The sequence below is a fragment of the Pseudomonas sp. LB-090624 genome (assembly GCF_003205205.1).
In the GTDB taxonomy this organism is placed as follows: Bacteria; Pseudomonadota; Gammaproteobacteria; order Pseudomonadales; family Pseudomonadaceae; genus Aquipseudomonas.
Genome location: NZ_QJRL01000034.1, coordinates 1 through 46,031 on the forward strand (window position 1 = coordinate 1; position 46,031 = coordinate 46,031).

41 protein-coding genes and 1 pseudogene are annotated in these 46,031 nt (G+C 63.1%); 20 read left to right on the forward strand and 22 right to left on the reverse strand.

From position 1 onward, the window contains the following. The 9 genes and pseudogenes from DMX11_RS22435 to rpsB all read right to left on the reverse strand — a co-directional run. A pseudogene (locus tag DMX11_RS22435) lies at positions 1-208 on the reverse strand (outer membrane assembly protein); the annotation flags it as partial. 73 nt (positions 209-281) lie between these two features. Beyond that, on the reverse strand, positions 282-1,634 hold the full coding sequence (gene rseP / locus DMX11_RS22440) for an RIP metalloprotease RseP (protein WP_110746984.1): 1,353 nt from the start codon (positions 1,632-1,634) through the stop codon (positions 282-284). A gap of 71 nt (positions 1,635-1,705) precedes the next feature. Next, a complete protein-coding gene (ispC, locus tag DMX11_RS22445) occupies positions 1,706-2,896 on the reverse strand; it encodes a 1-deoxy-D-xylulose-5-phosphate reductoisomerase (protein WP_110746987.1) in 1,191 nt (396 codons plus the stop codon). Next, positions 2,893-3,708 carry a phosphatidate cytidylyltransferase gene (locus tag DMX11_RS22450; protein ID WP_110746989.1) on the reverse strand — a complete coding sequence of 272 codons (816 nt, stop codon included), beginning with the start codon at positions 3,706-3,708 and terminating at the stop codon, positions 2,893-2,895. Before DMX11_RS22450 ends, ispC begins: the two co-directional genes overlap by 4 nt. Next, entirely contained in the window at positions 3,708-4,463 is a 756-nt protein-coding gene (uppS, locus tag DMX11_RS22455; protein WP_110746992.1) for a polyprenyl diphosphate synthase, read from the reverse strand. The genes DMX11_RS22450 and uppS overlap by 1 nt, the downstream gene beginning before the upstream one ends. Before the next feature lie 15 nt (positions 4,464-4,478). Further along, a complete protein-coding gene (gene frr / locus DMX11_RS22460) occupies positions 4,479-5,036 on the reverse strand; it encodes a ribosome recycling factor (RefSeq protein ID WP_110746994.1) in 558 nt (185 codons plus the stop codon). Then, the gene (gene pyrH / locus DMX11_RS22465) at positions 5,033-5,776 is read right to left on the reverse strand and encodes a UMP kinase (RefSeq protein ID WP_012270836.1); all 744 of its coding nucleotides are present in this window, start codon (positions 5,774-5,776) and stop codon (positions 5,033-5,035) included. Before pyrH ends, frr begins: the two co-directional genes overlap by 4 nt. A 181-nt stretch (positions 5,777-5,957) precedes the next feature. Beyond that, a complete protein-coding gene (gene tsf / locus DMX11_RS22470) occupies positions 5,958-6,821 on the reverse strand; it encodes a translation elongation factor Ts (RefSeq protein WP_012270835.1) in 864 nt (287 codons plus the stop codon). A gap of 185 nt (positions 6,822-7,006) precedes the next feature. Further along, entirely contained in the window at positions 7,007-7,744 is a 738-nt protein-coding gene (gene rpsB, locus DMX11_RS22475) for a 30S ribosomal protein S2 (RefSeq protein ID WP_003252287.1), read from the reverse strand. 347 nt (positions 7,745-8,091) lie between these two features. On the opposite strand from rpsB, the gene map reads away from it, so the two are divergent. Genes map through dapC form a run of 3 tightly spaced genes read left to right on the forward strand, consistent with a single transcriptional unit; the run spans position 8,092 to position 12,848 of the window. Then, complete coding sequence (map, locus tag DMX11_RS22480; protein ID WP_110746996.1) at positions 8,092-8,874, forward strand: type I methionyl aminopeptidase; 783 nt, start codon at positions 8,092-8,094, stop codon at positions 8,872-8,874. Between the two features lie 44 nt (positions 8,875-8,918). After that, the gene (locus tag DMX11_RS22485; RefSeq protein ID WP_110746998.1) at positions 8,919-11,621 is read left to right on the forward strand and encodes a [protein-PII] uridylyltransferase; all 2,703 of its coding nucleotides are present in this window, start codon (positions 8,919-8,921) and stop codon (positions 11,619-11,621) included. Positions 11,622-11,651: 30 nt separating this feature from the next. Further along, complete coding sequence (gene dapC, locus DMX11_RS22490) at positions 11,652-12,848, forward strand: succinyldiaminopimelate transaminase (RefSeq protein WP_110747001.1); 1,197 nt, start codon at positions 11,652-11,654, stop codon at positions 12,846-12,848. Between the two features lie 62 nt (positions 12,849-12,910). On the opposite strand, the gene DMX11_RS22495 is transcribed toward dapC, so the two are convergent. Next, positions 12,911-14,557, reverse strand: coding sequence for a Na+/H+ antiporter (locus DMX11_RS22495; protein ID WP_110747003.1), 1,647 nt, complete (start codon positions 14,555-14,557; stop codon positions 12,911-12,913). 335 nt (positions 14,558-14,892) lie between these two features. Between DMX11_RS22495 and DMX11_RS22500 the strand changes: the two genes are divergently transcribed. The 4 genes from DMX11_RS22500 (at position 14,893) to DMX11_RS22515 (ending at position 18,000) form a co-directional block, all read left to right on the forward strand. Continuing rightward, entirely contained in the window at positions 14,893-15,240 is a 348-nt protein-coding gene (locus DMX11_RS22500; RefSeq protein ID WP_003252272.1) for an ArsC family reductase, read from the forward strand. A gap of 31 nt (positions 15,241-15,271) precedes the next feature. After that, positions 15,272-16,306 carry a 2,3,4,5-tetrahydropyridine-2,6-dicarboxylate N-succinyltransferase gene (dapD, locus tag DMX11_RS22505; protein ID WP_110747006.1) on the forward strand — a complete coding sequence of 345 codons (1,035 nt, stop codon included), beginning with the start codon at positions 15,272-15,274 and terminating at the stop codon, positions 16,304-16,306. A gap of 81 nt (positions 16,307-16,387) precedes the next feature. Beyond that, a complete protein-coding gene (locus DMX11_RS22510; protein WP_110747008.1) occupies positions 16,388-17,593 on the forward strand; it encodes a cysteine desulfurase in 1,206 nt (401 codons plus the stop codon). After that, entirely contained in the window at positions 17,590-18,000 is a 411-nt protein-coding gene (locus DMX11_RS22515) for a SufE family protein (protein ID WP_110747011.1), read from the forward strand. The genes DMX11_RS22510 and DMX11_RS22515 overlap by 4 nt, the downstream gene beginning before the upstream one ends. A 49-nt stretch (positions 18,001-18,049) precedes the next feature. On the opposite strand, the gene tcdA is transcribed toward DMX11_RS22515, so the two are convergent. Then, complete coding sequence (gene tcdA / locus DMX11_RS22520; RefSeq protein ID WP_177410780.1) at positions 18,050-18,859, reverse strand: tRNA cyclic N6-threonylcarbamoyladenosine(37) synthase TcdA; 810 nt, start codon at positions 18,857-18,859, stop codon at positions 18,050-18,052. A 119-nt stretch (positions 18,860-18,978) separates the two neighbouring features. Here tcdA and DMX11_RS22525 point away from each other — a divergent pair, with 119 nt between their 5' ends. The 4 genes from DMX11_RS22525 to DMX11_RS22545 all read left to right on the forward strand — a co-directional run bounded on the left by DMX11_RS22525 (position 18,979) and on the right by DMX11_RS22545 (position 24,130). After that, positions 18,979-21,570 (forward strand): glycosyltransferase, encoded by a 2,592-nt coding sequence (locus DMX11_RS22525; protein ID WP_110747015.1) that lies wholly within the window; start codon positions 18,979-18,981, stop codon positions 21,568-21,570. A 201-nt stretch (positions 21,571-21,771) separates the two neighbouring features. Continuing rightward, complete coding sequence (dapE, locus tag DMX11_RS22535) at positions 21,772-22,923, forward strand: succinyl-diaminopimelate desuccinylase (protein WP_110747017.1); 1,152 nt, start codon at positions 21,772-21,774, stop codon at positions 22,921-22,923. Further along, positions 22,923-23,735, forward strand: a complete 813-nt coding sequence (locus tag DMX11_RS22540) for a putative RNA methyltransferase (RefSeq protein WP_110747020.1) — start codon at positions 22,923-22,925, stop codon at positions 23,733-23,735. The genes dapE and DMX11_RS22540 overlap by 1 nt, the downstream gene beginning before the upstream one ends. 17 nt (positions 23,736-23,752) lie before the next feature. After that, on the forward strand, positions 23,753-24,130 hold the full coding sequence (locus DMX11_RS22545; RefSeq protein WP_110747022.1) for a hypothetical protein: 378 nt from the start codon (positions 23,753-23,755) through the stop codon (positions 24,128-24,130). 119 nt (positions 24,131-24,249) lie between these two features. On the opposite strand, the gene DMX11_RS22550 is transcribed toward DMX11_RS22545, so the two are convergent. Next, a complete protein-coding gene (locus DMX11_RS22550) occupies positions 24,250-24,459 on the reverse strand; it encodes a cold-shock protein (RefSeq protein WP_003252255.1) in 210 nt (69 codons plus the stop codon). A 233-nt stretch (positions 24,460-24,692) separates the two neighbouring features. On the opposite strand from DMX11_RS22550, the gene plsB reads away from it, so the two are divergent. The 3 genes from plsB to DMX11_RS22565 all read left to right on the forward strand — a co-directional run bounded on the left by plsB (position 24,693) and on the right by DMX11_RS22565 (position 28,374). Further along, positions 24,693-27,179, forward strand: a complete 2,487-nt coding sequence (gene plsB / locus DMX11_RS22555; protein ID WP_110747025.1) for a glycerol-3-phosphate 1-O-acyltransferase PlsB — start codon at positions 24,693-24,695, stop codon at positions 27,177-27,179. A gap of 76 nt (positions 27,180-27,255) precedes the next feature. Beyond that, positions 27,256-27,654 (forward strand): YbaY family lipoprotein, encoded by a 399-nt coding sequence (locus tag DMX11_RS22560; RefSeq protein ID WP_110747027.1) that lies wholly within the window; start codon positions 27,256-27,258, stop codon positions 27,652-27,654. Positions 27,655-27,687: 33 nt separating this feature from the next. After that, on the forward strand, positions 27,688-28,374 hold the full coding sequence (locus DMX11_RS22565) for a DUF4197 domain-containing protein (protein WP_110747030.1): 687 nt from the start codon (positions 27,688-27,690) through the stop codon (positions 28,372-28,374). A 181-nt stretch (positions 28,375-28,555) separates the two neighbouring features. Here the strand turns inward: DMX11_RS22565 and DMX11_RS22570 are convergent, their stop codons facing one another. Further along, positions 28,556-31,621 carry an efflux RND transporter permease subunit gene (locus DMX11_RS22570; protein WP_110747033.1) on the reverse strand — a complete coding sequence of 1,022 codons (3,066 nt, stop codon included), beginning with the start codon at positions 31,619-31,621 and terminating at the stop codon, positions 28,556-28,558. 6 nt (positions 31,622-31,627) lie between these two features. Beyond that, positions 31,628-32,728 carry an efflux RND transporter periplasmic adaptor subunit gene (locus DMX11_RS22575; RefSeq protein WP_110747035.1) on the reverse strand — a complete coding sequence of 367 codons (1,101 nt, stop codon included), beginning with the start codon at positions 32,726-32,728 and terminating at the stop codon, positions 31,628-31,630. Between the two features lie 254 nt (positions 32,729-32,982). Here DMX11_RS22575 and DMX11_RS22580 point away from each other — a divergent pair, with 254 nt between their 5' ends. Together DMX11_RS22580 and DMX11_RS22585 are read left to right on the forward strand one after the other, a co-directional pair. Beyond that, positions 32,983-33,624 (forward strand): TetR/AcrR family transcriptional regulator, encoded by a 642-nt coding sequence (locus DMX11_RS22580; protein WP_110747037.1) that lies wholly within the window; start codon positions 32,983-32,985, stop codon positions 33,622-33,624. 286 nt (positions 33,625-33,910) lie between these two features. Then, positions 33,911-34,801: an RHS repeat-associated core domain-containing protein gene (locus DMX11_RS22585; RefSeq protein WP_158286183.1), complete on the forward strand. Its 891-nt coding sequence runs from the start codon at positions 33,911-33,913 to the stop codon at positions 34,799-34,801. Between the two features lie 60 nt (positions 34,802-34,861). Here DMX11_RS22585 and DMX11_RS22590 read toward each other — a convergent pair whose 3' ends face one another. Next, complete coding sequence (locus tag DMX11_RS22590) at positions 34,862-35,638, reverse strand: class I SAM-dependent methyltransferase (protein ID WP_110747043.1); 777 nt, start codon at positions 35,636-35,638, stop codon at positions 34,862-34,864. 103 nt (positions 35,639-35,741) lie between these two features. Between DMX11_RS22590 and DMX11_RS22595 the strand changes: the two genes are divergently transcribed. After that, complete coding sequence (locus tag DMX11_RS22595) at positions 35,742-36,362, forward strand: energy transducer TonB (protein ID WP_110747045.1); 621 nt, start codon at positions 35,742-35,744, stop codon at positions 36,360-36,362. 2 nt (positions 36,363-36,364) lie between these two features. Here the strand turns inward: DMX11_RS22595 and DMX11_RS22600 are convergent, their stop codons facing one another. From DMX11_RS22600 to ppc, 7 genes are all read right to left on the reverse strand, one after another. Then, positions 36,365-37,054 carry an extensin family protein gene (locus DMX11_RS22600; RefSeq protein ID WP_110747047.1) on the reverse strand — a complete coding sequence of 230 codons (690 nt, stop codon included), beginning with the start codon at positions 37,052-37,054 and terminating at the stop codon, positions 36,365-36,367. Further along, positions 37,054-37,884, reverse strand: a complete 831-nt coding sequence (locus DMX11_RS22605) for an oxaloacetate decarboxylase (RefSeq protein ID WP_110747050.1) — start codon at positions 37,882-37,884, stop codon at positions 37,054-37,056. Before DMX11_RS22605 ends, DMX11_RS22600 begins: the two co-directional genes overlap by 1 nt. A 27-nt stretch (positions 37,885-37,911) precedes the next feature. After that, complete coding sequence (locus DMX11_RS22610; protein ID WP_110747053.1) at positions 37,912-38,781, reverse strand: DUF72 domain-containing protein; 870 nt, start codon at positions 38,779-38,781, stop codon at positions 37,912-37,914. A gap of 4 nt (positions 38,782-38,785) precedes the next feature. Continuing rightward, positions 38,786-39,076, reverse strand: coding sequence for a hypothetical protein (locus DMX11_RS22615; protein WP_110747056.1), 291 nt, complete (start codon positions 39,074-39,076; stop codon positions 38,786-38,788). 131 nt (positions 39,077-39,207) lie between these two features. After that, entirely contained in the window at positions 39,208-39,882 is a 675-nt protein-coding gene (gene tsaB / locus DMX11_RS22620; protein WP_110747059.1) for a tRNA (adenosine(37)-N6)-threonylcarbamoyltransferase complex dimerization subunit type 1 TsaB, read from the reverse strand. A 151-nt stretch (positions 39,883-40,033) separates the two neighbouring features. Then, positions 40,034-40,684 (reverse strand): adenylate kinase, encoded by a 651-nt coding sequence (adk, locus tag DMX11_RS22625; protein ID WP_110747061.1) that lies wholly within the window; start codon positions 40,682-40,684, stop codon positions 40,034-40,036. Between the two features lie 257 nt (positions 40,685-40,941). Beyond that, positions 40,942-43,569 (reverse strand): phosphoenolpyruvate carboxylase, encoded by a 2,628-nt coding sequence (gene ppc / locus DMX11_RS22630; RefSeq protein WP_110747073.1) that lies wholly within the window; start codon positions 43,567-43,569, stop codon positions 40,942-40,944. Positions 43,570-43,811: 242 nt separating this feature from the next. On the opposite strand from ppc, the gene DMX11_RS22635 reads away from it, so the two are divergent. From DMX11_RS22635 to DMX11_RS22645, 3 genes are all read left to right on the forward strand, one after another. Continuing rightward, positions 43,812-44,156, forward strand: a complete 345-nt coding sequence (locus tag DMX11_RS22635; RefSeq protein WP_110747075.1) for a pilin assembly protein — start codon at positions 43,812-43,814, stop codon at positions 44,154-44,156. Positions 44,157-44,434: 278 nt separating this feature from the next. Then, entirely contained in the window at positions 44,435-44,848 is a 414-nt protein-coding gene (locus tag DMX11_RS22640) for a DUF4398 domain-containing protein (RefSeq protein WP_110747078.1), read from the forward strand. Positions 44,849-44,898: 50 nt separating this feature from the next. Continuing rightward, positions 44,899-45,690, forward strand: a complete 792-nt coding sequence (locus tag DMX11_RS22645; RefSeq protein WP_110747080.1) for an OmpA family protein — start codon at positions 44,899-44,901, stop codon at positions 45,688-45,690. Positions 45,691-46,031 lie beyond the last annotated feature (341 nt).

The following is a 46,031-nucleotide window of genomic DNA, read 5'->3' on the forward strand; positions in this document are numbered from 1 at the left end:
ACCCGGTCTTGAACAGGGAACGGGTCGAGTCCACCAGACGGCGGTCATCGGCCTGGTCACCGACGTTCAGCGGCAAGGCCCCGAACACGCTGCCGGCGGAAACCCGCTGCAGGCCGTTGACGCGAATATCGGAGATGGTGAAGGACTCGGCGTGAACTTCAGCGATCATCAGTGCGGACATGACCGCAGTTAGCAGCAGACGTTTCATGAAGTCCTTTTATTCCAACTGGCAATAAACAACCCACCGCGATAACACGGCAGGTTCGCAATTGAGCGAAGCTTTATAGTCGACCCAGATCGTTGATCAGGGCGAGCAACATCACCCCTATGACCAAACTGATACCGATCTGGACCCCCCAACCTTGCACCCGATCCGAGAGCGGACGACCGCGCGCCCACTCGACCAGGTAAAACAGCAAATGCCCCCCATCCAGTACAGGAATGGGCAGCAGGTTAAGAACCCCCAGGCTTATGCTCAGGTAGGCAAGGAAATTCAGGAAATCCCCGACGCCGGACTGGGCTGAAGCGCCCGCCACTTTAGCAATGGTTATCGGTCCACTCAAGTTTTTTACCGAGAGCTCCCCGAACAGCATTTTCTTCAGCGATTCAAGGGTCAGGACGCTCATGTTCCAGGTGCGCGACAAGCCCTCACCTACCGCATCCAGTGGGCCGTAGCTGACTTCACGGAGCATGTCGGCAGGCCATTCGCCACCTTTTACCCCGGCACCCAGATAGCCACCAGCCGCCTTGCCCTCGCCTTTACGGGCCAGGGTTACCGGCACCTCAAGGGCAGTACCATCGCGCTCCACGCGCACTACCACCTTGGCATCCGGGCGGGCACGCACACTGTCGACGACCTGCTGCCATTCGGTCACGGCCGCGCCATCGACGGCCAGCAGCCGGTCACCGGTCTTCAGGCCCGCAGCGGCAGCCGGCCCCTTGGGATCGATTTCGGCGAGCACTGGCACGATAGCCGGGCGCCAGGGGTGCAGACCGAGGGACTGGATCGGGTCCGGTTCATCGGCACCTTTCAGCCAGCTGTCCAGTTTCACCTGTAACTGGCGCTCGGCCGTGGCACCTTCGTCGCGCACGCCAACCTGCAGCGTGCCGCTCTCGCCGAGGCGGCGAACCAGTTGCAGGTTGACCGCCGACCAACCGCTGGTCGGTTTGCCGTCGATGGATACGATTTCCTGGCCTGCGGTCAGGCCAGCCGATGCTGCCAGGCTGCCAGTATCGACCGCACCTATCACCGGGCGAATCTGCTGGGTACCCAGCATCGCCAGCACCCAGAAGAACAGGATGGCCAGCAGGAAGTTGGCAATAGGGCCCGCTGCCACAATGGCGATACGCTGGCGCACCGATTTGCGGTTGAACGATTGCCCGGCCAACGCTGGCGGCACATCGCCCTCGCGCTCGTCGAGCATCTTCACATAGCCGCCCAGCGGAATCGCGGCCACCACGAACTCGGTGCCGTGGCGGTCGTGCCAGCGCAACAGCGGCATGCCGAAGCCCACCGAGAAACGCAGCACCTTGACCCCGCAGCGACGCGCCACCCAGAAGTGGCCGAATTCGTGGAAGGTGACCAGCACACCCAAGGCCACGAGGGTGCCGATAATCATGTAGAGCGCTGTCATGTCCATCTCCGAATGATGTTCAGCGGGCCGGCGTCACGCGCAGGCACCTCACGAACCATGGCGGGCCTGCATCAGCGACCGTGACGCCTCAGCCACTCACGGGAAAGCTCCCGGGCACGCTGGTCGGCGGCAAACACCGCGTCCAGCGACGGCAAGGGCACGACGGGTTCCTGGCCGAGCACCTGTTCGATCATACTCGCGATCTCGGGAAAGCGAATACGCCGCCCAAGAAATGCCTCGACGGCCACTTCGTTGGCTGCGTTGAGTACGGCGGGCGCACTGTTGCCAGCCTCGGCAGCCTGCCGCGCCAGGCGCAGGCAAGGGAAGCGTTGTTCGTCGGGCGACTGGAAATCCAGACGGGCGATGGCGAACAGGTCCAGCGGCGCCACGCCGGAATCGATCCGTTCAGGCCAGGCCAAGGCATTGGCGATCGGTGTACGCATATCCGGGTTGCCCAGCTGCGCCAGTACCGAACCGTCCACGTAGTCAACCAGCGAGTGGATCACGCTCTGCGGGTGCACCACCACTTCGACCTTGGCCGGGGCGGCATCGAACAACCAGCAGGCTTCGATCAGCTCCAGACCTTTGTTCATCATGCTGGCCGAATCGACAGAGATCTTGCGCCCCATGGACCAGTTCGGGTGCGCACAAGCCTGCTCCGGGGTCACGTCCAGCAGGGCATCGACCGGCGTCTCGCGGAACGGGCCACCGGAGGCGGTAAGCAGGATGCGGCGCACACCCACGGCACTCAGGCCACGGGCATAGTCGCCGGGCATGCACTGGAAGATCGCGTTATGCTCGCTGTCGATCGGCAACAATACGGCACCACTGCGCCGCACTGCGTCCATGAACAGCGCGCCCGACATGACCAGCGCTTCCTTGTTGGCCAGCAACACCTTCTTGCCGGCCTCTACGGCTGCCAGCGTCGGGCGCAGCCCAGCGGCACCGACAATGGCCGCCATCACTGCATCCACTTCTGCCGCCGCGGCCACCTGGCAAAGCCCGGCCTCGCCTTCCAGCACTTCGGTGGTAGAGCCAGCCGCAGCCAAGCCAGCGCGCAGCCGCTCGGCAGCCTCGGCGCTTGGCACCACGGCAAACGCCGGGCGATGACGCTCACACAACGCCAACAGCTCGTCGATACGCGAATAACCACTGAGGGCGAACACTTGGTAGCGATCTGGGTGACGGGCAACCACATCCAGCGTGCTCAGGCCGATCGAGCCGGTGGCACCGAGCACGGTAATACGCTGCGGGCGACTCACATCACACCCCATTCGGCAGCCCACAACAGCACGGCAAAGATCGGGATCGCCGCCGTGAGGCTGTCGATGCGATCAAGCACGCCGCCATGGCCAGGCAACAGGTTGCTGCTGTCCTTGATGCCGGACCGGCGCTTGAACATGCTCTCGGTCAAGTCACCCACCACAGAAGCCATCACCAGCAACGCGGCGCCCAGCAGGCCCAGCAGGATCTGGCCAACGCCCCAGCCGCGGCTGATGCCGACACCCAGGGTAATCAGCAAGCTGACCGCCAGACCGCCATACACACCTTCCCAACTTTTGCCCGGGCTGACCTGCGGGGCCAGCTTGCGCTTGCCGAACGCCCGGCCAGAAAAGTACGCGCCAATGTCGGCGGCCCATACCAATACCATGACCGAGAGGATCAGCCAGTTGCCCAGCGGCCAGTGCTTGAGCAGCACCAGCCCCTGCCAGGCAGGCAGCAACACCAACAGGCCGATCAGCAAGCGGCAGGCGGCGCTGGCCCACAGCTCGCTGGTACGCGGGTAGGTGAGGACCAACCAGGTGGCCAGCCCCCACCAGATCACCGCAGCACCCAGCACCCACGGCGCCAGCTCTGGAAGGATGTAAAGCAGCATCAGCGCCCCGGCGACCACCAAGGCATAGGCGATGCGCAGCGGCTGGGCCATCAGCCCGGCCAGGCGCGCCCACTCCCAGGCGCCGAGGGTCACCACGAAGCCGATGAACAGGGCGAAATCCCCACCGTTGAGCAGGAAGAAACCACCCAGCGCGATCGGCAGCAGGATCAGCGCGGTAATGATGCGTTGTTTAAGCATTAAGCACGAGCTCCAGCCTCGACCTGCTCGCTGGTCTTACCGAAGCGGCGCTGGCGCGAAGCGAAATCGGCCAGGGCATTGCGCATGGCCTCGTGTTTGAAGTCCGGCCAGTACAGGTCGGAGAAGTACAACTCGGCATAAGCCAGCTGCCACAGCAGGAAATTGCTGATGCGGTGCTCGCCACCGGTGCGGATGCACAGGTCCGGCAGCGGCAGCTCGCCGGTTGCCAGGCAGGTCTGCAAAAGGCCTGGGGTGATGTCTTCCGGGCGCAGGTGCCCGGCTTGCACTTCCCGCGCCAGCCGCTGGGCGGCCTGGGCGATGTCCCACTGGCCACCGTAGTTGGCCGCGATCTGCAGGATGAAGCGGTTGCTGCCGGCGGTCTGTGCTTCGGCCTCGCGCATGGCAGCCTGCAGCTCAGGGTGAAACCGCGAGCGGTCACCGATGATGCGCAGGCTGATGTTGTTCTCGTTGAGGCGCCTGGCCTCACGGCGCAGTGCCGAGAAGAACAGCTCCATCAACGCCCCCACCTCTTCGGCCGGGCGCTGCCAGTTTTCGCTGGAGAAGGCGAACAGGGTCAGGACCTCGACCCCGGACTGAGCACAAACTTCGATGACCGCGCGAACGGCGTCGACACCCGCCTTGTGCCCAGCAACGCCGGGCAGCAGGCGCTTTTTCGCCCAGCGGTTGTTGCCATCCATGATGATCGCGACATGACGCGGCACCGAGGACGGCGCCGCTGGCTTGGTCTTTTCCATTAAAAAACCCCGGCCTTAGACGGCCAACAGGTCCTTTTCCTTGGCTTTGTAGGCGGCATCGACTTCAGCAATGAACTTGTCGGTCAGCTTCTGAATTTCGTCCGCTGCGCGACGCTCTTCGTCTTCGCTGATTTCCTTGTCCTTGGTCAGCTTCTTCAGGTCGGCCAGGGCGTCACGGCGCACGTTGCGCACCGCCACCTTGGCATCCTCGGCAACGCCGCTGGCCTGCTTGGTGTAGCCCTTGCGGGTTTCTTCGGTCAGGGCCGGCATCGGTACACGGATGGTGGTACCGGCGCTGGACGGATTCAGGCCCAGATCAGAGGTGAGGATGGCCTTCTCGATGGCAGCGCTGAGGTTCTTGTCGTGGGCGACGATCTTCAGGGTGCGCGCGTCTTCCACGGTGATCGCAGCCACCTGGTTCAGCGGCATCTCGCTGCCCCACGCAGTCACCTTGACACTGTCCAGAATGCTCGGGTGAGCGCGACCGGTGCGGATGGACGCCAGGTTACGAGCCAGGGCCTCGATGGACTTGCCCATGCGCTCCTGCGCGCTTTTCTTGATGTCGTTGATCATGCTTGGCCTTCCTCGATCAGAGTACCTTCAGCGCCACCCACCACGATGTTCAGCAGGGCGCCAGGCTTGTTCATGTTGAATACCCGCAATGGCATCCCGTGGTCGCGGCACAAGACGATTGCGGTCAGGTCCATCACACCCAGTTTGCGATCCAGGACCTCGTCATAGGTCAGGTGATCGAACTTCTCGGCGTGAGGATCCTTGAATGGATCGGCAGTGTACACACCATCGACCTTGGTCGCCTTCAGCACCACGTCAGCATCGATTTCGATGGCACGCAGGCAGGCCGCGGAGTCGGTGGTGAAGAACGGGTTGCCAGTACCGGCGGAGAAAATTACCACATCGCCGGAGTTGAGGTGGCGAATAGCTTTGCGACGATCGTAATGATCGGTGACACCGACCATGGAAATGGCCGACATGACCAGGGCCGGGATGTTCGAGCGTTCCAGCGCATCGCGCATTGCCAGGCCGTTCATCACGGTGGCGAGCATGCCCATGTGGTCACCGGTAACGCGATCCATGCCGGCTGCGCTGAGCGCGGCCCCGCGGAACAGGTTGCCACCACCGATCACCAGGCCGACCTGGACACCGATCCCTACCAACTGGCCAACTTCAAGGGCCATGCGATCCAGCACTTTCGGGTCGATCCCGAAGTCTTCCGAGCCCATCAGGGCCTCGCCGCTAAGTTTGAGCAAAATGCGTTTATAGCGAGGTTGGCGACCACTCACCTGCTGAGCCATTGCGAGTCTCTCCTGCGGCGTACTTTTAGAAAATTCGTGCGGGCTGTTTGCAGCCTGCTAACTGTAGCGTGGCACCGTTTTGGTGCCAGCGAAGAGGGCATCGGATAAACCCCCCTCCGCTTTGACAAAGAGGCTGCGCGCGTGAGCGGGCAGCCTCTTTGGGGCGACAGACGGGGCTGTCTTACTGCTTGGCAGCAGCTACCTGAGCGGCAACTTCAGCAGCGAAGTCGTCGACTGGCTTCTCGATGCCTTCGCCTACCTTGAAGTAGGTGAAGGAAACGATTTCAGCACCGGCTTTCTTGGCCAGTTCGCCAACCTTGACTTCCGGGTTCATGACGAAGGCTTGCTCTTTCAGCGAGGCTTCGGCCTTGAACTTGGTGATACGGCCGTTGATCATGTTCTCAACGATGTTTTCCGGCTTGCCGGCGATCTTGTCGGCGTTCAGCTGCAGGAAGACACCCTTCTCGCGCTCGATGGCCTCGGCGGAGATTTCCGACGAATCCAGGAACTCAGGGTTCGACGCTGCAACGTGCATGGCGATGTTCTTGGCCAGCTCGACGTCGCCGCCTTTCAGGACAACAACGGCACCGATCTTGTTGCCGTGCAGGTAAGCACCGACAACGTCACCCTCAACGCGCACCAGGCGACGGATGTTGACGTTCTCGCCGCACTTGGCAACCAGGGCTTCACGAGCAGCTTCACGCGAGGCGATCAGCGGAGCAGCGTCGGTCAGCTTCTGGGCGAAGGCTTCTTCCAGGCTTTCTGCAACGAAGTTCTTGAAGTCGTCTTGCAGGGCCAGGAAGTCGGTCTGGGAGTTCACTTCCAGCAGAACGGCGGATTTACCGTCGGTCTTGACCGCGATAGCGCCTTCAGCAGCGACGTTGCCAGCCTTTTTGGCGGCCTTGATGGCGCCCGAGGCACGCATGTCGTCAATGGCTTTCTCGATGTCGCCGCCGGCCTTTTCCAGGGCCTTTTTGCAATCCATCATGCCTTCGCCGGTACGCTCGCGCAGTTCTTTGACCAGCGCTGCAGTAATTGCTGCCATTTCAAAATCCTCTTGGAAAGTTTTTCAACCATTCCACCCGTTGTTCACGGGCGTTAAATTCTGCAAATCCGCTGTTTTCATTTCAGCAGGCCCATGATGCGGGGACGATGCTGACAGCAGGATTTCAAGGTGGCAAAAAGGGGGCAGAGCCCCCTTTTTGCGTGCCAAGTAGACGCTAGCGCCTATTACTCAGCAGCAGGTGCAGCCGCTTCTTCAGCGTAAACTTCGGTGCCGCCGGCAACGTTGTTGCGGCCGCGGATGACTGCGTCAGCCATCGAAGTCATGTACAGCTCGATAGCGCGGATGGCGTCATCGTTACCCGGGATGATGTAGTCAACACCTTCAGGGCTGCTGTTGGTATCGACAACGCCGATAACCGGGATGCCCAGCTTGTTGGCTTCGGTGATCGCGATGCGCTCGTGATCAACGTCGATAACGAACAGAGCGTCTGGCAGACCGCCCATGTCCTTGATGCCGCCCAGGCTGCGATCCAGTTTTTCCAGGTCGCGGGAGCGCATCAGGGCTTCTTTCTTGGTCAGCTTGGCGAAAGTGCCGTCTTCGGCCTGGGTTTCCAGGTCGCGCAGACGCTTGATCGAAGCGCGGATGGTCTTGTAGTTGGTCAGCATGCCGCCCAACCAACGGTGGTCAACGTATGGCGAACCGCAACGAGCAGCCTGCTCGGCGACGATCTTGCCGGCGGAACGCTTGGTGCCGACGAACAGGATCTTGTTCTTGCCCTGGGCCAGGCGCTCAACGAACGACAGGGCGTCGTTGAACATTGGCAGGGTTTTTTCCAGGTTGACGATGTGGATCTTGTTACGCGCGCCGAAAATGTACTTGCCCATTTTCGGGTTCCAGTAACGGGTCTGGTGGCCGAAGTGCACACCGGCCTTCAGCATATCGCGCATGTTGACTTGGGACATGATAGTTCCTTGATAAGTCGGGTTGGGCCTCCACGTATCCCAATGACCAACCCGCGAGTTCTGCAACTCGGGGCACCCAGGTCATCGTGTCGACACGTGTGTGGGTTTGAGTGCTGACGGGGTCGTCCCCGAAAGCGGCGCATTTTATACCACAGACCGCAGCCGAACGGAACCCGGATACTGTCGCGTCCGTCAGCGGCTTTTGCAGCACCCCGGCTTTCGCGCCAGAATGCCAGCTGTAGACAGCAGCATGGCCGCCTTTATCCCGACCGATCGGCGCCCTGCTCTGCTAGAATCCGGCCTTTCCCGTTTGTTAGCGCCGTGCACGGCGCCGTAGAGAGCCTGTAATGACCGTCACCATCAAGACCGCAGAAGACATCGAGAAGATGCGCATCGCTGGCCGCCTGGCCGCCGAAGTGCTGGAAATGATCGAAGAACACGTCAAGCCCGGTGTCACCACCGAAGAGCTCGACCGCCTCTGCCATGACTATATCGTCAATGTTCAGCAGGCCATCCCGGCGCCGCTCAACTACAAGGGCTATCCGAAGTCGATCTGCACCTCGATCAACCATGTAGTCTGCCACGGCATACCCAATGACAAGCCGCTCAAGGACGGCGACACGCTGAACATCGACATCACCGTGATCAAGGACGGCTACCACGGCGACACCAGCCGCATGTTCCACGTGGGCACCGTGCCGGTATGGGCCGAGCGCCTGTCCAAGGTGACCCAGGAATGCATGTACAAGGCCATCGAGCTGGTCAAGCCGGGCTGCCGCCTGGGTGACATCGGTGAAGTGATCCAGAAGCACGCGGAAAAGAACGGTTTTTCGGTGGTGCGCGAGTTCTGCGGCCATGGCATCGGCAAGGTGTTCCACGAAGAACCGCAGATCCTCCACTACGGCCGCGCCGGTACCGGAATGGAACTGAAAGAAGGCATGACCTTCACCATCGAGCCGATGATCAACCAGGGCAAGGCCGACACCAAGGTGCTGGGCGACGGCTGGACCGCCATCACCAAGGACCGCAAGCTCTCGGCGCAGTGGGAACACACCCTGGTCGTGACTGCGACCGGCTACGAGATCTTCACCCTGCGCAAGGACGACACCATCCCGCGCACTTCGGCCTGACCGCCCCCCCCGGTAGACCACTCCCACGACAGGAACGTGACGCGATGCCCCAGGTGGACCCCGAGCTGTTCGACCGCGGCCAGTTCCAGGCGGAACTGGCACTCAAGGCGAGCCCTATCGCCGCCTTCAAGAAAGCCATCCGCCTGGCCGGCGAGGTGCTCGACAAGCGTTTTCGCGCTGGCAGCGAAATCCGCCCGCTGATCGAGGCCCGCGCCTGGCTGGTCGACAATATCCTGCAACAGGCGTGGAACCAGTTCGACTGGGGTGACCACAGCGGCATCGCCCTGGTCGCGGTAGGCGGCTACGGGCGCGGTGAACTGCACCCGCATTCTGACATCGACCTGCTGATCCTGCTGGGTGCTGCCGAGCACGAGCAGTACCGCGACGCCATCGAACGCTTTCTGACCCTGCTATGGGACATCGGCCTGGAAGTGGGCCAGAGCGTACGCACGGTCGACGAATGCGCCGAACAGGCTCGCGCCGACCTGACGGTGATCACCAACCTGATGGAAAGCCGCACCATTGCCGGCCCCGAGGCCTTGCGCCAACGCATGCTGGAAGTCACCAGCACCGCGCACATGTGGCCAAGCAAGGAGTTCTTTCTGGCCAAGCGTGCCGAGCTCAAGGCCCGCCACCACAAGTACAACGACACCGAGTACAACCTCGAGCCCAACGTCAAGGGCTCGCCTGGCGGCCTGCGCGACATCCAGACCGTGCTGTGGGTCGCCCGGCGCCAATACGGTACGCTGAACCTGCACGCACTGGCCGGCGAAGGCTTCCTGCTGGAAAGCGAGAATGAACTGCTGGCTTCGTCCCAGGACTTCCTGTGGAAGGTACGCTACGCCCTGCACATGCTGGCCGGGCGCGCCGAGGACCGCCTGCTGTTCGACCACCAGCGCAGCCTGGCCGCACTGTTGGGCTACAGCGACGACAACCCTAAGCGGGCAATCGAGCAGTTCATGCAGCAGTACTACCGGGTGGTGATGAGCATCAGCCAGCTGTGCGACCTGATCATCCAGCACTTCGAAGAAGTCATCCTCGCCGACGAGGAAAGCAGCAGCACTCAGCCGCTGAACGCGCGCTTCCGCCTGCATGACGGCTATATAGAAGCCAGCCAACCGAACGTCTTCAAGCGTACGCCGTTCGCCATGCTGGAAATCTTCGTGCTAATGGCCCAGCACCCGGAAATCAAGGGTGTGCGCGCCGACACCGTGCGCTTGCTGCGCGAGCACCGGCACCTGATCGACGACACCTTCCGCACCGATATCCGCAACACCAGCCTGTTCATCGAGCTGTTCAAATGCGAAATCGGCATCCACCGCAACCTGCGGCGGATGAACCGCTACGGCATTCTTGGCCGTTACCTGCCGGAATTCGGCCTGATCGTGGGGCAGATGCAGCATGACCTGTTCCACATCTATACGGTCGATGCACACACGCTCAACCTCATCAAGCACCTGCGCAAGCTGCAATACACGCCAGTATCCGAAAAATTCCCGCTGGCCAGCAAACTCATGGGCCGCCTGCCCAAGCCCGAGCTGATCTACCTGGCCGGCCTTTACCATGACATCGGCAAGGGCCGTCAGGGCGACCACTCGGAAATCGGTGCAGTGGATGCGCAGAAGTTCTGCGAACGCCACCAACTACCGGCATGGGACAGCCGGCTGATCGTCTGGCTGGTGCAGAACCACCTGGTGATGTCGACCACCGCCCAGCGCAAGGACCTGTCCGACCCGCAGGTAATCAACGACTTTGCCCTGCACGTGGGCGACGAGACACGCCTGGATTACCTCTACGTGCTGACAGTGGCCGATATCAACGCCACCAACCCCAGCCTGTGGAACTCGTGGCGAGCCAGCCTGCTGCGCCAGCTCTACACCGAGACCAAGCGCGCCCTGCGCCGCGGCCTGGAGAACCCGCTGGACCGCGAAGAGCAGATTCGCCAGACCCAATCTGCAGCGCTGGACATCCTGGTGCGCGAGGGTACCGACCCGGACGACGTCGAGCAGTTGTGGTCGCAGCTGGGTGACGACTACTTCCTCAAGCACACCGCCGCCGATGTGGCCTGGCACAGTGACGCGATCCTGCAGCAACCAGCCGATGGCGGGCCTCTGGTACTGATCAAGGAAACCACCCAGCGCGAATTCGAGGGTGGCACCCAGATCTTCATCTACGCCCCCGACCAGCACGACTTCTTCGCCGTGACAGTGGCGGCCATGTCGCAGCTGAACCTGAACATCCACGACGCGCGGATCATCACCTCGAGCAGCCAGTTCACCCTCGACACCTATATCGTTCTGGACAACGACGGCGGCTCGATCGGCGACAACCCGCAGCGGGTCCGGCAGATTCGCGACGGCCTGACCGAAGCGCTGCGCAACCCCGAAGACTACCCGACCATCATCCAGCGCCGGGTGCCGCGCCAGCTCAAGCATTTCGATTTCCCGCCGCAGGTGACCATCCTCAACGATGCCCAACGGCCGGTGACCATCCTTGAAATCACCGCCCCTGACCGCCCGGGCCTGCTGGCCCGGCTGGGGCGGATCTTCCTGGAGTTCGACCTGTCGCTGCAAAACGCCAAGATCGCCACCCTCGGCGAACGGGTGGAGGACGTGTTCTTCATCACCGATGCCGACAACCAGCCGCTGTCTGACCCGCAACTGTGCAGCCGCCTGCAGGAGGCCATCGTGCAGCAGCTACAAGCCGGCCAAGGTAGCGACACCAGCCCGACCCGCGTGACCATTTAACGATTAGACGATTGACGAGACCTTGCGCCGATGAACCATGCTTTGACCCAGCTTCAGCCCTACCCGTTCGAGAAGCTCCGCGCCCTGCTGGGCAGCGTGAAGCCTGCGGCGGACAAACGCGCCATCGCCCTGTCGATCGGTGAGCCGAAGCACGAATCGCCGGCATTCGTCGCCCAGGCCATGGCCGACAACCTCGACAAGCTGGCGGTGTACCCCAGCACCGTCGGCCTGCCGGCCCTGCGCCAGGCCATCGGCCAATGGTGCGAGCGGCGCTTTGGCGTGCCGACCGGCTGGCTGGACGCCGACCGCCACGTCCTGCCGGTCAACGGCACACGTGAAGCGCTGTTCGCCTTCACCCAGGCGGTGGTCAACCGCGCCGATGACGGCCTGGTGGTCAGCCCCAACCCGTTTTACCAGATCTACGAAGGCGCAGCGCTGCTGGCCGGCGCCACCCCGCACTACCTGCCGTGCCTGGAAAACAACGGTTTCAATCCGGACTTCGACGCCGTACCAGCCGAGGTGTGGCAGCGTTGCCAGATCCTGTTCCTGTGCTCGCCAGGCAACCCGACGGGCGCGCTGGTGCCCATGGAGACCCTGAAAAAGCTGATTGCCCTGGCCGACCAACATGACTTCGTGATTGCGGCCGACGAGTGCTACAGCGAGCTGTACTTCGACGAGGATGCGCCGCCACCGGGCCTGCTGAGCGCCTGCGCCGAGCTGGGCCGTAGCGATTTTGCGCGCTGCGTGGTGTTCCACAGCCTGTCCAAGCGCTCCAACCTGCCAGGTTTGCGCTCGGGCTTCGTGGCTGGCGATGCCAACATCATCAAGCCGTTCCTGCTCTACCGTACCTACCACGGCTGCGCCATGCCGGTGCAGACCCAGCTGGCCAGCATCGCCGCCTGGCAAGATGAGGCGCATGTACGCGAGAACCGCGACCAGTACCGCGCCAAGTACGATGCCGTGCTGGACATCCTGCAGCCGGTGATGGACGTGCAACGCCCGGATGGCAGCTTCTACCTGTGGGCCAAGGTGCCGGGCTGTGATGCCGAGTTCACCCGCGACCTGTTCGAAGCCCAGCATGTGACCGTGGTACCGGGGTCGTACCTGTCGCGTGAAGTGGCTGGCGTGAACCCGGGTGCCGGGCGCGTGCGCATGGCCCTGGTTGCACCGCTGGCCGAGTGCATCGAGGCGGCAGAGCGGATTCGCGCCTTCCTGCAAAACCGTTGACTGAACCGGGGGCGCTTTGCGCCCCATTCGCGGGACAAGCCCGCGAATTGCAGCCATTAGGTCTACTTGACCTGCCCCAGGTTCGCCTCACTCATATCCAGCTCCCCCAGTACCTGCCGCACCACCTCATCTCCCACCAGGTGCTGGCGATGCAGGTTATACAACTCCAGCCGCTGCGCCCTCAGCGCACGCAGGCGTAAACGCCGCTCCAGCAAGTCCATCTGTTCGGCCAGGGCCTTGGCCTCGGCACTGTCGTTGTAACTGTCCAGCTCATCCCGGTACTCAGCCATCAACCGTGCCTTCAGCTCGGTTGCCAGGGTCGCCTGAGCAGCATCTTGCGGGGCTGTGGCGTCGATCACCTCCTCTGCTTCCAAGGCATGAATCGCCGCCTCGGCCGTACGCCGCCAGGCTTCCTGCACTTCCTGGTGCAAGCGCTCGTCCGGGCTCTTGGTCACCCCGCGCAGTAACATCGGCAGCGCGATGCAGGCGCTGATCAACGACAGCAGGATCACCCCGGCGGCAATGAAAATCAGCAAGTCTCGCTCAGGGAAGGCCTTGCCCGCGCCCATCAGCAACGGCACCGACATCACACCCGCCAAGGTCACCGCACCGCGCACTCCGCCCAGGGTCAGCAGCCAGCAGGAGCGCGCCGTAGGCATCAGCACCAGCGCCGGCTTGCCACGCCAGCGACGCACCACACCGATCGAACGCCAGATGCTCTGCACCCAGATGAACCGCAGCAGGATCAGCGCAGCAAAGATCGCCACCACGTCCAGGCAGCGGTAGGCCAGGGTCGGCCACACGGTAGCCTCGTGGCTGACCACCGCTTTGATGATGTCCGGCAACTGCAGGCCCAGTAGCAGGAAGATCAGGCCATTGAAGGCGAACTCCAGCAGCGACCAGACGCTACGGTTGAGCAGGCGGGTGCTGGTCTGGCGTGGCAGCAGGTCGAGCCAGCTCTGCATCATGCCGGCTGCCACCGCCGAAAGGATGCCCGAAACGCCCAGGCGCTCGGCCAGCACGTAGGCCGCGAATGGTAGCAGTAGCATGAACACCACGTGGGTGGCGGGGTCGTCCCAGCCGCGCGCGATCATCCACGCCCGCAGGCGGCCGACCAGCCAGCTCAGGCCCACCCCCACCGCCAGCCCGCCAAGCGCGACCAGCACAAAGCTGAAGCTTGCATCGGTCAGCGAAAACACCCCGGTGATCGCCGCCGCCAGGGCGAACTTGAAGGTCACCAGGCCCGATGCATCGTTCATCAGGGCCTCCCCCTGCAACATGTGCATCAGCGGAGTGGGCAGGCGGTCCTGGGCAATGGCCGATACCGCCACGGCATCGGTCGGCGACAGGACCGCCGCGAGGGCGAAGGCCACCGGCAGGGGGATGCTCGGCAGCAGCCAGTGAATGAAGTAGCCAGCCCCGACCACGGTGAACAGCACCAACCCGACGGCCAGCGCCACCACTGGCCCGCGAATGCGCCACAACTCACGCTTGGGGATGCGCCAGCCGTCGGCGAACAGCAGCGGCGGCAAGAACAGGAACAGGAACAATTCGGGGTCCAGGGCTACATGCAGGCCCAGGGTCGGCAAGGCCAGCAAGGCTCCGGCGGCGATCTGCACCAGCGGCAAGGGCAGCGGAATCATGCGGCCGACCAGCTTCGACAGGCTGACCAGCGTCAGCAGGATGAGGACGGTGTAGGCGGACTGCATCCGGGAAAGCTTCCTTTGTGAACCAGAAACGGTAGCAAGGCGAAACATCGCCATTGAAACAATATGTTAGCGGCGACCGACAGCGTGGGGCCGCTGCACGATAGTCGCAGGTGACGGCGGAATATGTAACACGATGATACTTAAGGCGATGGCGGCGCGCGGACCTCCTCTCGCCTGAGCATGCGTCACTCGGGTCCTGCGGCGCTCGATCTCCGACACACTGTACGGCGCAAGGCAAGCACACCCGTGGCGCTCACTGTTTCGTTCCCGCATAATCCCGCGACTGAAATCGAAAAACGGAGAGATTGGGGCAACCTGTATCCCCAATGTACACAATGACCTACACGCTCTACGGCATCAAAGCCTGTGACACCATGAAAAAGGCGCGTACCTGGCTCGAAGACAAAGCCATCGCCTACGAATTCCACGATTACAAAACCCAAGGCATCGACCGTGACAGCCTGAACCGCTGGTGCGACGAACACGGCTGGGAAGTCATCCTCAACCGTGCCGGCACCACCTTCCGCAAGCTGGACGACGCCAGCAAGGCCGACCTCGACCAGGCCAAGGCCGTCGAGCTGATGCTGGCCCAGCCGTCGATGATCAAACGCCCGGTGCTCGACCTTGGCGCGCGTACTCTGGTTGGCTTCAAGCCCGACCTGTACGCCGCTGCCCTGGCCTGAGCCCCTACCCTATTTCGCACGAGGTAATCACATGTCCAATACCCTGTTCAGCCTGGCCTTCGGTGTCGGCTCCCAGAACCGCCAGGGCGCCTGGCTGGAAGTGTTCTACGCACAACCGCTGCTCAACCCGAGCGCCGAACTGGTTGCTGCAGTAGCCCCTGTTCTCGGTTACGAAGGTGGCAACCAGGCCATCGCCTTCAGCAACGCCCAGGCCGCACAACTGGCCGAAGCCCTGAAAGGCGTCGACGCGTCCCAGGCCGCCCTGCTGACCCGCCTGGCCGAAAGCCACAAGCCGCTGGTCGCCACCCTGCTGGCCGAAGACGCCGCCCTGACCTCCACCCCAGAGGCCTACCTCAAGCTGCACCTGCTGTCGCACCGCCTGGTCAAGCCGCATGGCGTGAGCCTGGCCGGCATCTTCCCGCTGCTGCCGAACGTGGCCTGGACCAACCAGGGCGCGGTAGACCTGAGCGAACTGGCTGAGCTGCAACTGGAAGCGCGCCTGAAGGGCGAACTGCTGGAAGTGTTCTCGGTGGACAAGTTCCCGAAAATGACCGACTACGTGGTCCCGGCCGGCGTGCGTATCGCCGACACCGCTCGTGTGCGCCTGGGCGCCTACATTGGCGAAGGCACCACCATCATGCACGAAGGCTTCGTCAACTTTAACGCTGGCACCGAAGGCCCGGGCATGATCGAAGGCCGCGTTTCCGCAGGCGTATTCGTCGGCAAGGGCTCTGACCTGGGCGGCGGCTGCTCGACCATGGGCACCCTGTCCGGTGGCGGCAATATCGTCATCAAGGTTGGTGAAGGCTGCCTGATCGGCGCCAACGCCGGTATCGGCATCCCACTGGGCGACCGCAACACCGTCGAGGCTGGCCTGTACATCACTGCCGGCACCAAGGTGAACCTGCTGGACGAAAACAACGAGCTGGTCAAAGTGGTCAAGGCCCGCGACCTGGCCGGCCAGACCGACCTGCTGTTCCGCCGCAACTCGCTGAACGGCGCGGTGGAGTGCAAGACCCACAAGTCGGCCATCGAGCTGAACGAAGCGCTGCACGCTCACAACTGAGAACCTTGCCGGGTTTGAGGTGTTAAGATCGGGTCTGGCGCCAACGCACCAGACCCGATTTTCATTCCAGGCCTCGCAAACATGTTCCAGCCCTCTCCCTGGCGTGCCGACTTCCCCGCCATCGCCGCCCTGCAACGGCAGCACCAGACCTATCTGGACAGCGCCGCCACCACCCAGAAGCCGCAAGCCCTGCTCGATGCCCTGAGCCATTACTACGGCCATGGCGCGGCCAACGTGCACCGTGCCCAGCACTTGCCTGGCGCATTGGCGACCCAGGCCTTCGAAACCAGCCGCGACAAGGTTGCCGCCTGGCTCAATGCCGCTGACTCACGGCAGGTGGTGTTCACCCACGGCGCCACCTCGGCACTGAACCTGCTGGCCTATGGCCTGGAGCACCGCTTCGAGGCCGGTGACGAGATTGCCGTCAGTGCCCTGGAGCACCATGCCAACCTGCTGCCTTGGCAACAGTTGGCCCAGCGGCGCAACCTGCGCCTGGTGGTGCTACCGCTGGATACCCAAGGCCGCATCGACCTGGACCAGGCCCTGCAATTGATCGGCCCGCGCACCCGGGTGCTCGCGGTCAGTCAGTTGTCCAATGTGCTCGGCACCTGGCAGCCGCTGCCCGCCCTACTGGCGCATGCCCGTGCCCAAGGTGCCGTGACCGTGGTCGATGGTGCTCAAGGCGTAGTGCATGGCCGCCACGACGTGCAAAAACTGGGCTGCGACTTCTATGTGTTCTCCAGCCACAAGCTGTATGGCCCGGATGGCGTTGGCGTGCTCTACGGCCGCAGCCAGGCCCTGGAGCTGCTGCGCCACTGGCAGTTCGGTGGCGAGATGGTGCAACTGGCCGACTACCAGGGCGCCAGCTTCCGCCCGGCGCCACTGGGGTTTGAAGCAGGCACACCTCCAATTGCCGGGGTAATCGGCCTGGGCGCCACCCTGGACTACCTGGCCAGCCTCGATGCCCAAGCGGTAGAAGCCCACGAAAACAGCTTGCATCAGCACTTGCTGCGCGGCCTGGCGGATCGTGAGGGAGTGCGGGTGCTGGGTGCGCCCCAGACGGCCCTGGCCAGTTTCGTGATTGAGGGCGTGCACAATGCCGACATCGCCCACCTGCTCACCGAGCAGGGCATTGCCGTACGTGCCGGGCATCACTGCGCCATGCCCCTGCTGAAAGGGCTGGGGCTGGAGGGCGCGATACGGGTATCGCTGGGGTTATACAACGACAGCGATGACCTGCAGCGATTCTTTGCAGCACTGGACCAAGGCCTGGAGTTGTTGCAATGAACCTGTCGGATCAGGCGCTTCAAGCGCTGGAAGCTTTTCAACAGGGCAAGGGCTGGGAACAGCGTGCGCGGCTGTTGATGCAGTGGGGTGATCGCCTGGAGCCGCTGGCTGACGACGAAAAGACCGAGGCCAACCGGGTGCATGGCTGCGAAAGCCTGGTGTGGCTGGTGGCCGAGCAGGTCGAGGGAATCTGGCGGTTCAAGGCCAGCAGCGATGCCCGCTTGTTGCGTGGGCTGCTGGCGCTGTTGCTGGTGCGGGTGCAGGGAATACCCAGCGAGGAGCTGGCCGGGATCGATCTGCGCGAGTGGTTTACCGAGCTTGGGCTGGAGCGCCAATTGTCGCCGTCGCGCAGCAATGGGCTGCATGCGGTGTTGCAGCGGATGGCGGAATTGGCGTCCGACCGCTGAAGTGGCCCCGGCTGCTCCGCGGGCAGGCCCGCGAAGCAGCCGGCGCGTTCTATTCGGGCTTGACCCGCTCCGACGGTCGGCGCGCCCCCGCCACCAGTTTTTCTATCGCCTTGCTCGCCGCCACCATGCCAAAAGTCGCGGTCACCATCATCACCGCACCGAAACCACCCGAGCAGTCCAGCCGCACGCCTTCGCCAACGAAGCTTTTCTGCAGGCACACGCTGCCATCCCCCTTGGGGTAACGCAGCTGTTCGCTGGAAAACACGCATGGCACGCCATAGTTGCGGCTGACATTGCGCGAGAAGTTGTAGTCGCGGCGCAGGGTCGAGCGCACCCGCGAGGCCAGCGGGTCGTTGAAGGTCTTGTTGAGGTCGGCGATCTGGATCTGTGTCGGGTCGATCTGCCCGCCGGCGCCACCGGTGGTAACGATGGCGATCTTGCGCCGACGGCACCAGGCAATCAGCGCTGCCTTGGCCATGACGCTGTCAATGCAGTCGATCACGCAATCGAGGTTTTCGGTGATGTACTCGACCATGGTCTCGCGGGTGACGAAATCTGCCACTGCATGCACCACGCACCCCGGGTTGATTGCCCGCAGACGCTCGGCCATCACCTCGACCTTCGGTCGCCCCACCTGCCCTTCCAAGGCATGGGCCTGGCGGTTGGTGTTGCTGACGCAGACATCGTCCAGGTCGAACAGGGTGATCTCGCCCACGCCGCTACGCGCCAACGCTTCGGCCACCCACGAGCCGACCCCGCCAATCCCCACCACGGCCACATGGGCCTGACCCAGGCGTTGCAGCCCCTGGTCGCCATACAGCCGGGCGACGCCGGCAAAGCGTGGATCTTCTGTGCTCATGTTCATACCCCAAAAAACCGGCGCGCATTATATGCCAGCGGGCCCATGGCCTGCATCGTTAGGAAAGAGACCGCCAACCCTGCTTTAATGTCCTATCTCTTCGACACAAATGGACGACAATGTCTTCACGTAAATTCGGCCTGAACCTGGTCGTGGTCCTGGCCATCGCCGCGTTGTTCACCGGGTTCTGGGCACTGATCAATCGCCCGGTTTCCGCGCCTGCCTGGCCAGAACAGATCTCCGGTTTCTCGTATTCGCCATTCCGCCTGGGTGAAAGCCCGCAGAAGGGCCAGTACCCCAATGACCAAGAAATGCGTCAGGACCTGGAGCAACTGAGCAAACTGACCGACAGTATCCGTATCTACACCGTGGAGGGTACCCAGGCAGATATCCCGAGGCTGGCCGAGGAATTCGGCTTGCGGGTGACGCTTGGCATCTGGATCAGCCCGGACCTGGAGCGCAACGAGCGTGAAATCGCCACGGCCATCGAGCTGGCCAACAATTCGCGCAGCGTCGTGCGGGTTGTAGTTGGCAACGAGGCGCTGTTCCGCAAAGAAGTCACACCGGAGAACCTCATCCAGTACCTGGACCGGGTGCGTGCCGCGGTCAAGGTACCCGTGACCACCAGCGAGCAATGGCACATCTGGAAAGAAAACCCGCAGCTGGCCAAGCATGTCGACCTGATTGCCGCACACATCCTGCCCTACTGGGAATTCGTGCCAATGAAAGACTCGGTCGAGTTCGTACTCGACCGGGCGCGAGAGCTGAAGCACCAGTTCCCGCGCAAGCCGCTGCTGCTGTCGGAAGTCGGCTGGCCAAGCAACGGCCGCATGCGCGGCGGCGCCGATGCTACCCAGGCTGACCAGGCCATCTACCTGCGCACCCTGGTCAACACCCTCAACCGTCGCGGCTACAACTACTTTGTCATCGAAGCCTATGACCAGCCGTGGAAGGCCAGCGACGAAGGCTCGGTAGGTGCCTACTGGGGCGTCTACAACGCCGAGCGCCAGCAGAAGTTCAACTTCGAGGGGCCGGTGGTGGCGATCCCGCAGTGGCGTGCCTTGGCCGTGGCCTCGGTGGTACTGGCGATGATTGCCCTGATGGTGCTGTTCATCGACGGGTCGGCCCTGCGCCAGCGCGGCCGTACGTTCCTGACCTTCATCACCTTCCTGTGCGGGTCGGTGCTGGTGTGGATCGCCTACGACTACAGCCAGCAATACAGCACCTGGTTCAGCCTGACCGTGGGCGTGTTGCTGGCGCTCGGTGCACTGGGTGTGTTCATCGTGCTGCTGACCGAGGCGCATGAGCTGGCCGAGGCGGTGTGGATACACAAGCGCCGCCGCGAGTTCCTGCCGGTGCAGGCCGACAGCGCCTACCGCCCCAAGGTATCGGTGCATGTGCCGTGCTACAACGAGCCGCCAGAGATGGTCAAGCAGACCCTCGACGCCCTGGCCGCGCTCGACTACCCCGATTACGAAGTGCTGGTGATCGACAACAACACCAAGGACCCGGCCGTGTGGGAACCGCTCAAGGCCCACTGCGAGAAGCTTGGCGAACGCTTCAAGTTCTTCCACGTTGCGCCCCTGGCCGGTTTCAAGGGCGGCGCGCTGAACTACCTGCTTCCCCACACCGCCAAGGACGCCGAAGTGATTGCGGTGATCGACTCGGACTACTGCGTCGACCGCAACTGGCTCAAGCACATGGTCCCGCACTTCGCCGACCCGAAAATTGCCGTGGTGCAGTCGCCGCAGGACTACCGCGACCAGCACGAAAGCGCATTCAAGAAGCTGTGCTATAGCGAGTACAAGGGCTTCTTCCACATCGGCATGGTCACCCGCAACGACCGGGACGCAATCATCCAGCACGGCACCATGACCATGACCCGGCGCAGCGTGCTGCAAGAGCTGGGCTGGGCCGAGTGGTGTATCTGCGAGGACGCCGAACTGGGCCTGCGCGTGTTCGAGAAAGGCTTGTCGGCAGCCTACGCCCACAACAGCTACGGCAAGGGCCTGATGCCCGACACCTTCATCGACTTCAAGAAGCAGCGCTTCCGCTGGGCCTATGGCGCCATCCAGATCATCAAGCACCACGCCGGCGCCTTGTTGCGCGGCAAGGGCAGCGAGCTGACCCGTGGCCAACGCTACCACTTCCTGGCGGGCTGGCTGCCGTGGATCGCCGATGGCATGAACATCTTCTTCACCGTCGGCGCGCTGCTGTGGTCGGCCGCGATGATCATCGTGCCGCACCGAGTCGACCCGCCGCTGATGATCTTCGCCATCCCGCCGCTGGCGCTGTTCTTCTTCAAGGTTGGCAAGATCGTCTTCCTCTACCGCCGTGCGGTAGGGGTGAACATGAAGGATGCCTTTGCTGCGGCGCTGGCGGGGCTGGCACTGTCCCACACCATCGCCAAGGCGGTGCTGTACGGTTTCTTCACCAGCAGCATGCCGTTCTTCCGCACGCCGAAGAATGCCGACAGCCATGGGTTGCTGGTGGCGATCTCCGAAGCGCGGGAAGAGCTGTTCATCATGTTGCTGCTGTGGGGCGCGGCGTTGGGTATCTACCTGGTGCAGGGGCTACCGAGTTCGGACATGCGCTTCTGGGTCGCGATGTTGCTGGTGCAGTCGTTGCCATACGTGGCAGCGCTGGTGATGGCGTTCCTGTCGTCGCTGCCCAAGCCCGCAGAAAAGGCTGCCGAAGCGCAGCAGGCGTGAGATTGCCGGGGCTGCTTTGCAGCCCATTCGCGGCACAAGGCCGCTGCCACAAGGAGGACCGCAGCCCATCAGGCATGTGCATTACCTGTGGGAGCGGCCTTGTGCCGCGAATGGGCCGCAACGCGGCCCCACTGCCACATCGGTTTGATATAAGATAACGCCCCTCAGATTTCCCCGCCTTGCCTTGCCCCGGAGTTCCCCATGACGGCCCCTGCCGAGCTCTCGCCTACCCTTCAACTGGCCTGCGACCTGATCCGTCGCCCCTCGGTCACCCCCGTCGACGCCGATTGCCAGGCGCAGATGATGAACCGTCTGGGCGCCGTCGGTTTCCAGCTGGAGCCGATGCGCATTGAAGACGTCGATAACTTCTGGGCCAGCCACGGCAACCAGGATGGCCCGGTGCTGTGCTTCGCTGGCCACACCGACGTGGTGCCTACCGGCCCGGTACAGCAATGGCAGCACGAGCCGTTCGAGGCCCTGATCGACGCTGACGGCATGCTCTGTGGCCGCGGCGCTGCCGACATGAAAGGCAGCCTGGCCTCGATGGTGATCGCCAGCGAGCGCTTCGTGCAGGACTACCCGAACCACCGCGGCAAGGTGGCCTTCCTGATCACCAGCGACGAAGAAGGCCCGGCCCACCATGGCACCAAGGCCGTTGTCGAGCGACTGAAAGCGCGCAACGAGCGTCTGGACTGGTGCATTGTCGGCGAGCCTTCCAGCACCACCCTGCTGGGTGACGTGGTGAAAAACGGCCGCCGTGGTTCGCTCGGCGCCAAACTGACCGTGCGCGGCAAGCAGGGCCACGTCGCCTACCCGCACCTGGCGCGCAACCCGATCCACCTGGCCGCCCCGGCCCTGGCCGAGCTGGCTGCCGAGCACTGGGACGAAGGCAATGCGTTTTTCCCGCCAACCAGCTTCCAGATCTCCAACCTCAATTCCGGTACCGGTGCCACCAACGTGGTTCCGGGCGAGCTGACCGCGCTGTTCAACTTCCGCTTCTCTACCGAGTCCACCGTCGAAGGCCTGCAGGCCCGGGTGTCGGCGATTCTCGACAAGCACGAGCTGGACTGGTCGATTGACTGGGCCCTGTCGGGGCTGCCATTCCTCACCGAACCGGGCGAACTGCTGGACGCGGTGGCAGCCAGTATCAAAGGGGTTACCGGCCGCGAAACCGAGCCCTCGACCAGTGGCGGCACTTCCGATGGCCGCTTCATCGCCACCATGGGTACCCAGGTGGTCGAGTTGGGCCCGGTCAACGCCACCATCCACCAGGTGGATGAACGGATCCTGGCCAGCGACCTCGACCTGCTGACAGAAATCTACTACCAGACCCTGGTCCGGTTGCTCGCCTGATGCTTGCCTGCCCCCTTTGCCAGGCGCCGCTGAGCCGGCTCGACAACGGCGTGGCCTGCCCGGCAGGCCACCGCTTCGACCGCGCCCGCCAGGGTTACCTGAACCTGCTGCCGGTACAGCACAAGAACAGCCGCGACCCGGGTGACAACCAGGCCATGGTCGAGGCTCGCCGCGACTTCCTCGATGGCGGCCATTACGCCCCCGTGGCCCGTCGCCTGGCCGAGCTGGCCGCCGAGCGCCAGCCCGGTGCCTGGCTGGATATTGGCTGCGGCGAAGGTTACTACACCGCGCAACTGGCCGAGGCCCTGCCAAACGCAGAAGGTTACGCCCTGGACATCTCTCGCGAGGCGGTCAAGCGTGCCTGCCGTCGGGCGCCAGAGGTGACCTGGATGGTCGCCAGCATGGCCCGCGTTCCGCTGGCCGACGCCAGTTGCCAGTTCATCGCCAGCGTGTTCAGCCCGCTGGACTGGGCCGAGGCCAAACGCCTGCTCAGCCCCGGCGGCGGGCTGATGCGCGTTGGCCCGACCAGCGGCCACCTGATGCAACTGCGTGAGGTGCTCTACGATGAAGTGCGCCCTTACGCCGACGACAAGCACCTGGCCCTGGTGCCCGAAGGCATGGCCCATGCCCATAGCGAAACCCTTGAGTTCCGCCTGAGCCTGGCCGCGCCCAAGGCCCGCGCCGACCTGCTGGCCATGACCCCGCACGGCTGGCGCGCCAGCGCTGAAAAACGTGCACGGGTGATCGACCAGCCCGAGCCGTTCGAGGTCACGGTTTCCATGCGTTATGACTATTTCGTGCGCCAAGACTGAGCACACCCGGAGCCCTTATGCGCCAACCTGATATCGAGATCTACCTGAAGGACGCCGACGTCGACCACAAGCAGATTGCCGAGTGGCTCGCCCAGGCAATCGGCCCGTGCAGCGAATGGCAGCAGAAAGGCCATACCTTCAAATGCCTGGCCGGTAACATTCCGGTCACCTGGTTACCGAAGGCTGTAGGGAAATGGAACAGCCTGTACCTGGAAAGCGACCAGACGCCTTGGGACGATGACGTGGCCTGCGCCCGCGCTGCGTTCGCCGCACTGGGTGTGGAAGTGCGCTGCGCGCCGGGTGGCTGGGTCGAGGAAGACGGCGAAGAAGATGCCGACCGTTGGGTCCGCATTAGTGCCGACGGTGAAGAGGAAATCACCTGGCGTACTTCCTGAGCGGTATTCTTCGTGGGAGCCCGGCTGGCCGGCGATGCAGGCAGCACGGTGCCCGGCACCGGCTTCGCCGGTAATCGCCGGCAAGCCGGCTCTCACAACAAACCGTTACAGCATGAGGCTCAGAGGCCCACTACGTCTTCGGCTTGCAGGCCTTTCTGGCCCTGCACGCAGGCGTATTCCACCCGCTGCCCTTCGACCAGGGTACGATGCCCCTCACCGCGAATCGCCCGATAGTGGACGAACACATCCGCACCACCTTCGCGCTGAATGAAGCCATAACCCTTGGCATCGTTGAACCACTTTACATTCCCAGTCTCACGAGACGACATCTGAACTACTCCGGATTTTTATTGTGAAAATCGCCTTGTAGGCATGGGGCCACCTGCCCCGTACCAACGCCGCTTGCCGAAATATCCTGCAAGTGGCAGGCCGAGTATATGACACAGAACAAAAAAAATTGATGACGCTCCCGCTGATGGCCGATTTTTGCTGAACTTGCGCACATACGGCAGACTAAATGGCTGGATACCCATCTGAACATCTCACCCAGGGCACACACCCCATGACCCGTTCCCCCCTGCGCCGCCTGATATTCGGCGCCCTGCGTCGCCTGTTGTACCTGTGGGTGCGCTCCGAGACCATCAACCAGTCCTCGATGTCGTTGAACCTGGACCGCAGTCGGCCAGTGTTCTATGCCCTGCCGTCACCGGCGCTCACCGACCTGGCCGTGCTCGACCACGAATGCACCAAGGCCGGGCTGCCACGCCCGGTGCTGCCGGTAGCCGTGGGCCCACTGCAGGAACCCGCCGCGTTCTTCTACCTGACCCCCGACCCGGACTGGCTCGGCCGGCAGGACAAAAGCGGCGCGCCGCCCACGCTCGAGCGCCTGGTGGCCGCCGTCAGTGAACATGCCGAAGAAGATGCGCAGATCATTCCTGTCAGCGTGTTCTGGGGCCAGACCCCGGCCAGTGAGTCCAGCCCGTGGAAGCTGCTGTTCGCCGACAGCTGGGCGGTAACCGGGCGCCTGCGCCGGCTCCTGACCGTACTGATCCTGGGGCGCAAGACCCGGGTACAGTTCTCCGCACCGATTCACCTGCGTGAACTGGTGCACCACAACAAGGGCCACGAGCGCACCGTGCGCATGGCCCAACGCCTGATGCGCGTGCACTTTCGCAACCTCAAGACCGCCGTCATCGGCCCGGACATCTCGCACCGACGCAACCTGGTCAAAGGGCTGATCCACGCCCCGCTGGTACGCCAGGCCATCACCGACGAGGCGCAACGCGAGAACCTGCCGCTGGCCAAGGCCGAAGCCCAGGCGCTGCGCTACGGCAATGAAATCGCCTCGGACTACACCTACACCGCCATCCGCTTCCTTGAGGTGGTGCTCAGCTGGTTCTGGAACAAGATCTATGACGGCATCAAGGTCAATCACATCGAGCAGGTACAAGGCATCGCGCCCGGCCACGAAGTGATCTACGTGCCGTGCCACCGCAGCCACATCGACTACCTGCTGCTGTCGTACCTGCTGTTCCGCAACGGCCTCACCCCGCCGCACGTGGCGGCGGGCATCAACCTCAACATGCCGGTGGTAGGCAACCTGCTGCGCCGTGGCGGCGCCTTCTTCATGCGCCGCACGTTCAAGGGCAACCCGCTGTACACCGCAGTGTTCAACGAATACCTGCATACCCTGTACACCAAGGGCTTCCCGGTCGAGTACTTCGTCGAAGGCGGCCGCTCGCGTACTGGGCGCATGCTGCAGCCACGCACCGGGATGCTGGCCATCACCTTGCGCAGCTTCCTGCGCTCGTCGCGCACACCGATCGTGTTCGTGCCGGTGTACATCGGCTATGAACGGGTGCTCGAAGGCCGTACCTACCTCGGCGAGCTGCGCGGTGCCAGCAAGAAGAAGGAGTCGGTGTTCGACATCTTCAAGGTGTTCGGCGCGCTCAAGCAGCGGTTCGGGCAGGTCTACGTCAACTTCGGCGAACCGATCCGCCTGGCCGGCTTCCTCGACCAGCAACAGCCCGGCTGGCGTGAACAGGACCACGGCCCGCAGTATCGCCCGGACTGGCTCAACGCAACCACCACGCGCCTGGGCGAGACCGTGGCCCGCCACCTGAACGAGGCAGCGGCGATCAATCCCGTGAACCTAGTGGCAATGGCACTGCTGTCCACCAGCCGCCTGGCGCTGGACGAACGCGCCCTGACCCGGGTGCTCGACCTGTACCTGGCCCTGCTGCACCGCGTGCCCTACTCGCCGCACACTACCCTGCCCGAAGGTGACGGCCAGGCGCTGATCGAACACGTGCGCAGCATGAACCTGGTAGCCGAACAGAAGGACGCACTGGGCCGCATCCTGTACCTGGATGAAGGCAATGCGGTGCTGATGACCTATTACCGCAACAACGTGCTGCACATCTTCGCCCTGCCGGCGCTGCTGGCCAGCTTTTTCCTCAGCAGCTCGCGCATGAGCCGCGAACTGCTGGGCCAGTATGTGCACGCGTTGTACCCATACCTGCAGGCCGAGCTGTTCCTGCGCTGGACGCCAGAGCAGCTGGACGACGTCATTGACCAATGGCTGGCTGCACTGGTCGAACAGGGGCTGCTGCGCCAGGACAACGACCTGTACGTGCGCCCGGCGCCCAGCTCGCGGCAGTTCGTGCTGCTGACCCTGCTTGCCCGTACCATCACCCAGACCCTGCAGCGTTTCTACATGGCCACTTCGCTGCTGCTGAACAGCGGCCAGAACAGCCTGAGCGCCGAAGAACTGGAAGACCTGTGCGTGATGATGGCCCAGCGCCTGTCGATCCTGCATGGCTTGAACGCGCCGGAGTTCTTCGACAAGACGCTGTTCCGCCACTTCATCCAGACGTTACTCCAGCAAGACGTGCTGCATACCGACACCCAGGGCAAGCTGGGCTATCACGACAAGCTCGGCGAGCTGGCCGAGGGCGTGGCCAAGCGGGTGCTGTCAGCCGAGTTGCGCCTGTCGATCCGCCAGGTGGCCCTGCACCGGGAAGACGGGCTGGAAACTTCGACCATCTGAGGCTTTATCCGACGGGAAAATCCGCTAAAGTCCCTGGGGTTGGCCACAAGCCGGCTCCAAGGACCACGGAGATTCCATGAAAAAGCTCTTTATGCTGTGTTGCGCATCACTGCTCGCAGCCTGTTCCAGCCAAACCCCATCCAACCAGGCCAGTCTGGAAGGTGAAGTCTTCTACCTGCAGCGCATCGCCCTGCCACCCGCCGCCACCCTCAGCGTAGCGCTGCAGGACGTGTCGCTGATGGACGCCCCGGCGGTAACCCTGGCGCGCCAGGCCGGCCCGGTCAAAGGCAACGTGCCGCTGCCGTTCCACCTCACCTACGACCCCAGCCAGGTCAAGCCCGGCCACCGCTATGCGGTGAGCGCACGCATCGAGCTGGATGGCAAGCTGCTGTTCATCAACACCGAACACCACGCTGTCATGCTCGACGGCAGTGATGCGCAGCCCGTGCGCGTCAAGGTCGACCAAGTTCGCTGATACCCGTATTCATCCGTTTACAAGGAAAGCTTCATGATCCGCACTTCCCTGCGCTTCACCACCCTGTGCGCCGGCCTGCTGCTGTCGGCCAGCGCCTTGGCCCTGTCGCTGGGCGACCTGAGCCAGAAAGACGCCACCGGCGGCTTGAAGGATGCCCTGACCCAAGGCGCGCAACTGGCGGTCAAGCAACTCAGCACCCCCGGTGGCTTCAGCAATAACCCGGACGTGCGCATCGAACTGCCGGGCAACCTGGGCAAGGCAGCCAAGGCGATGAAGATGTTCGGCAAGGGCGCACAGGTCGAAGCCCTGGAAACCAGCATGAACAATGCCGCCGAGGCTGCCGTGCCACAGGCCCAGGCGATTCTGGTGGATGCCGTGAAGAACATGAGTGTGACCGACGCCAAGGGCATCCTCAGCGGCGGTGAGGACTCGGCCACCCAGTACCTGAACAAGAGCAGCCGCGACCAGATCCGCGCCAAGTTCCTGCCGATCGTCAAGCAGGCCACCGACAAGGTTGGCGTGGCTCAGCAGTACAATGCCTTCGCCGCCCAGGCCAAAGGCCTGGGGCTGGTCAAGGATGACGCCAATATCGAGACCTACGTGACCGAAAAGGCACTGGATGGCCTGTTCGAGATGATCGGCAAGCAAGAGCAGAGCATTCGCCAGAACCCGGCGCAGGCAGCTACCAGCCTCGCCAAGAAGGTCTTCGGCGCCCTCTGATGGCCCAAGGGGCTGCTTTGCAGCCCATCGCGACACAAGGCCGGCCCCACCGCCTGAGGGCTGCACAGTACCTGGGGAACAACTGTCTTGCTCAGTTTCTAGGATCTAGCGCGATTCCCTGTGGGAGCGGCTTGTCCCGCGAACATGGGCGAAGCCCGCTCCCACAGGTACCCGCCGGTCTTCAGCCTTTCTTGACCCTGAACCATGCCGCATACAACGCCGGCAGGAACAACAGCGTCAGCGCCGTGGCCACGATCAGTCCCCCCATGATCGCTACCGCCATCGGCCCGTAGAACACACTGCGCGACAACGGGATCATCGCCAGCACTGCCGCCAGCGCAGTCAGCACGATTGGACGGAAGCGCCGCACCGTGGCCTCGATGATCGCCTGCCAACGCTCCATACCCGCCGCGATGTCCTGCTCGATCTGGTCCACCAAAATTACCGAGTTGCGCATGATCATCCCCGCCAGGGCAATGGTGCCGAGCATGGCGACAAAGCCGAACGGCTGGCGGAACATCAGCAGGAACAGGGTCACGCCAATCAGCCCCAACGGCGCGGTAAGGAACACCATCACCGTGCGCGAGAAGCTGCGCAACTGGATCATCAGCAAGCTCAGCACCACCACGATGAACAACGGCATGCCGGCATTCACCGACGCCTGCCCGCGCTCGGAATCTTCAACCGTACCGCCCACTTCCAGCAGGTAGCCATCCGGCAGCTTGGCGCGTATCTCCCGCAGCGTCGGCTCGATCTGTTTCACCAGCGTGGCCGGTTGCTCCTTGTCGTAGATATCGCCGCGCACGGTCACCGTCGGCAGGCGGTTGCGGTGCCAGATAATGCCTTCTTCGAAGCCATACTCCAGGGTCGCTACCTGCGACAGCGCCACGCTCTGGCCGTTGTCGGTGGGCAACGCCAGGCTGCCGAGGTTGCCCAGCTCGCTGCGCTCCTGCAGCGTTCCGCGCAGCAGGATCTCGATCAGCTCGTTGTCCTCGCGGTACTGGCTGACCGTGCTGCCGGTCAGCGAGCTTCGCAGGAAGCTCGCCAGGTGCGCGGTACTCACCCCCAGCGCGCGGGCTCGGTCCTGGTCAATCTCGAGAAATACCGCCTTGCTCGGCTCTTCCCAGTCCAGGTGCACGTTCACCACATGCGGGTTCTCGCGCACCTTGTCAGCCACTTCTCGGGCCAGGGCACGGACTTGTTCGATATGCTCGCCGGTGACCCGGAACTGCACCGGGTACCCTACGGGCGGGCCGTTTTCCAGGCGGGTCACGCGGGCGCGCAAGTCCGGGAACTGCTGGTCGACGGTGTCGATCAGCCAGCTGCGCAAACGCTCGCGGTCGTCCATCGACTTGGCCAGCACCACGAACTGGGCAAAGCTGGCTGCCGGCAGTTGCTGGTCCAGTGGGAAGTAGAAGCGCGGCGAACCGGTGCCTACATAGGCCACGTAGTTGTCGATGCCGTCCTGCTGCTTCAACAGCGCCTCCAGTTGCTTGACCCGCTGGGCGGTATTGGTCAGCGAAGCGCCTTCACCCAGCTTCAGATCGACCATTAGCTCCGGCCGGCCAGAGGCCGGGAAAAACTGCTGGGGCACGAAGCGGAACAGCAAAATGCTGCCGACAAACGCGGCAATGGTCAGCAGGATCACCGTCTTGCGGCGCCGCACGCACCACTCCACCAACCGCCGGATGCGCTGATAGAACGGCGTGGCGTACGGGTCTGGTGCGTGGCCGTCCTTGCCATGGCGGGCGGCGTGCAGCCTCGCCAGGTCCGGCAGCAGGCGTTCGCCCAGGTAAGGCACGAACACCACGGCCGCGACCCAGGACGTGAGCAAGGCAATGGTCACCACCTGGAAGATCGAACGGGTGTATTCACCGGTGCTGGAGGCTGCCGTGGCAATTGGCAGGAAGCCTGCCGCGGTGATCAGGGTGCCAGTCAGCATCGGGAAGGCGGTGCTGGTCCAGGCATGGCTGGCCGCCTTCAGGCGGTCGTAGCCCTGCTCCATCTTGATCGCCATCATTTCCACAGCAATGATCGCATCGTCCACCAGCAGGCCCAAGGCCAGCACCAGTGCCCCAAGCGAAATCTTGTGCAGGCCGATGCCAAAGTAATGCATGGCGGCAAAAGTCATGGCCAGCACCAGCGGGATCGCCAGTGCCACCACCAGGCCGGTGCGCAGGCCCAGCGAGAAGAAGCTCACCAGCAACACGATGACCAGCGCCTCGGCCAGTACCTGGACGAACTCGCCCACGCCGGCCTTGACCGCTGCCGGCTGGTCCGAGACCTTGCGCAGCGCCATACCGGCCGGCAGGTTGTGCGCCAGCCGTTCGAACTCACTTTCCAGCGCCTTGCCCAGCACCAGGATATCGCCGCCATCCTTCATCGATACCGCCAGGCCAATGGCATCTTCGCCCATGAAACGCATCCGCGGAGCGGGTGGGTCATTGAAGCCACGGTGCACTTCGGCCACATCGCCGATACGGAAGGTGCGGTCACCCACGCGGATGGGGAACTGGCGAATCTGCTCCACGCTGTCGAAGCGCCCGCTCACCCGCAGTTGCAGGCGCTCGCTGGGGGTTTCGAAGAAACCTGCTGTGCTGACCGCATTCTGCTCTTGCAGGGCCTGCTGCACAGCCTCCAGCGGCACACCGAGCGTGGCCAGCTTGAGGTTGGACAGCTCGATCCAGACTTTCTCGTCCTGCAACCCGATCAGCTCGACCTTGCCCACGTCCTTGACCCGCTGCAGCTGGATCTGGATGCGGTCAGCGTAATCCTTGAGCACCGCATAATCGAAGCCTTCACCGGTCAGCGCGTAAATGTTGCCGAAGGTGGTGCCGAACTCGTCGTTGAAGAACGGCCCCTGGATTTCTGGCGGCAGGGTGTGGCGAATGTCCGCGACCTTCTTGCGGATCTGGTACCACAGCTCGGGGATGTCCTTGGAATGCAGCGAGTCGCGGGCCATGAAGGTGACTTGTGATTCGCCTGGGCGGGAGAACGAGACGATCTTCTCGTACTCGCCGGTTTCCATCAGCTTTTTCTCGATGCGCTCGGTCACCTGGCGTGACACTTCCTCCGCCGTGGCACCCGGCCACAGGGTGCGGATGACCATGGCCTTGAAGGTGAACGGGGGGTCTTCGCTCTGGCCCAGCTTGGTGTAGGACATGGCGCCGATGGCCGCCAGCAGGATCATCAGGAACAGGACGATCTGGCGGTTGCGCAGCGCCCAGGCAGAAAGGTTGAAACCCATCGGGACTTACTCCTTGGCCGTCAGGTTCACTACACGGTTGCTACGGTCGACAGGGCGTACTTCCTGGCCCTCCCGCAGTACATAGCCACCCGCAGCAACCACCCAGTCACCCGGGGCCAGGCCCTCAAGCACCGGTACACTGTCGCTGCCGTAAGCCCCCAGGCGCACCGTCACCCGCTCCAGGCGGCTTTCCTTGCTCACCCGCCAGACGTAGGCCTGACCGTTTTCCGCAGTCACTGCCGACAGCGGTACCGCGAGCGGGATCAGCCCATCCTTGGCGATGAACACGCGCGCGCTTTGACCCAATTCAGCCGGTACGGCAGCCGTGGTAAAGGCGATACGCGCCGCGAACGTGCGCGAGCGCGGGTCGGCAGCCGGTGACAGCTCGCGAATGCGCCCCTGGAAGCGCGCCTGCGGGTGCGACCACAGTTCCACGCTCACTGGTTGGCCCACAGCGAAGCGGGCGAACTGCTGCTCCGGCAGGCCGATGGCCACTTCACGCTCACCATCAGTGGCTAGGGTGAACACCGTTTGCCCGGCGGCAACCACCTGGCCCACTTCAACCTGACGCTTGGCCACCACCCCGGCCTGCGGCGCGCGCAGCACGGCATATTGGGCCTGGTTGCCCGCCACATCGAACTCCGCCTTGGCCTGCTTGAGCCGGGCAAGGCCAGCGCGGTAGAGGTTTTCGGCGTTGTCGAACTGGGAGTGGCTGACCATCTGCCGCTCCAGCAGCTTCTGGTAGCGATCACGCTCGGCGCGCACCAATGCCAGGTTGGCCTCGGCAGCCGCCAGCTGGGCCCGGTTGGCTTCCAGTTGCAGGCGCACGTCCTGCGGGTCCAGCTCAGCCAGCGGCTGGTCGGCCTTGACCCGCTGCCCCTCCTCCACCAGGCGCTTGCTGACCTTGCCGCCAATGCGGAAGGCCAGCTCCGGCTCGAAGCGCGCGCGCACTTCACCGGGGTAACTGTCGGCAGCGGCTTCGGCAGGTTGCGGCTGCACCACCAGCGCCGGGCGTGGCGCGGCGGGCGGAGCGGCCTCCTGGCCACACGCTGCCAGAAGCAAGGCAGCGGCGGCGGGCAGAGCGATGGACAAGGCATGGCGCAACATGATGAATCCTTTCGCGGAGTGCACATTGAATATTTGTACTGGCTGGTATATTAAATCAGCGCAACGATGCCGGGAAGGGCATCCGCGGGTTTTTCGACGACTTCACTGCAGCCCTCTGGCGCCTGTGAGATCAGACGGCGGCTGGACGACACCACCCTTGTCGATCAACTGACCGCTGGCAGGCCGCAGGTAAATGTGAGCTGGTTTTTAGCCGGATCGCGGCTGACCCGTTAAGATGGTGATTCTTAAACCAGATGCAGACCACAATGCCCAACGACGCACCCATAGGCCCAGGCCGGCCCAAGGACCTGGCCAAACGCGAGGCGATTCTCGAAGCCGCCAAGGCCCTGTTCCTCAGCCTTGGTTACGCCAACACCAGCATGGATGCGGTCGCTGCGGCGGCAGGTGTTTCAAAACTGACCGTGTACAGTCACTTCACCGACAAGCAGACGCTGTTCTGCTCAGCGGTGATGGCTACATGCCAGATCCAGTTGCCTGACCTGCTGTTCGAGTATCCCGAGGGGGTACCGGTGGAAGAAGTGCTGCTAACCATTGCCCGCAACTTCCAGGCGCTTATCAGCAGTGACGAAGCGGTCAAGCTCACCCGCCTGATCATGGCCCAGGGCAGCCTGGACGCCAGCTTTGGCGAATACTTCTACGAGGCCGGACCCAAGCGCGTGCTGGCTGGGATGGAGGCGCTACTGCGCGAGGTGCATGAGCGTGGGCTGCTGTGCATCGACAACCCGCTGCGTGCGGCGGAGCACTTCTTCTGCCTGGTCAAGGGGGCCCCGGAGTACCGCTTGCTGCTAGGCTGCGCAGCGCCGCTGGAGGGGGACGAGGCCGAGGCGCATGTGCGCGAGGTGGTGGGGGTGTTCTTGCGGGCGTTCCAGCCCTGAAAACACTATCATCTGGCATGCACAATCCCCTGGAGCGGCCTTGTGTCGCGATAGGGCCGCAAAGCGGGCCGCACGATACTCGCGACATCGCTAGAACCCTGGGGCTGCCTTGCAGCCCTGTCACGATAGAAGGCCACTCCTCCTTGGAGCAGCTACAGCCAATCAGCTAGGGCTGTCGCTAAATCGGGTCCGTCAAACCAATAATCATACCTGGCATTTTTACCAGTATACGATGCGCCATTTGTCCAGCACGCTTATATCACCCTTGCGCATGAGTACATTCGCCATGGCATCAGAAAAGCTAAAGCTTTTTTATAAAGGCAGCAACATTGCCACGATGCGCACTCACGATTATCACCGTGCAGTTATCAGCGGCAGCGGCCAAAATCTATGCGAAATATCCAGCCAAAATTCACAAGCACGTTTATTGGCTACCGACGCGCAAGGCTCAACCGTCTGCATGGTGTCCACAAGCCTTACCCCAATCGCTTATAGCCCATATGGCCAAGACAGTTTGGCAGCAGGTAGCCTGGCACTACCCCGATTTACGGGGCAATGGTGGTTACCCATGGCGATCGGCTACATGCTGGGAAGCGGTTACCGAGTTTTCAATCCAGCGTTGATGCGCTTTTTCAGTCCAGACAACTTATCACCCTTTGAAAAAGGGGGAATAAATGCCTATAGATACTGTGAAAGTGAGCCAATAAACAATATCGATCCTTCGGGTCACTTTCTGATGCGAACCTTAAAAAGGTTAAAGGGCATCCACAGAAGCCAGCTGTATTCCAAACTAAACAGAATGGAGGCCCAACGCAACAGCGGGAAACCGCTTAGCAAGGAAAACAGTTTCGGAAGAAGAAAATATCGTGAACTTGAAAAATTAGCTGATAGAGACCTGGCTGATTCTAAACAACGTTTAGAACACATCGAGAACATACAAAAAGAAGCAGACAAAGAGATATCCGCCAACCCCAAGGCATATACTCAAAAGGCAATATGGGAAGCCAACGCCTCAATAAGTGCTGCATTCGAAGCACCAGCAATAGCAAATGCCGACGATTTAGCTACGCAGACACTGCTCAGTGAAATGGCAGTTGGATTTTTCAAGGGTAAGAAACGCTACTATCTACCACCCACCACCCCTACATCCATAAGGCAGTCCAGAGCTACACCATAGATACGTGCACTGAGAAGAAATTATTTATCAACTCAGTGCAACATTCCCCCTGCAAAAACACTATCCCTTCAAAGCCTTCTTCGGATAGATGTCATACCGGCTCGACTTGCCTTCCAGGCTATGGCTGGGCTTCGGCCCATCGATGATCGGTGCCTTGCGAGGGCGTTTCACCACCACCCGGTGACTGGCCAGCGCCAGGGCGGCTTCGAGCAGCGCCGGGGCATCCAGGTCATCACCCACCAAAGGCCGGAACACACGCATTTCCTTTTTCACCAACGCACTCTTGTCGCGGTGCGGGAACATCGGGTCAAGGTAGATCACCTGCGGCGCATCGCCTTCCCAACTGCGCATGCGCTCGATGGCGTTGCCAGTCAGCAGGCGCATGCGCCCGACGATGGGGCCGACCTCATCATCCGTCCGCGCCCGCGCCAAGCCATCTTCCAGCAGCGCGGCAATCAATGGCTGGCGTTCGATCAGGGTCATCTGGCAGCCCAGGCTGGCCAGCACGAACGCATCCTTGCCCAGGCCCGCCGTGGCATCCAGCACCTGCGGCCGTACACCCTGGGCAATGCCCACGGCCTTGGCGATCATCTGCCCGTTGCCGCCGCCAAACTGGCGGCGATGCGCGGCCTGGCCTTCGACGAAGTCCACACGCACCGGCCCCGGAGCCTGTGGGCCCAGCTGTTGGATCTGCAAGCCATCAACACCCACCTGCACGGCAAACCCGGCGGCCTCGTCCTGCAGCGGTAGCGCCAGGCGCTCGGCCCACGCAGCGGCCTGCGCTTCGAATTCAGCCGACAGCGCCTCGACCCGGATACCTGTGCCCTGCTCTTCCATCTTCAACACCTAGAAATTGAACCCAGCCATTAAGGTATCAGCCGTGACGGCCGATACAGGCAATATCCCGCTATTCTGCCAGAGCACAACGCGCGCGACTGCCATGTCAGATACTCTTCCCATCGGCTTGACCTATTTGTCGCCTGTCGGCAACTACAGTCAGCACAATACCCAGGCACTCGGGGGCGTCAGCCACCTGTGGCAGGATTTCTTTGCCCGGGCCATGACCGAGCAGCAGGAAGAGCCGGTAGACAGCGTCAGCCAATCGTTCGTGCAGTACGACCAGGACAGCGGCGAACCGATCGGTGGCGCACGCGCGCTGGCCATGATCGACGCCCAGCGCGCCTGCCCGGTGCACGGCACCATCGTGGCGCCGCCCGAGCCGTTGTTTCTACCCAAGGCCGAGCTTGAAGCCAAGCTGCTGCCGCCCGCCCCCGAGCCGTTCAGCGCCATGGAACTGATCGAGCAACAGCGCCAGCTCGACATCAACAACAGCTGGCTGCGCCCGGTGGTGATGAGCCAGGGTCAGCCCATCGCCGAACCCGGCCCTGGCCCTGCTCCGCGCTCGCTGTTCCTGCCCATCGCCGAGCTGGAAAGCAACTTGCTGGACCCGGCCCCGGAACCTTTCGACGACGCCACACTGGCGAAGCAGCAGAATGACCTGGAGTTCGATATCCACTGGGCACGCCCAGTGGTCCTGAACAACGTGCGCGCGTACGCCTGAGGCTAACGACAGATCTGCCAGCGCCCCATGTCCAGGTGGAAGTGGTTGCGGTGCGCAGTGTTGTAGTCCGGCCCCAATACCGTGCTGAAGCTCTCGCAAGCCGCCCGCTGTACCCGGCGCAGAAACGCCGCCTTCTGCCCACCCGCCTGCCAGTCACGCGTCAGGACAATACGCTGGCCGTCCTGCAAGCGAAAGCCGCTGATGTCCAGAGCATTGGCCGTGGCGTGCTGGCTCAAACGGCCCTGCTTGCGGTGGTAGACATTGCGGCAGGCAAAGCTGCCCAGGTGGTCGACCTGCGTCACCGCTTGCCCAAACACGTCCTGGGCCGCCGGCTGCAAGCCATGGTTTTCGAACAGGGCGTAGGCCACCGCCAATGGGCAACTGGCCAGGAAGCTGCTGCTGAGGCGCGCCTGGCCGCTTTCGATACGCCATATATTTTGCAACGGGCAGTTGGCCGAGGGCGGGCTATCGGCTTGTGCCCGGTAGCGCAGCTGGCTGGTTTCCAGTGCCTGGCGGCACAGCACCGGGTCATTGCGCAAGCGCGAAAGCTTGTAAGGCGTCAGCAGGTTGGGCGGCTGGCGCACGTCCAAGGGCGCCCATGGGTTCCACACCGCAGGCAGGCGCCAGCCCAAGTACCATGCCAGGCCGGCCACCGACAGCAGGCCGGCCAGCAGCACCAGCGCGGCCCGCATCAGCGGCGGAACAGGTCGTTTAGCTGGGCGAAGGGCAGTGCCTGTTCACCGTAGCCAAACGTACCCTCATCGCGAATTTCCAGCGCCGCCCGGTGGAAGGCCCCCAGTGCAGCACGGGCCAGTGACGAACCGACGCTGATACGACGCACACCCAGGTCCTGCAACTGGTTCACGCTCAGCGGCACCCCGGCCATGCCCATCAGCACGTTCACTGGCCGCGGGGCAACGGCCTGCACCACCGCCCGTACTTCTTCGACAGTTCGCAGCCCGGGGGCGTACAGTACATCGGCGCCAGCCTCCGCATAGGCTTGCAGGCGCAGAATGGTGTCGTCCAGGTCCATGCGCCCGTGCAGCAAGTTTTCTGCCCGGGCGCAAAGAGTGAACGGAAATGGCAGGCCACGCGCGGCCTCTACCGCCGCGCGTACGCGCTCCACCGCCAGGCCGAAGTCATAGATAGGCGCATCGCTTCGGCCACTGGCATCCTCGATGGAGCCGCCCACCAGACCCACCTCCGCAGCGCGCAGGATGGTCTGTGCGCAATTCTCCGGCAGGTCGCCAAAACCGTTCTCCAGGTCTGCAGCCACCGGCAACGGCGTGGCATCGACAATCTCACCGGCATTGTCCAGCGTGTCGTCCAGGCTCAAGGCGCCTTCGGCATCCGGGCGGCCCAGGCTGAAAGCCAGGCCGGCACTGGTGGTGGCCAGCGCCTCGAAGCCGAGGCTGGCCAGCAACTTGGCAGAACCGGCGTCCCACGGGTTGGGGATGACGAACGCTCCATCGCGCTCATGTAGAGCCTTGAAGGCTTCGGCTCGCAGGGTTTGCACATCCATGGTCAACCTCCGGCAGTCAGGGAAAGGTCAGAGTAGCCCCAGTTGTTCGACCTCGGGCGCACGTGGCAATTCCGGCAAAGGTGCCAGGCCCGGCAAACGTGCCATCAGGCGCTGGTGAAAACGCTGGGCCAAGGCTGCGGCCAAACGGTTGTCCGACGTATGCAGGAAGATATAGGGGCTGCGGCCCTCTTCGATCCAACCGGCCACTTTGTCTACCCAAGGGGTAAGGAAGGTCTCGTTGGCCTCCAGCTCGGGATGGCCGATGAAGCGTACCTGCGGATGCTGGCTGAAAGCGGCCGGACGTGGCGGTACCTTGGGCTTCTTCGACTGCGCATGCAGCACGGCTGGGTCACGTGAGGTGCAGCTGAACAACGCACGCGGGTCGAGGCAGATGCGCTCCACACCCCGCTCATGCAGCAGGCGGTTGAGCAACCGTTCTTCATCACCCTTGGCGAAAAACGCCTGGTTGCGCACTTCCACGGCCACCGGCACGGCTATTTCATCGAGAAACCGGCAAAGCTCGCCCAGCCGTGCGGGGCCGAACTGGGCGGGCAGCTGCAGCCAATACGGCGACACGCGCTGGCCAAGCGGGGCCAACAGGCGAGTGAAGTCGAAGGCGGGCTCAAGCTGGTCGCGCAGGTCGCCTTCGTGGCTGACATCGCGAGGGAACTTGGCGGTGAAACGAAAGTGCGTGGGCATTACCTGCGCCCAGCGGGCGATGGTGCCTGGGGCTGGGCGTGCGTAGAAGGTGGTGTTGCCCTCGACGGCGTTGAACACCTGGCTGTAGAAACCCAGCATCTGATTGGTGTTGGCGTCGGCAGGATACAGGTACTCACGCCAGGCGTTTTCGCTCCATGACGGGCAACCGAGAAAATAAGGCAATGGGGATGGGCTCATCCCATCAAATGTACAGGTCGAGCCCCAGTACTTCCATGTCCCAGTCGGTAAAACCGGCGGTGCTCAGGTAACTGGCCAATGCGGTGGCGGTGCGGCGGTCACGGGCGCGAGGGAAGATCATGTCTTGCTGGCGGGCGGGCAGTCCACCGCTGCGACGGCGGGCGGCTGCTTCCACGGGTGCAGACTGGCTGTCTTCGATCACCTCGGCATCATCGATGGCTTCGTCACGCGCCGATGCCTTGCGCGGGGTGCGCTTGACCGGATAGGACTGCGATGAGAAACCGTCGATACGCATGGCATGAGCACTCAGGACCAATGATGGCAATTTAGCAGCATCAGAGTTCCGTCGCTAATGCTCGAGTGATAACTGGACCACAGATCGCACAAAAGGTTTTAGAGTGAACGGCGATAACCGACGAACAGCACTCAGTGCTTCTTGGGCGTAGCTACATTATCGCGCAAATATACCGGTTGCGCCTGTTCGGCAACCATTGCCTCGCCACGCGCCCAGGCAAAGCTGGCCAAGCTGAGAATGTCCAGCGCGTTGGGCAAAGCGCCAGGGTTGCTGGCCGCCACCTGCACCGCCAGGCGCTCGGCATAGCCCCAGCCGGTACCGGCACCGAACCACTCGCCGTTGCTGCCGGCCGGCAGCGCTACCTGCTCGGGCGGCAACACCGCCTCGCGGCCCACAAGGCGCATTTCACCCGCCGTCGCCTGGTAGCAGCCCCAGTACACTTCATCCATGCGCGCATCGATGGCGGCCGCCACCTGCTGCGCGCCGTGCTCACGCAAGGCACCCTGGGCCAGTGCAGCCAGGTTGGACACCGGCAGCACCGGACGCTCCAGCGCGAAGGCCAGGCCCTGGACCACACCGATGGCGATGCGCACGCCAGTGAATGCCCCCGGGCCACGGCCAAAGGCAATGGCATCCAGTGCATTCAGCGCGACGCCGGATTCGGCCAGCAACTGCTTGATCATCGGCAGCAGCTTCTGCGCGTGCTGACGTGGAATCACCTCGTAATGGCTGGTTACCTTGCCATCATGCAGCAGCGCGACGGAACAGGCTTCGGTGGCGGTATCCAGGGCCAGCAGGGTGGTCATCGAACGGGTATCCAGATGCGAGTGAAAAAGAGCGGCAGTATAGAGCAGCAGCGCCGTTGTGTCCCCAGGGGGCGCTGTGCGGCCGTGGGTTGCGGCCCTGAAACGACAACGGCCCGCTAGCGGGCCGTTGTCGGGATGCGTCAGGCGTGGATCAGCTCAGGGCTGCCAGAACCTTGGCGGTGATGGCTTCAACCGAGCCAACGCCTTCGATGTGGCTGTACTTCGGCTTGCCGGCATTGGCGGCCGACAGCTTCTGGTAGAAGTCCACCAGTGGCTTGGTCTGGCTGTGGTAAACCGACAGGCGATGGCGAACGGTTTCTTCCTTGTCGTCATCGCGCTGGATCAGCTCTTCGCCGGTCTGGTCGTCCTTGCCTTCCACTTTCGGCGGGTTGTACTGAATGTGGTAGGTGCGGCCCGAGGCCAGGTGCACGCGGCGGCCAGCCATGCGGCCGACGATTTCTTCGTCGTCCACGGCAATTTCGACCACGGCATCGATGTCGACGCCGGCAGCGACCATTGCTTCGGCTTGCGGGATGGTGCGTGGGAAGCCGTCGAACAGGCAGCCATTGGCGCAATCAGGCTGGGCGATGCGCTCCTTGACCAGGCTGATGATCAGCTCGTCGGACACCAGTTGGCCGGCATCCATGACTTTCTTCAGTTCCAGGCCCAGCGGGGTGCCGGCCTTAACGGCGGCACGCAGCATGTCACCGGTGGAAATCTGGGGGATACCGAACTTTTCGGTGATGAACTTTGCCTGAGTACCTTTACCGGCCCCGGGAGCTCCCAGCAGAATTACGCGCATCTCGTGCTCCTCAAATTTTTTTATGAAATTCAATGGATTCGGCAAACTGGGCCGAGTCCGGAAAATCGGGTATGACCACAAATCGGTCAGAAGGCTGCTCAAGATACACAGCGCCCGGCAGCCAGACAAGCGTCCCAAAGTTGCAGGAATGCGCCACTTGCGGCTGAGCGGGCTGGCGGTTGCGCCCAGTGCAACCACCCGCCCCATTGTCGGGCCGGGCCTGTATGGCACTCGCCAGACACGACCCGGGCTCGCCCTTAGCCGGTGTTGCGCAGCCCGGCGGCAATGCCCGCCACAGTCACCAGCAGGGCCTGCTCCAACGGGCTGTCCAGAGCGGCTTCGCGGCTGCGCGAGCGGGCCAGCAACTCGGCTTGCAGGCGGTGCAGCGGGTCCAGATAGGTATTACGCAGACTGATGAATTCCAGTGTTTCGGGGCTGTGCGCCAGTAGCACCGGTTGCCCGGTCAGGCCCAGTACCACCTTGCACGACTGCGACAATAGGTCGCGCAATTGCGCACCTAAAGGAAGCAAGTGCGGTTGCACCAGACGTTCGTCGTAGGCCTCGGCGATTTGCGCATCAGCCTTGGCCAGCACCATCTCCAGCATGTCGATGCGGGTGCGGAAAAACGGCCACTGCTCGCGCATTTGCGCAAGCAGGTCAGCCTGGCCCCGCGCCAGGGCATTGTTCAGCGCCGTCTCCCAGCCCAGCCAGGCTGGCAGCATCAGCCGGGTCTGGGTCCAGCCGAAGATCCATGGAATGGCCCGCAGGCTTTCGATGCCCCCAGCGCGGCGCTTGGCCGGCCGGCTGCCCAGCGGCAGGCGCCCCAATTCCTGCTCCGGCGTCGACTGGCGGAAGTACTCGACAAAATCGGGGTTCTCACGCACTACGCTGCGGTAGGCCTTGACGCCATCGGCGGCCAGTTGGTCCATTACCTCGCGCCAGGCTGGCTGCGGTGGCGGTGGTGGCAGCAGCGTGGCTTCGAGCACGGCAGCCAGGTAAAGGTTGAGGTTTTGCTCGGCAATGCCCGGCAACCCGAACTTGAAACGGATCATCTCGCCCTGCTCAGTGGTGCGGAACCGCCCCGCCACCGATCCTGGTGGCTGCGACAGGATCGCCGCGTGGGCCGGGCCACCACCCCGACCTACCGTGCCGCCACGGCCGTGGAACAGCAGCAGCTCGACCTGATGCTCGGCACAGATGCGCACCAGGTTTTCCTGCGCCCGGTACTGCGCCCAGGCCGCTGCCGTAGTGCCGGCGTCCTTGGCCGAGTCGGAGTAGCCGATCATCACTTCCTGCGGGCCACGCAGGCCAGCACGGTAGCCTGGCAGGCCAAGCAGGCGCTGCATCACCGGCCCGGCGTTGTCGAGGTCGGCCAGGGTTTCGAACAGCGGCACCACACGCATCGGCCGGGTCAGCCCAGCTTCCTTGAGTAGCAGTTGCACCGCCAGTACGTCCGAGGCCGCACCGGCCATGGAGATGACATAAGAACCCAGCGAAGCCGCCGGTGCTGCCGCAACTTCCCGGCAGGTGGCCAGCACTTCGGCGGTATCGGCCTGTGGTTTGAAGTGTGCGGGTAACAGTGGCCTGCGGTTTTTCAGCTCGGCCTGGAGGAACTGGATGCGCTGCTCTTCGTCCCAGTCCGCATAACGCCCCAGGCCTAGGTAATCGGTGATTTCGGTCAGGGCATCACGGTGGCGGGCAGCGTCCTGGCGTACGTCCAGGCGGCCGAGGAACAGCCCGAAGGTGACTGCTCGGCGCAGGCAGTCGAGCAGCGGCCCTTCGGCGATCACGCCCATGCCGCATTCATGCAGCGACTGGTAGCACAGCTCCAGCGGCGCGATCAGGTCGCGGTTGTCCACCAGCACCTCGGCACTGGCCGGCTGGCTGCTGGCCAGTGCCGAATGGGCCCAGGCACGTGTGGCGCGCAGGCGGTCACGCAATTGCTTGAGCACGGCGCGGTAAGGTTCGGCGCTGTCACCCACCCGTTCGCGCAGCGCGTCATTGGCCTGCTGCATCGAAAGCTCGGCGGCCAGGGCATCGATATCGCGCAGGAACAAATCGGCGGCCATCCAGCGGGCCAGCAGCAGCACTTCGCGGGTGACGGCGGCGGTCACGTTGGGGTTGCCATCACGGTCGCCGCCCATCCACGAAGCGAAGCGGATCGGCGCTGCCTCGAGTGGCAGGCGCAGGCCAGTGGCCTCGAGCAAGGCCTTGTCGACCTTGCGCAGATGGCTGGGAATGGCGTGCCAGAGCGAATGCTCGATGACTGCGAAGCCCCACTTGGCTTCATCTACCGGCGTCGGCCGGGTGCGGCGGATTTCTTCAGTGTGCCAGGCTTCGGCGATTAGCCGGCGCAGGCGCTCGCGCACCTGTTGTCGTTCGGCCGGGATCAGGTCGCGGTGGTCTTGCGCGGCCAGCTGGCCGGCAATGGCGTCGTATTTCTGGATCAGCGTGCGGCGGGCCACCTCGGTGGGGTGCGCGGTGAGCACCAACTGGATGTCCAGCTTGGCCAGTTGCCGGGCCAGGGCATCGTTGCTGTGGCCTGCCTGCTTCAGCCGCGCCAGCAGCTCAGGCAGTACCCGCGCTTCGAAGGGCTCGGGCTGGTCGGCGTCGCGGCGGCGGATCAGTTGGTATTGCTCGGCCATGTTGGCCAGGTTGAGGAACTGGTTGAAGGCCCTGGCCACCGGTAGCAGGTCTTCTTCGGCAAGGTCGGCCAGGGTCGAGCTCAGTTGCTCGCCGGGGCCGCGGCGGTCGGCCTTGGCGCTGTGGCGGATATCCTCGATCTTCTGCAAGAACGCATCGCCATGCTGCTGGCGAATGGTTTCGCCCAGCAGCTCACCCAACACATGGACATCTTCACGCAAACGCACATCGATATCGGTCATTGGCCCTCTCTTCGGCGCGGCTCTGGCGCACTGCTTCCCTTTCAGCCTTTACCCGATCCCTGTGGCAGCGGGCATGCCCGCGAAGCATTCCACGCGGTGCCCGCACACAAGAGGCCGAGACATGCACCCAAGAGTGCCCACAGCCGGCCGACGATGGCAAGCCGTGATCGGCCAAAGCAAACTAAAGTGAAAGCACACACTCCCATGCAGTACAGCCTTCACAGGCGCCCATAGAGGTCATCATGAAAATCCGTGAACTCGCCCAGCACTGGGAACAGAATGCCGCCGGCACCCTCAGCCGCACGGGCCATGTGTTGCACCTGGACCTGGAATCCGAGGCGCGCCTGGCCGCGTTGATCGACATGTACCCCAAGCGCACTGCCGAGGAGCTGCTCGGCGAACTGGTAGCGGCCGCCCTGGAGGAGCTGGAGGCCAGCTTTCCGTACATACAGGGCCGCCAGGTCATCGCCACCGATGAAGAGGGCGATCCGTTGTACGAGGATGTTGGCCCTACACCGCGCTTCCTGTCGCTGTCGCGCCAGCACCTGCACAGCTTGAGCAACCACGGCGACGACAGCGAAAACTAACCCCCCGCCCCGTCATTCCGGGCCTCGCCCAGGCCCGGAATACCGCTGAGCCCTGCTAAAGTTCCGCACCCCCTCCGCTGACTGATCAGTCAGAAATAGTTATCCGATTACACGACTTTTTTCTGAACTATTGGAAAAACACTCCAGTCGGAGCCAATAGCCATCACGCTAAAACCCTGCACACCTGCACTTGTGCACCGATCAGCTGAAGCGCACGGAAATTGTCAGGGAATGAGCGATGGACTGCTACGGACATCGTCGTTATCAGGAGTGATCCAATGGAGCTGACCAACATGAAAACCCGCACTTTCAAACCGTCATCCACTCACGTGCGCGGGTTCAAGCTGGCCGCGCTGGCGCTGGGCAGTAGCCTGGTCCTGGCCGGCTGTGCGGGCAACCCGCCGACCGAGCAGTATGCGGTTACCCAGTCCGCCGTGAACTCCGCTGTCAGCGCTGGCGGCACCGAATTTGCCGCTGTTGAAATGAAAGCGGCGCAGGACAAGTTCAAGCAGGCCGAAATTGCCATGCACGACAAGAAGTACGACGAGGCCAAGCGCCTGGCCCAACAGGCCGAGTGGGATGCCCGCCTCGCCGAACGCAAAGCCCAGGCAGCCAAAGCCCAGAAGGCCGTGCAGGATGCCCGTCAGGGCGTTCAGGACGTACGTGAGGAAGGCCTGCGCAGCGCTCAGTGAGCCCTGCCCCGCCAACCTTAGCCTTCGCACACGATCAAAGGATGAACACTATGCGCAAACACGTCATGATTCCCGCCCTGCTGGCCCTGAGCGTAGGTCTTGCTGCCTGCTCGCACGACCCTAATGCCAATCTGGAAGCGGCCCGCACCAATTTCTCCTCGCTGCAGAGCGACCCGCAAGCGAGCAAAGTGGCTGCACTGGAAACCAAGGACGCCCAGGACTGGCTGAACAAGGCCGACAAGGCCTACATGGACCGTGAAGACGAGAAGAAAGTCGACCAACTCGCCTACCTGACCAACCAGCGCGTCGAAGTGGCCAAGCAGACTATCGCTCTGCGCACCGCCGAAGGTGAGCTGAAAAACGCCTCGGCTGAACGTGCCAAAGCCAAGCTGGACGCCCGCGATGCGCAGATCGCCAAGCTGCAGGACAGCCTCAACGCCAAGCAGACCGACCGCGGTACGCTGGTGACCTTCGGTGACGTGCTGTTCGACTTCAACAAGGCCGAACTCAAGAGCAACGCCTACCCGAACATCACCAAGCTGGCGCAGTTCCTCCAGGAAAACCCGGAGCGCAAGGTGATCGTCGAGGGCTACACCGACAGCGTCGGCTCGGCCAACTACAACCAGACCCTGTCCGAACGCCGCGCCAACAGCGTGCGCATGGCGCTGGTGCGTGCCGGCGTAGACCCTGCGCGCGTCGTGTCCCAAGGCTACGGCAAGGAATACCCGGTGGCTGACAACGGCAGCAACTCGGGCCGTGCGCAGAACCGTCGCGTGGAGGTGACCATCTCCAACGACAACCAGCCAGTGGCACCACGCTCGGTGAGCCAGGTTCAGCAGTAAGGCTGGCTAGCTGACGTGACAAGCCCCGCAATCGACGCGGGGCTTTTCTTTGTCCGCCGATAATGTGTTGGCGCCTGTGAGATCGAGCGCCGCCCGCGCGGCGCATCGCGAGCTGCGCTCGCTCCTACGGTTGTTTCGGGCCAGTTATTTCTGGGGGATTTGCGCGCGAACGCCTTGGTACATGGCGCGATATCGCGTCGTAGAAACAAGGCGGTGATCGTGTCCCGGGAAGTGGTGTAACTCATCATGGCTCTTGCCATTGAGTTCGCCGTTTAGTTGATCACAGCTGACAGCTTGGCTTGTGGATTATCGCTGACCGCTTCGAAGGCCTCCAACTGCAT

Excerpts from the sequence above, each read along its gene's own strand:
- DMX11_RS22640 (WP_110747078.1), top strand. The coding sequence starts at position 44,435 with ATGGAGCTGACCAACATGAAAACCCGCACTTTCAAACCGTCATCCACT.
- frr (WP_110746994.1), bottom strand. The coding sequence starts at position 5,036 with ATGATCAACGACATCAAGAAAAGCGCGCAGGAGCGCATGGGCAAGTCC.
- pyrH (WP_012270836.1), bottom strand. The coding sequence starts at position 5,776 with ATGGCTCAGCAGGTGAGTGGTCGCCAACCTCGCTATAAACGCATTTTG.
- rseP (WP_110746984.1), bottom strand. The coding sequence starts at position 1,634 with ATGACAGCGCTCTACATGATTATCGGCACCCTCGTGGCCTTGGGTGTG.
- DMX11_RS22600 (WP_110747047.1), bottom strand. The coding sequence starts at position 37,054 with ATGCGGGCCGCGCTGGTGCTGCTGGCCGGCCTGCTGTCGGTGGCCGGC.
- DMX11_RS22485 (WP_110746998.1), top strand. The coding sequence starts at position 8,919 with ATGCCCCAGGTGGACCCCGAGCTGTTCGACCGCGGCCAGTTCCAGGCG.
- DMX11_RS22510 (WP_110747008.1), top strand. The coding sequence starts at position 16,388 with ATGTTCCAGCCCTCTCCCTGGCGTGCCGACTTCCCCGCCATCGCCGCC.
- DMX11_RS22585 (WP_158286183.1), top strand. The coding sequence starts at position 33,911 with ATGGCATCAGAAAAGCTAAAGCTTTTTTATAAAGGCAGCAACATTGCC.
- DMX11_RS22515 (WP_110747011.1), top strand. The coding sequence starts at position 17,590 with ATGAACCTGTCGGATCAGGCGCTTCAAGCGCTGGAAGCTTTTCAACAG.
- DMX11_RS22575 (WP_110747035.1), bottom strand. The coding sequence starts at position 32,728 with ATGTTGCGCCATGCCTTGTCCATCGCTCTGCCCGCCGCCGCTGCCTTG.
- DMX11_RS22590 (WP_110747043.1), bottom strand. The coding sequence starts at position 35,638 with ATGGAAGAGCAGGGCACAGGTATCCGGGTCGAGGCGCTGTCGGCTGAA.
- DMX11_RS22570 (WP_110747033.1), bottom strand. The coding sequence starts at position 31,621 with ATGGGTTTCAACCTTTCTGCCTGGGCGCTGCGCAACCGCCAGATCGTC.
- DMX11_RS22560 (WP_110747027.1), top strand. The coding sequence starts at position 27,256 with ATGAAAAAGCTCTTTATGCTGTGTTGCGCATCACTGCTCGCAGCCTGT.
- tsaB (WP_110747059.1), bottom strand. The coding sequence starts at position 39,882 with ATGACCACCCTGCTGGCCCTGGATACCGCCACCGAAGCCTGTTCCGTC.
- map (WP_110746996.1), top strand. The coding sequence starts at position 8,092 with ATGACCGTCACCATCAAGACCGCAGAAGACATCGAGAAGATGCGCATC.
- ppc (WP_110747073.1), bottom strand. The coding sequence starts at position 43,569 with ATGACCGATATCGATGTGCGTTTGCGTGAAGATGTCCATGTGTTGGGT.
- uppS (WP_110746992.1), bottom strand. The coding sequence starts at position 4,463 with ATGGAAAAGACCAAGCCAGCGGCGCCGTCCTCGGTGCCGCGTCATGTC.
- dapC (WP_110747001.1), top strand. The coding sequence starts at position 11,652 with ATGAACCATGCTTTGACCCAGCTTCAGCCCTACCCGTTCGAGAAGCTC.
- DMX11_RS22550 (WP_003252255.1), bottom strand. The coding sequence starts at position 24,459 with ATGTCGTCTCGTGAGACTGGGAATGTAAAGTGGTTCAACGATGCCAAG.
- tsf (WP_012270835.1), bottom strand. The coding sequence starts at position 6,821 with ATGGCAGCAATTACTGCAGCGCTGGTCAAAGAACTGCGCGAGCGTACC.
- DMX11_RS22645 (WP_110747080.1), top strand. The coding sequence starts at position 44,899 with ATGCGCAAACACGTCATGATTCCCGCCCTGCTGGCCCTGAGCGTAGGT.
- DMX11_RS22495 (WP_110747003.1), bottom strand. The coding sequence starts at position 14,557 with ATGCAGTCCGCCTACACCGTCCTCATCCTGCTGACGCTGGTCAGCCTG.
- dapD (WP_110747006.1), top strand. The coding sequence starts at position 15,272 with ATGTCCAATACCCTGTTCAGCCTGGCCTTCGGTGTCGGCTCCCAGAAC.
- plsB (WP_110747025.1), top strand. The coding sequence starts at position 24,693 with ATGACCCGTTCCCCCCTGCGCCGCCTGATATTCGGCGCCCTGCGTCGC.
- DMX11_RS22610 (WP_110747053.1), bottom strand. The coding sequence starts at position 38,781 with ATGAGCCCATCCCCATTGCCTTATTTTCTCGGTTGCCCGTCATGGAGC.
- DMX11_RS22540 (WP_110747020.1), top strand. The coding sequence starts at position 22,923 with ATGCTTGCCTGCCCCCTTTGCCAGGCGCCGCTGAGCCGGCTCGACAAC.
- rpsB (WP_003252287.1), bottom strand. The coding sequence starts at position 7,744 with ATGTCCCAAGTCAACATGCGCGATATGCTGAAGGCCGGTGTGCACTTC.
- adk (WP_110747061.1), bottom strand. The coding sequence starts at position 40,684 with ATGCGCGTAATTCTGCTGGGAGCTCCCGGGGCCGGTAAAGGTACTCAG.
- dapE (WP_110747017.1), top strand. The coding sequence starts at position 21,772 with ATGACGGCCCCTGCCGAGCTCTCGCCTACCCTTCAACTGGCCTGCGAC.
- DMX11_RS22450 (WP_110746989.1), bottom strand. The coding sequence starts at position 3,708 with ATGCTTAAACAACGCATCATTACCGCGCTGATCCTGCTGCCGATCGCG.
- DMX11_RS22565 (WP_110747030.1), top strand. The coding sequence starts at position 27,688 with ATGATCCGCACTTCCCTGCGCTTCACCACCCTGTGCGCCGGCCTGCTG.
- DMX11_RS22580 (WP_110747037.1), top strand. The coding sequence starts at position 32,983 with ATGCAGACCACAATGCCCAACGACGCACCCATAGGCCCAGGCCGGCCC.
- DMX11_RS22545 (WP_110747022.1), top strand. The coding sequence starts at position 23,753 with ATGCGCCAACCTGATATCGAGATCTACCTGAAGGACGCCGACGTCGAC.
- DMX11_RS22525 (WP_110747015.1), top strand. The coding sequence starts at position 18,979 with ATGTCTTCACGTAAATTCGGCCTGAACCTGGTCGTGGTCCTGGCCATC.
- DMX11_RS22635 (WP_110747075.1), top strand. The coding sequence starts at position 43,812 with ATGAAAATCCGTGAACTCGCCCAGCACTGGGAACAGAATGCCGCCGGC.
- DMX11_RS22615 (WP_110747056.1), bottom strand. The coding sequence starts at position 39,076 with ATGCGTATCGACGGTTTCTCATCGCAGTCCTATCCGGTCAAGCGCACC.
- DMX11_RS22595 (WP_110747045.1), top strand. The coding sequence starts at position 35,742 with ATGTCAGATACTCTTCCCATCGGCTTGACCTATTTGTCGCCTGTCGGC.
- tcdA (WP_177410780.1), bottom strand. The coding sequence starts at position 18,859 with ATGAGCACAGAAGATCCACGCTTTGCCGGCGTCGCCCGGCTGTATGGC.
- DMX11_RS22500 (WP_003252272.1), top strand. The coding sequence starts at position 14,893 with ATGACCTACACGCTCTACGGCATCAAAGCCTGTGACACCATGAAAAAG.
- DMX11_RS22605 (WP_110747050.1), bottom strand. The coding sequence starts at position 37,884 with ATGGATGTGCAAACCCTGCGAGCCGAAGCCTTCAAGGCTCTACATGAG.